Below are 57,671 nucleotides of genomic sequence, written 5' to 3' on the forward strand. Positions count from 1 at the left end.
CAGGATCAGCCGTTGAATCAAGTTGGTAGCTCACTACACGGTCTGAACCTTGGGTAGTGGTGAACGCGCCTTCAACAAACACAGCGTCACTTTGGTCTGAGCCAATACCTGATAAATCATCTTCGTCTACAGCCAGAGGCACAACATTATCGATGATTGGTGCATCATCCGTAATGGTGACTGGAATGGTCGCCGAAGTCGTATCACCATCAAAATCGGTGGCAATAATTGGGAAATCAATCGTCAGGCTGTCGCTGTTAGCTGCATGGTCAATCGGGCCTTGCAGCGTAAAGTCGTACGTACCATCTGCTGCTACATTCAACGTGAAGACTGGATTACCGTCAGCGGTCGCAACATAGGTAAAGCTGCCGTCGCCATTCGCGGTTTCCACCAAGGTAATCGCCTCACCTTGAGAGGTTAGCCCCGCAACAGGATCAGCGGTTGAATCCAGTTGATAGCTCACCACTCGGTCAGAGCCTTGTGTGGTAGTAAACGCGCCTTCAACGAACAGATCGCCGCCAGGGTCGGAACCCACACCGGTAAGGTCATCTTCATCGACACTTAACGCATCCACCGCTGTGATGGTCGGTACATCATCAACAATCGTGACTGGAATGGTTTCAGTAACGGTGTCGCCATCAAAGTCGGTTGCGATAATTGGGAAGTTGAGTGTCAGTTCGTCACTATCAACCGCGTGATCAATTGGCCCTTCAAGTGTGAAGTTGTAAGAGCCATCAGTATCTACTGTCAGAGTAAATACTGGATTGCCACCCGCAGTCGCTTCATAAGTGAAACTACCATCACCATTTGCGGTTTCTATCAGTGTGACAGCCACGCCTTGCGACGTTAAACCGTCAACCGGTGTTGATGTGCCATCGAGTTGGTAGCTCACCACTCGGTCTGAACCTTGTGTGGTGGTGAAGTTACCATCAATAGAAATCGGATTGCTTTGGTCTGAGCCAATTGACGCTAGATCATCTTCATCAACCGTAATGGAATCCACGTCAGTAATCACTGGCTTATCGTCCACGATCGTCACAGGGATAGTGGCATTTGTGGTGTCGCCATCAAAGTCGGTCGCGATGATTGGGAAGTTGAGCGTTAACTCATCACTATCAACAGCATGATCGATTGGGCCTTCAAGCGTGAAGTTATAAGAGCCATCAGTGTTCACTGTCAGTGTAAAGACCGACTCGGTGCCTGCTGTTGCTTGATAGGTAAAGCTGCCATCGCCATTTGCGGTTTCAGTCAGTGTGACTGCCACGCCTTGTGATGTAAGGCCAGCCACTGGTGTTGCAGACGCGTCAAGCTGATAGCTCACCACTCGGTCAGAGCCTTGTGTGGTAGTGAAGTTGCCATCGATTGAAATCGGGCCAGTCTGATCTGAGCCAATCGTACCTAAGTCATCTTCATCAATGGTAATCGCATCAACATCGGTAATGGTCGGTTTATCATCCACGATGGTGACTGGGATCGTTTCTGTGGTGGTATCACCATCAAAATCCGTTGCGATGATTGGGAAGTTCAGTGTCAGCTCATCACTGTCTGTCGCATGGTCGATTGGACCTTGAAGCGTGAAGTTGTATGAGCCATCCGTATTTACTGTTAGCGTGAAGACCGATTCAGTACCTGCCGTCGCTTGGTAAGTGTAGCTACCGTCGCCGTTTGCAGTTTCAGCCAGCGTGACGGCCACACCTTGTGATGTTAGACCATCAACTGGCGTTGCAGCAGTATCTAATTGGTAGCTTACTACCCCATCAGAACCTTGCGTTGTAGTGAAGTTGCCACCGATTGAAATTGGATCTGAGCCGTCAGAGCCAATCGTCGCTAAGTCATCTTCATCCACACGGATTGCGTCTACGTCAGTGATGGTTGGTTTATCATCAACGATGGTGACAGGTAGTGTTTCTGTCGACGTATCGCCATCAAAGTCTGTTGCGATAATCGGGAAGTCGATTTGCAGGCTGTCGCTATTCACCGCATGGTCTAGTGGGCCCTGCAGAGTAAAGGTGTAGCTGCCGTCTGGCTTCACAACCAATTCAAATACGGCATTGCCATCTGCTGTGGCTGTGTAAGTAAAGCTGCCATCACCATTTGTTGTCTCAGCAAGTACGACAGGCTCACCATGAGAGGTTAGCCCTGCTACTGGGTCTGCCGTTGCATCAAGCTGGTATTTAACAACGCTGTCTGAGCCTTCAGTTGTGCTGAAAGACCCCGACATAAACGCATCATCGTTTTGGTCTGAGCCAATTGAGGCGAGATCATCTTCGTCTACTGTCAGTGGGACAACGTTATCAATGGTTGGAACATCATCAGTAATCGTAACTGGAATGGTCGCAGTCGTCGTGTCGCCATCAAAGTCTGTTGCAATGATTGGGAAGTTTAGAACTAATTCATCGCTGTTTAACGCGTGATCAACCGGACCTTCTAGACGGAAGTTGTATGTGCCGTCTGCATTCACGTTCATGGTGAAGACAGGATTGCCATCCGCGGTAGCAACGTAAGTGAAACTGCCATCTGCATTCGCAGTCTCTACCAAAGTAACAGGCTCACCTTGAGAAGTTAAACCTGAAACAGGATCAGCCGTTGAATCAAGTTGGTAGCTCACCACACGGTCTGAACCTTGAGTGGTCGTGAACGCGCCTTCAACAAACACAGCGTCAGTTTGGTCTGAGCCAATACCTGATAAATCATCTTCGTCTACAGCCAGAGGCACGACATTATCAATGATTGGTGCATCATCCGTAATCGTGACTGGAATGGTTGCCGAAGTCGTATCACCATCAAAATCGGTGGCAATAATTGGGAAATCAATCGTCAGGCTGTCACTGTTGGCGGCATGGTCAATCGGGCCTTGCAGCGTAAAGTCGTACGTACCATCTGTTGCTACATTCAACGTGAAGACTGGATTGCCGTCAGCGGTCGCCACATAGGTAAAGCTGCCGTCACCATTGGCGGTTTCCACCAAGGTAATCGCCTCACCCTGAGAGGTCAGCCCCGCAACAGGATCAGCGGTTGAATCCAGTTGATAGCTCACCACTCGGTCAGAGCCTTGAGTAGTGGTAAACGCACCTTCAACGAACAGATCGCCGCCTGGGTCTGAGCCCATACCGGTAAGGTCATCTTCATCGACACTTAACGCATCCACCGCTGTGATGGTAGGTACATCATCAACAATCGTGACAGGAATGGTTTCAGTAACGGTGTCGCCATCAAAATCGGTTGCGATAATTGGGAAGTTAAGTGTCAACTCGTCACTATCAACCGCGTGATCAATTGGCCCTTCAAGCGTGAAGTTGTAAGAGCCATCAGTATTCACAGTCAAAGTAAATACAGAGTTGCCACCCGCTGTCGCTTCATAAGTGAAACTGCCGTCACCGTTTGCGGTTTCTGTTAGCGTTACCGCTACACCTTGCGATGTTAAACCGTCAACTGGTGTTGATGTGCCATCGAGTTGGTAGCTCACCACTCGGTCTGAACCTTGTGTGGTGGTGAAGTTGCCATCAATAGAAATTGGATTGCTTTGGTCTGAGCCAATTGACGCTAGATCATCTTCATCAACCGTAATAACGTCGACGTCGGTAATAACAGGCTTATCGTCCACGATTGTCACTGGGATAGTGGCATTTGTGGTGTCGCCATCAAAGTCTGTTGCGATGATTGGGAAGTTCAGTGTCAGCTCGTCGCTATCTACTGCGTGGTCGATTGGCCCTTCAAGCGTGAAGTTATAAGAGCCATCAGTGTTCACTATCAGTGTAAAGACCGCTTCAGAGCCCGCTATTGCCTCGTAAGTAAAGCTGCCATCACCATTTGTGGTTTCAGTCAGCGTGACTGCCACGCCTTGTGATGTGAGTCCAGCCACTGGTGTTGCAGAAGCATCAAGCTGATAGCTCACTACTCGGTCCGAGCCTTGTGTGGTGGTGAAGTTGCCATCGATTGAAATCGGGTCAGTCTGATCTGACCCAATCGTGCCTAAGTCATCTTCATCAACGGTAATCGCATCGACGTCGGTAATGGTTGGCTTATCATCCACGATGGTAACAGGCAATACGATTTGGCTTGTGTCACCATCGAAATCAGTAGCAATAACATTAAAATCGAGGGTTAAGCTGTCGCTATTTGCCGCATGGTCGATTGGACCTTGCAGTTCAAAACTGTACGAGCCGTCGGTATTCAAAATTAATGTGAAAACTGCGCTGCCATTTGCGGTTGCGCTGTAGGTGTAACTGCCGTCTGCATTTTGCGTTTCGGCAATGGAGACGGTCTGACCTTGAGATTGCAGGCCATTTAAAGGATCAGCGTTTAAATCCAACTGATACTGTACGACGCCATCAGAACCCTGAGTCGTCGTGAACTGACCTTCAACCAGCGTTGGCTGTGATTGGTCAGAGCCTACCGAACTTAAGTCATCCTCATCGACGGTAAGAGCAACAACGTCGTTAATGGTTGGCACATCATCAGTAATGGTAACCGGTAGAACAAGTGAACTGGTGTCACCGTCAAAGTCCGTTGCGACAATAGTAAAGTCTAGAGTTAAGCTATCGCTACCAACAGCATGATCGATTGGACCTTCAAGGGTAAATGAATAAGAACCGTCAGGGTTCACTTGTAAGGTGAAGATAGCGTCCCCTTCTGCTGTTGCAGAATAGGTAAAGCTGCCATCTGAGTTGGTTGTTTCCGTCAGAGAGATAGATCGACCCTGTGATTCCAACCCATTGAGTGGATCAGTACCGCTTTCTAATTGATAACTTACAACACGGTCTGAGCCCTGAGTCGTCGTGAAACTGCCTTGCGCGAGCACAGAGTCGCTTTGATCGGAGCCGATGCTTGATAAATCGTCTTCATCGACGGCTAGTGCCTCAACGCCATCAATCGAAGGAACGTCATCTTGAACTTGAATGACAATTTGCGCTGCTTCTGGTGTGTTCGAACCGTCGGTAATCGAGGAACGGTCACCATCCGCATCTACCGCGTAAACTGGCAGTGAGAAAGTAAGCGAGTCATCGTTAGCACCCGTATGGTCAAGTTGTTCATACAAGTTGAATTGGTATTCGCCCAATGCAGGTGCATCAATCGCCACATCAAATACGGTAATACGCACACCATCCAGCTCAATGAAGCCTTCGTAAGTACGTACGCCGTTACTCTCGGACGCTAGTTCTAGTTGAACAACCTGCCCTTGAGATTGGAGTTCTCCACCAACATTAAACTCTGTAGGTTCCAACTCATAGTGATCAATGATGTCACTACCGACCGCTGTCGTGATCGCCCCAGTCCCACTTGTTACTACCGCGCCTTCCTGTGAACCTTGGTCAACCCCCGCCTCGTCTAAAGACAATCCCGTCACGTTTTCAATCACTGGATTATCGCCATCAAGGATGGTCATCGTAAAGGTGTTGCTTGCCGTATCTTGGTCAAAGTCGACGATTGTGGTTGGCAAAGAGAGCTCAATCGTATCTTCACCGTTTGTTTGTTCTAACGGCTTAAATTGCTCAAATTGGTAAGTGCCATCTGTGTTCAGACCAATGGTTAAGACGGTTTCATTCGAGCCAGCAATGGACAAGGTGATAGTACTGCCGTCTTCAGAGAGTACCGCTTCTGTCGCCTGATTATCACTCAATAGGCCATCGAATTGACTAAGTCCTTCTTGATTAAATGTGACCGTTGCCAATTGATCACTACCAATATCAACAAAAGTGCCAGTAATTGGTGTAGAAGAAGATTCAACGTTTTCAAAAGTAACGTTTTGCGGCGCAGGATCATCGCCATCAATAACGGTTGTCGTAAAATCAATAGGGGCTTGAATACTGTTACCACCAATATCTGCACCTGTAATATCAAAAGCAATATTGATTTGATCACCGACGATCGATACTTGGCCATCAGCAACAGACGCAACATGGTCAATACCCTGGCTAATCGTGGTAACGACCTCTAACTCTAAATCACGGCCTAAAGATGTCGCTTCGATCTCGATACGAAGCACTTCGTTACCTTCTTGAGTACCGATAATGGCATTTTGCGCTTCGTCATAAACGAACGCCACTGGCTGACCACCAGAGGTAATATCACTGTTAAGCTCAGTTAACAAAGACTCTAAAGAAGACGTTTCGGGTACAAATGAAGCAGTATCAAGTGCGAGATCCCCTGCTTCAACCAGCACACTAGACGAAATAGTTTGCGGGTAGCTTGATAGAGAAATTGAGCCTTCTGTTACGCTAGATTGCAGTGACTGCCCACCATCAGCAAAAATCGTGACATTCAAACCGTCATCTTCGTCGCGATCATCTTCTCCGCTGCGAGTCGCAGACGTTTCAAAAAAAGTAGAAGCGAGTACTTCCGGGTTATTATATTCAACCGTCACGTAGCCAGCATTAGCCGAGCCTTCAGCACCTGCGCCAGCAGCTGTTGCTTCTAAGATAGCGGTAGGGTCAGCTCCGTCTAAAATAGCTTGCTGGATAGCGGCAATATCGTTGGCGTCGAAGTCAGCACTTCCAATAGCCGTTGGGTCAAAAGTCACTAAGCCATTAACTGGAGATTGTACCAATACTGGTTCTAACGGTTCAGAAGAAGGCACAGGAAGACAAGCAACACAATTTGCATCGACCAGATAAAGCTCATTATTTATCTGTACGTCGAGAGAAGCATTATTTTCTGTGATAATAATCTCGCCAGGTCTTAACTCATCCCCCGCTTTTATGACCTTAACGTTTCCATCCAGGCCCAAAACCAAAACTTCACCTTTGACAGCATTTACAATCGCGCTCTGCGGTACCGTGTGCGTACTCATCTGACCTCCGCTAATGGCTTACGTTTCCCATTAACCTTTTTAGATAATTTCTTATTAATTTAGTGCGGCATACTGCACACCTTTATACGATTAAACTAAGTATTGAATCATTAAACAATCGATAAATACCCTACTACCAAGCAACATAAGTAAAACTTACTCGTAGTCACAGAAATGTGACACATGTGCTGACGCGTAGATATCGAATAATTATATGAAATTGATACCTTATTCTGATTAAGTGTAGTTGTTTTAAGAAAAGAAGAGAGATGAAATCATTCAGCTAAACGCCAGACTGCCGGTTGCGATCAATAATGGAAGAAAAGCAATGAGAATGTTGTATACACCGGAGCGTGATGACAGCTTAATCAATATCGGTGACGAAAAAAACGTAACGATTAAATATTGAACAACATAAATTGCAGGACAAAATGCAACGATAAAAAAGTGGCTTACGATATGAATCCCCGCACACCACGAGTTCGGTTTTGTTCTGATATACAGCAAAAAAAACACGAGCAAGCTAATAATAAAATACATAAACACAGCACTTGAAAATAATTATCATTTTCAATGATATGTAAATATTCCCTTACTTTCAATGGTGTTTGAGCTATTAATGTCATCGTTATTATCAATCAACACAATAAGTAAAATTATCAGTAATTCCAGTCCTAAACGTTTGCGTAATCGCTAACCTTCTCTTAACCTTGATTTGAGGCTTTTATCACGGTTTTTCCATTGATATAGTGCGTCCATACAACAAAAAAAGACCATTCGAGGCATGGAGCTTCCTCATTAATCTCAAGATGAGAAGAATTGGTACCGACAAAATTCGGCAGATTTTAAGAGGGTCAAAAAATGGACATGAATATGGTTGAGATTTTAGGTTATGCAGCTTCAATCATGGTCGCTATTTCGCTAACTATGAAAGATATTGTTAAGCTTCGTATCCTTAACTTTATTGGTTGTGCGCTATTTACCGCTTACGGACTAATGATTGATTCTTGGCCTGTAGTATTAACTAACGGTTTTATTGCTTGCGTTAACATCTACTTCCTAGCAAAAATGCAGCAGGAAAAAAAAAGCCTAGAGCCTGAGAAAGCGCAATAGCATTCAAACAATAAAAGCCCGCAAATCATAAGATTGCGGGCTTTTGCTTTTAATATTCCACTTCTATCACAGCATCCCTAAACGAGCGCTAACGAACCCAGCTAAGTGCTAATGTTTCTCGACGAGAAAACATGTCCACATGCGATGAAATGATCGCCTTAACCGTATTCAGTTTCTCTTCTGAATCCGCCTCACAGGTTATAGTTAGGCTAGATGCACAAAGGTTAAACTCCGCTTTTCCCGTCGGAAATGTCACCAAACCGCTATTTTCATTCCAAGTAGCAGGAACCTTTCGTCCAAAATGCCGACAAAGCGTCACTAAGTATTTGTCAGCGTGTTCACTATCTATTCGGGTGCTTTCTTTAATCATGAACTTACTCGTTACTTTGAAACGTCCTATGAAGAACCTTGTTAGAATTGATAAGCTGCAGAGAGCTTGAAGTTGCGACCCGGCTCGTAGTCATCAAGCGTGAAGCCACGTGCAATACCCGAACGAGACGCATGAGAGCTGTACAACTCGTCAAATACATTATCAATACCAAAGGTCACCGACAGTCCATCAATATCAGACGGCACCCATTGAGCGTATAGATTATGCACATCATAACTTGCTTTCTTTGGCTGACCATCAAAGACGTTGTCTTCCTCTAGAACAAACATTGAGTTCCACCCGAAGATCGTTTCTAAAGCGTCTGACTGGTAATCCAAAGTTAGAGCAATGCTATCACCCATATCAATGCTACGCCCATTACCCCCAGCAACAGGACCACCAGTATTCTTGTTTTTGGTGTCCGACTTAGAGTAAGAAAGTTTGCTGTTAAACTTGTCGTAACCATAAGAAGCACTTGCCTCAAAGCCTTTAATCTCAACATCACCTAAGTTGTAAATCAGGTAAGTTTGAGTCGCGTTTTGGTACTGGTCTGCAATGTAATCATCAATTTCCGTTTGGAATATCGTAATATTCGCCCCAAAGAAATGCTTATCAAAGGTTTTATCAAAACGAACACCACCCTGCGTGTTCAATCCCGTTTCTGGCTTTAACCCATCCTCTAAAAATGCAACGTCTTGGTAAGCAATAAAGGTTTCCATTAGCTCTGGACCTTTAAATAGAGAGCGTGCACTCGCAAACAACGTCCAATCTTGCGTCACCGCCCATTCTGCTGCTAGAGCCCAAGTCACATCATCATAATTACTGTTTCCTGTCTCAGCTTTGCGTTTGTAATCATCAAAGCGCATACCTGCAGTAATAAAGAAGGCATCAGAGAAGAAGAACTGATCTTCTACAAACAGTGCGGTTGAAATCGCCGATTCGTCCATAAACTTACGACTACCGTAGTAACTCGAAGACGTTTTATCCATGTAGTCGAAGCCATAAGTGACTCGATTATCAAACTCACCTAACATAACATCTGACTGGAATTTGCCATTCAAACCAAAGTTTTGGTTTTTGGCGGTGTTCTTTGATAAACGGTTCGAGGGCCAACGAGGGGCCATCACCGTTTCGTCACGTTTAATTTCTGTCTCGGTATTATAAAGAGTGACGTTTCCTTGGTGTTGTTCGCCTCGCAACTCGTAACTCAAGGTAACGGTATCGCGGTCATAATCCGTAGGGATAAGTAACTTGCTCGACAGGCTATTATTTGCACTACCAGACATATCAGGACGCGGACTGTAATCTCCACTGTCTCGGTACATGTCATAAGAGAGCTCAAAACGATGGATGTCATTTAGTTCATACCCCAGCTTAGCCAGAATGTTGTAAACATCACCTGCAGCACCATAGGTTTTATTGCCATCACCATCTTCAAAATCATCACGCGTAACGTAATGGCCATAGACCATCGCATCAATGTTTTCGGACAAAAGTCCGTACAGTGTCAACGAACCTTGTTGGTTGTCGTTGGATGCATAGCCGCCATAAACACGCGCACCAAACTTTTCATCGTAACGAAGTAAGTCACGAGCGTCTTTCGTTTCAAAGTAGACCGAACCGCCTAACCCGTTTTGAGTCACAGAGTTATTACCTACCTGAATGTCCGCAGATTTGAGAATGTCAGGGTTCAACGTCAAGTTACCAATATGATGGAACATGCTCGCATGCTGAGAAGCACCGTCAAGACGAATGTCCAAATCGGTTTCGCTCAAACCACGAATCGTAATACGTTGATTCACAGAGTGTGTTCCACCAACATCCACACCGGGAATATCGCGCAGTAAATCAGACATATGATCCGCTTGCTTCAGTGACATGTCGTCCGCAAACATCGACTCAGTGTTGCTGGAAACTTTCGTTCCCCATACAACGACCTCTTCAAAATGTGACTCAGTATCTTGAGCTAAAACAGGGGTTGATAGCGCCATTCCCACTGCAAGGCAAAGGCTTGAAAGCTTGATAGGTGAACAAGCAGGGCTTTCCATAACTTCATTCCTAAATATTAATGATAATAATTCTCAGGTATAATAAGCATGAGTTTTATAAATACAAAGGCGATTTGGTTATGCGAAATCGCACAAGTGTTATGAGGAAGTGTCAAATGCAGGAAGTCACAACAAAACGAACTAAAATTGCCAAGATAGCTTTAACCCAAAGACTAGAGGCGACAGAGAAACAATGGATTGTCACGCAAGGCCAACCTTGTCAAACTCAACTGGCCGAAGGTAAGTTCCTATCATATCAGTATAATGATCAAATTTTTGTTCATGGCGGGCGTTGTCTAGAACTTATTGATTCGAATATTGTTTCTACTGCACACGCCTCACTGCTGGTCACTATTCTTTTAGAAGGTAGACTCTCGTTTGGCTACGACGATTTGCAATTTGATTTAGACGCGAGCGACGGCCCTAAGGGTGTAGTGGTGAACTTACTCAAACCTGCAAATTTTCGTCGTTCACTGCTCAAAGATAACCTCATTAATAAGATCAACATATTGGTTAAGCCCCAATGGCTAGAGGCCCGCCTTGAGCAAAATTGTAGCCATCGAGCCTTTTTTAACTCTCATCAGGCGTTTCAACAGTTGGAGCTTAACCAGACGCTATGCGAGCTGGCTGACACGTTAACAAATAGAGAAACACCGCAAGAGTTCCAAGAGAAGCTAGAGGTCGAAAGCTTGATCTATCAAATTTTACATCAAGCCACCAAGCAAATTCCTAAGAATTTCAGTGCTAAAAACAGCAGTATTGAACGACACATTGACGGTCGGATTGAGGATATTGTCAGCTATATTGAAACTCACCTTGATCAAGAACTACGCTTGGAAAAGTTGGCGAGCCAATTCTCAATGAGTGTTTCAAACCTGCAGCGCCGATTTAAACAATCACTTAATATGACCATAAACGGCTACATTCGTTTTCGACGTCTTGAGATTGCTAGGCAACATTTGGAACGTGGCCTAGTGACGATAACAGAAGCCGCCTATGAAGCCGGATACCACCACCCTTCTAACTTCACTTATGCCTTCAAAAAGGCATTTGGTGTGCCACCACATGAAGTGATTAAAGAGTAAGGGGACTCTAGGTAACTGACTGTTATTTAGGAGTGTCTTATCCACAACATCGGTATATACTCGCCTTAAACGTTATGGAGGTTAAACATGAATATTGGTGCTGTCGCGAAGCTCACAGGGCTTTCATCTAAGTCGATTCGATTATATGAAGACAAAGGGATCATATCTCCACCAGCGCGCAGCGACTCAGGCTATCGCGAATATTCAGATAATCATATTCAAGAGCTTAACTTGGTATCACGCGCAAAAAGCGCAGGCTTTTCGTTGCAAGAATGCAAAGAGTTCGTACAACTTGCTCATAACCCCAACCGCAAAAGTAGCGAAGTAAAAGCAAGAACCATGGACAAACTGAGAGAGGTTGAAGAAAAAATTGCACACCTCATGGAGATCAAAACGCAACTTGAAGGTTGGGTTTCTTCTTGTCCTGGAGATGCAGAGAGCCGATGCCCAATCATAGACGAGCTCACCAAGTAAGCCCGCCTATCTATTGATCTCGTTAAAAACGAACTAGCTCGCTTAATGATAAGTACACATACGCTTACCGTTTAACTCTATGATGTTAAATGGCGTTTCGTAGATGTCCTCTAGCGTAGACGCTTGAATAACCTCTTCAACCGCACCACTCGCCACAACTTTACCTTTCTTAAGCGCCAATATGACATCTGAGTAACACGCCGCGAAATTAATATCATGAATCACGACCACCATAGCTTTATTCATGTCATGGGCTAACTGCTGCACAACTTTCATGATCTGAAGAGAGTGTTTGATATCTAAGTTATTAAGAGGTTCATCAAGAAAGACATAATCTGTATCTTGTGCAATCACCATAGCAATAAATGCAAGCTGTCGCTGACCACCACTTAATTCATCCAAGTATTTGTCTTGAATATCTTGCAAATCTAAGTAGTCGATCGCTTTTTCTATGACCTCATGATCTTCTTTAGTCAGATTTCCTTTAGAGTATGGGAAACGACCAAAAGAGACTAACTCTTTTACGGTAAACCGCATTGTAATCGAGTTAGCTTGGCGAAGTACTGCCAGTTTTTTCGCTAGCTCTTTTGTGTCCCATTCCGCGATTTCCTTGCAATCAATGATAACACTACCGCCATCTCGCTCCGTTAAGCGCGAGGCCATAGATAACAGCGTGCTCTTTCCCGCGCCATTTGGACCGATAATCGATGTTACCTTGCCCTTTTCAAACTGAGTATTGGCCTCGTCTACGACTTTGTTTGAACCGAAAGCCTTCGTTAATTTGTCTATTACTATCATATTTATACAACTTTGTTTTTCAGCAGCAGGTATAAGAAATACGCACCGCCGATAAAGTTAATTACGACACTCAACGTCGTCTCAAAACTGAACACGTTTTCGATTATCCATTGCCCAGCAAGTAGTGAACTGATGGATAGAAACGAACATCCGACCAATAGCGTTTTATGTTGGTAACTTCGGAACATTTCTCGGCTTAAGTTGGTCACTAGTAAACCAAAGAACATGATTGGCCCTACCAAAGCCGTAGAAATAGCAATCAAAACCGCCGAGATAATAAACACATTTCTCGTCACTTTAGGTACATCAACACCCAAACTTTTCGCATTGTCTTGGTCGAGCCAAAACACATCTAAAGTGCGATGCATCCTAAACAACAACCAACATGCAAACATCAAAGCCGGAGCACTAAAGTAAACCAAGTTCACTTTGACATTATTGAAACTGGCGTACAGTTTCGACTGAACAATTGCATATGTGTTTGGGTCCATCAGCAAAGAAAAGAATGACGCCGCATTGGAAAATAGCTGACCAAAGATCAAGCCGACCAATAGCAACGTAATCAAGTTCTTGCTGCCTTTTGAAAAGTAAAACCCAAACAGCAGTAGCGAAAACGACACCATTACAATTACTGCAATCGCGAAATTGACGTACAAGTTAAGAACTAAGGTACTCAACCCACCAAAAATCAACACGATCAAAATTTGGGTTAACACATACAGCGCATCAAAACCCATGATACTTGGCGTTAAAATTCGGTTGTGCGTAATGGTTTGAAATACAAGTGAAGACTGAGCAATGGCCACACCCGCTAGCACTATCGCCAATACTTTAGGAACTCTACGAGACAAAAAATATTGGTAGTTGTCAGCCGTTAGCCCAATACCAATAAACAGACACGCGAAAAGAATCGCAATGCCACCTAGCAGCAGGATTTTCGTTGAATCACGCATGTTGCTTACCTCGCAACAACATTGCGATGAATACCACGCCACCCAATATGCTAATCACGATAGAGATTGGCATTTCATGAGGGAAAATAATTAAACGACTCACCAAATCGCAACACAACACTAAAATGGCCCCATACATGGCCGTAAGCGGAATGTTCTTTTTGAGGTTATCGCCATAAAAGTGACTCACGAGATTCGGTACAATCAGCCCTAAGAATGGCAACTGGCCAACAATCATCACGACACTTGCTGACATGATGGACACCAATAGCACGCCAATCGTCACAACCTGCTGATAATTCAAACCCAAGTTAATCGCGAAATCTTTTCCGATACCTACGGCAGAGATCCTTGCGGCAAAAAGATAGCTGAGGATAACCATTGGTACCGCGATGTACAGCAGTTCAAAATCACCACGCAAGATGTTGGCGAAGTTTGCGACTGTCCAAGCATTCAGACTTTGAAGTGCATCATATTTGTAAGCGATAAACGTAGTCATGGATTGGATGACATTGCCGAAAATAATCCCGACAAGTGGCACAAAAACCACGCTCTTAAATTGAATGCGCTGAATAAAGAAAACAAACGCCAGCGTCCCAAATACCGAGATGCCGAACACGAGCCAAAGGTGATTATCATTACCAAAGAAAACCACGCTCAGTACATAGCCCAGCATGGCACATTCGATCGTACCAGTTGTAGAAGGTGCCGCAAATCGGTTCTGGCTGATTTGCTGCATGACAAGACCCGCAATACTCAAGCCAGCACCAGCAAGCAATATGGCAAATAAACGTGGTATACGGCTGGTAAAGAAAAGTTCTAATGCTTTCTCATCACCTGAAAAGAGTTGTTGGGGCGTCATGTTTGCCACCCCAACAAATAACGAAACCGTGCTTAAAACCACAAGGGTTAGCAATAACTTCTTCAAAGTTAACCTCTGCTATCTTGGATTACAGTTCAACGGTTTGCTTTATCTCACTGACCATTTTTTCTGTTGCTGTCACACCAGACATCGACAAGTACCACGCGTCCACATCTAAATAAGTGATTTTATGATTTTTATATGCCGCAGTCGCTTTGACTAAGTCGTTATCCATGGATTTACGAATATCGTTATCCGGCGTACCTGTCAGAGAATTTCGGTCAACCACGAGAATATTTTTCGGGTTAGCTTCACGAATAAACTCATAAGAAATGACATCTCCGTGAGTGCCCGTTTTCACGTGCTCAACCGTTTCCAAGAAGCCAAAGTCGTTATAAATGACGCCAAATCGCGACTGGGCACCAAACGCGCTGATGTTGTCACCCATGCTCAAAATCGTTAATGCATCATTTTTGTTCGATTGGTTGTAGTCACGGATTGCTTTAAATTGAGCATCTAGCGCTTCAATTTTCTGCTCTACTTTTTCTTCGATATTGAAGATCTTACCAATATTGCGCCATTGCGCTTGCGTGCCTTCCCAATAGCCTTGGTTCTCTTTCGCCGCAAAAACAACTGTAGGGGCAATTTCACTCAGCTCTTCATATTTCGCAGACGCTCGCGGACCAACCAAAATCAAATCCGGTTTTTGCATGTAGATGGTTTCAAAATCAGGTTCAAACAAACTACCCGCAGAGGTGTAGTTATCTTTGCTGTATTTTGAAAGGTAACTAGGAAGATTAGAAGAGTTAGATACTGCAACAGGATCGATACCAAAGTTGTCCAACGCATCTAGCGGGCCAAAGCCAATCACAACCACACGCTCTGGGGATTGTTCTAGCTCTGTTTGACCCATGTAGTGGTCAATCACAACTTTAGCAGCGAAAGAAGGAGAAACAGTAAATAACGACAGCATAGCCGCACCAACGAATTTTTTCATTTTGTTAAGCCTTAATGAGATCTATTATCATACGCGTTCGCAATATAACGCTACTCTTTAATGCATTCAACAAAATTTAAGGTACTTTACATTAGTTACGTTTACTCAAGACTTAGATATATCAAAGACTTATAAAACCCATCAGTTCCAATACCTGGGCGTATCATTCATGCGCTTCAATAAACGCTTTGAGTGCCAGCGCATCAATAATCTCCAAACCGTTGTCCGTTTTTGTAATCAATCCCTTTTCAATCAAGTCCTTAACTGCACGTCGATAGACTCGGCCTGAGGTACCAAACCGCTCAGCCTCTTGGTTCACTTTATCAAAACCACCAAGCAACTTATCCGTCTGATTACGGACGAGAAGATCATAGGCAATGTTGTAAGTAATGGGATGCAACAAACGGTTAGTGTAGATATCCATGGAGTCTTGATAATCCTCAGCCAATGCTGAAGCGAAGAACACCATCATTTGGGGATGATTTTGCAGTGCTTCGGTTAGTTTTTGGATACAGATAACATCAACCTGCATATGTTCATCTGCTATCACATTCCATTGACAAGGAGTCTGAGTGAAGAACTCCATTTCACCATAAATATGATAGTCGCAGTTAGCTTCCCCTAATTGAAAACGTCGTCCATTTGCGGCCAATATGTTCATCGAGACTCGACCTACTGGCACAACATACAAGTACTGAAGTTGCTCACCTTGGCGGAGAATTGCTTCCCCAGCATCAAAGTAACGCGAATTTATTTGGCATTGATAAATCAAATCGCGAAAGGTGGCACTCTTTTCTTCAAGGTATGTTTTGAAGCGACCAGTCGGATAAGGGCTGATTTTCATTTTCTGCTCTCTCAGAAAAAGTTACGGACAACTATTTAAGGTGGATTGTACCCCGTAACTCCAAATAAAAAAGCGACAGTGATCTGTCGCTTTACATCTATTCTGTTTATGTGACTTACTGAGATAGAGACTGGCTAACGCTGAGCAACCAAGGCTTCTAATGCCGTAATCGCGGCACTCTTCTCACCTTGCATCATTACTTTAGCCTCATCAACGTACTGACCAACACCTTCTTTCACATCTTGTTGATACAGCACCACGTTGTTTAATATCGAAGCCACATGAAGGCCTCGTAGTCGACCGACCGTAAACAGCGCAGAGGTTTCCATATCGGCACCTAAGATGCCTTTCTTGTTCCAATGTTGGCATATTGCATCCTCGTCATCGGTATAGAAACTGTCGTGAGAACGCACCACACCAAAATGATAATGCACTTTTTGCATCGACAAGTAACGCTCAACTTCCTTTAACAGTGAAAAGCTTGCGTAGGCTGGATAAGACGAATCGACATACGCTTTAGAGCCGCCCTCATCTCTTACCGCGCCTTCGGCAATGATCAACTCGCCAAGATGAATGCCTGATTGCATTGCCCCCGCCGATCCAACGCGTACCACATGAGTCACACCGCACTGTTTTAGCTCTTCCACTGCGATGATCATCGATGGCGCACCTATACCTGTACTACATACTGAAACAGGCTTGCCTTTGTAGTTGCCGGTAAACACACGGTACTCGCGGTTTTCCGACACCATTTCTGCATCATCAAATAATACCGCGATACGATTCGCTCGATCTGGCTCGCCGCATACAATAACGAGGGGAGCGATTTGTGTTTCATCCACTCCGATATGAGGTTGTTTGGCCATTTTTCGTTCCTTACGCAGCAGCGTGCGCTAAGGTTTTATCGCCATTGCGCTTAGCGCTACGAGCCCACTCACGCGTGCCATTGGCAGCGATGAACATAAGAATCGCGTACTGAACAGACATTGCGTAAACACCTTGCGTCGCGTAGATACCCACACTGATAATATTAATCACAACCCATAGAATCCAGTTTTCGACGTATTTACGTGTCATCAGAATTTGTGCAACAACAGAAAGTACTGTCATGGTTGCATCCCAGAACGGGAACGCGTCAGGTTCAAGCACCGGTTCAGCCAAGTCAGCACCAAAGAGATTCAAGCTATCAACAGCAATGTTTGCTAGCGCAAAGAAAAATGGGTCGATATAGATCGTTAATAATGCGATACATGCAACGCTAATAGAGGCAGTAGTAATAAGTTTCTGTTTATTTAACCAGCGAACCTCCAGCGTTTCACCTTGTGCGTTTGGACGAGTCCACGCATACCAGCCGTAAATGTTCGCACAGAAGAAAAACAATTGAAGAAGCAATAATCCGTATAACTGAATTTGAAAAAAGATAACGGCAAAAAGCGTGACATTCAGCAAACCGAATAAGTAGTTGATGGTTTTTTCTTGGCTGGCAAACCAAATGCAAAGCAGTCCAAAAACGGTACCGAAAGCTTCGATCCAGCTCATTGCGTAGCCGTCGCCAATCGGAATGTTAACGAGAGTATTATTAATATCGAGTAAGGCAAAGAGGTCCATAACATGTCCTTTATTATTTTGTTTGGAATACGCTTATATTAGAGCGTGATCCCCAACAAAAAGGAGGACATTTGTCCTCCTCTTGATGCACTCGATCATAATTCAGTTCAATGTTTACTTGAAAGCAATAAATGATGCTATTGAACGGTGTTGGAAATAGACGTGCCTATGAGTCCAAGCCTAGATAGCGTTTTTTGAATGCAGAAGCTGATGCAAATAAAGCTGACGCCAAAAGTGTAATAATAAAGCCAATTGCGTACTCAAATGCTTCATTAACCAGTAGCTGATAGCAGCTCACAAAAAAAATCAATACAACTGTAATAACATTAACTCGGTGAAACCAAGGGTGTTTTACAGATAACTTAGCGTAACCTTGTGATAACATTTGACTAATCCGCCAGACAACAATTAATAGTTTTATTTATAATCAACGACGATAGTAAGGCTTTATCGTATAAAGAGAAACGACTTTTTTAATTTTTTAGCTCAACATCACACGTCATTCAGTGAGGTTTGACTTTAACCTCTTGACGCTTTTTCGTTCCACTAGAGTCGGCTCTAATTGTACGACCTGTGCCTCTGTTGATTTTTCATCCAACTTTCGGACAAGAGTCTCAACGGCAGCCTGCCCCAAACGGTACTTAGGCTGATGAATGGTAGTTAGCGATGGCGACATAAATTTCGCGATATGGATGTCATCGTAACCAATAATGGATAGGTCGTCCGGCACTTTAATACCGAGCTCATTTGCGGCGTTAATCACACCCATCGCCATCATATCGTTAGAGACGAAAATCGAGCTGGGTAATGCGCCACGCTGAGCCATTTTTTTGAACGCTTGATACCCACCCTCACATTCGAAGTCCGATTCAATGATCCAATTGGCATTAAATTCCAAGCCCGCTTCGTTCATTGCTCGCTTATAACCTTCGTATCGCATTTGCGCTTGGTGTTTAATCAAAGGGCCAGTGATGCACCCAATTTCGGTATGGCCGCAATCAATTAAGTATTTCGCCGCTAAGTAACCGCCACGAAGTGAGTTGTCTTGGATTTTATCACTTGTAAATAGCATCGGCCCCCAGTCCATTACCACTACTGGGATATCTGGGTAACGCTCAAATACATCGATACGCTCTCCTTCTAGCGACGAACACATCAAAATCAAACCATCGACACGCTTTTGCAATAGCGTATTAATGGATTGACGCATACGTTCGTTATCACCCTCGGTGTTACATAAAATGAGGCTGTAGCCTTTTTGGTAGCAGCTGCGTTCGACGCCTTTTACGACTTCGCCAAAGAATGGGTTGGTTGAGGTTGTCACGAGCATACCAATGGTTTTGGTACGATTAACTTTGAGGCTACGCGCCAACGCAGAGGGCGCGTAGTAGTTAAGCTCTTTTGCGGCATTGTTAACGCGTTCAGAGATCTCTTCGCTCACAAAACGCGTCTTGTTAATAACATGGCTCACTGTTGAAGTGGAAACCCCTGCCAGTTTTGCGATGTCTTTCATCGTCGCCATGTTACTACTCCTATTTTAATGAGGCATTGTGCGCCTTATTGTTCAGCGAGAAACGCGTCCACCTCTTCGCGGGTTGGAATCGACGTTTGCGCGCCAAAGCGGGTCACAGAAATTGCAGCCGCCGCATGTGCAAACTTAATCGCTGATTCTAAAGGTAAATCTTCTAGGAGACCAGTGACGAATGCCCCATTAAATGTATCGCCCGCTGCGGTAGTATCCGTCGCTTCAACGCGGAAACCCGAGATGATTTCGCCTCGACCGTTTTGGCTTAGCCAAACGCCTTTTGCACCGAGTGTGATCATGACAATTTCTATACCTTTACCATGTAGCTCATTCGCCGCTTCTTGCGCGCTTTCGTTGTCTGTTACAGTAATACCTGTCAGAACTTCAGCTTCCGTTTCATTTGGTGTAATCACGTCAATGCAAGACAGTAATTCATCTGACAGTTCGCGAGCTGGCGCTGGGTTCAGAATGACATTGGTTTTGGCATCTTTCGCTACACGCGCAGCTTTCTCAATGCCGCACATCGGCGTTTCCAATTGCATTAACAAGTAATCTGCTTGGCGAATACGCTCTAAATCTGGCTCAATCGCTTCTGCTGTCAGTTTGGCGTTTGCTTCAGCTGAAATGCAAATGCTGTTCTCACCACTGTCCGACACTTGAATCATCGCGATACCTGTCGGGCAATTTGGCTGCATCTTCACACCAGTGATATCGATGCCGTCCATTTTGAAGTTTTCGCGAATGTTAATGCCGAATGAGTCGTCGCCCACACAAGCGATAAAACCTATGTCTGCATTTAATCGCGCCGCCGCGACGGCTTGGTTGGCACCTTTGCCACCTGGGATAACTTGATAGTTGCGACCATGCAGCGTCTCGCCTGGGCGAGGGAAAGAAGGCACTTGAAGAACATGGTCAGCGTTTACACTACCTAACACCACTAACTTATTCATACGGTTATCCTCGGTTCTGAATGAACCCTTTTTAAAAACTGTTTAGGAAAATACATTAGATGTCTTTAACTTCTCTTCCTGATGAAGGAGTCTCGATAAAAAGCCAAAGGCATCTATACCCCACACTTTGCAGTATTTTGGGTAAGTTTGCCCTCACCTCCTAAACGACAGATATAAACGGAGGAGAGAGCAAAAATTAGGATGATTTATTGAACTTAAAACTTACTTAGTGACTACTTTTAGTGGTACTGGGATGTACTCTTCTACTTCTTCACCTTTCAAAACTTTGTCAGCCGTTTCAACACCTAAAGCACCGATAAGGTCTGGTTGCTGAGCAATAGTTGCCGCTAGTTTGCCACGGTTAACTGCTGCAATGCCGTCTTCCGTACCATCAAAACCAACGATAACGACATCTTTGCCAGAAGCTTGAACTGCGCGAAGTGCACCTAGCGCCATTTCATCATTCTGTGCAAATACCGCTTGTACATCCGGGTTAGCCGCTAGCAGATTTTCCATTACGTTTAGACCTTTCGTGCGGTCAAAGTCAGCCGGTTGGCTAGCAAGAAGATCCATATCGCTGCCCTTCACGGCATTCATAAAGCCTTCACCGCGCTCACGCGCTGCCGATGTGCCCGCAATACCTTCAAGTTGAATGACTTTTGCTTTTTCGCCGACTTTTTCCATGATGTAGTGGCCTGCCATTTCACCACCAATTACGTTGTCCGACGCGATGTGACTCACGACTTCACCACGGCTTGCACCACGGTCTAATGTCAACACAGGGATCTTAGAACGGTTCGCCATACGAATTGCATTAGACACTGCATCAGAATCCGTTGGGTTGATAAGAATTGCTTTTACGCCGCGAATACTTAAATCCTCGATGTTCGACAGTTCTTTACTCGGGTCATTTTGCGAGTCCAGTACAATTAAGTCGTACCCCAATTCTTTCGCTTTTGCTTCCGCACCGTCTTTCATCGTTACGAAGAACGGGTTGTTTAGCGTCGAAACCACAATCGCCATGGTATCTTGAGCTTGCGCCGCTACCGATACGGTTGAAGAAAGAAGTGCAGCAGAGATAAGAGTTGCAAGTTTTTTCATCGTTCTAGTCCTTTGTGTAGGGTGAGCCAGTACACGTCCCCTGACTCGGTTTGTATTCACTGTTTTATATATACAGATTGTTATGAATTACTTGTTTTTGTTGTCTACCAATACCGCCAGCAAGATAACCACTGCTTTTGCAATCATTTGGTAGTAGGAAGAAACATCAAGTAGGTTAAGTGCATTGTTCAAGAAACCGATGATCAGCGCACCAATCAAGGTACCCATGATACGACCTTTACCGCCCATCAAGCTGGTACCGCCAAGAACAACCGCTGCGATAGCGTCTAGCTCGTAGCCCATACCCGCTGTTGGCTGCGCCGAAGAAAGACGAGACGTTACGATAATACCTGCAAGCGCTGCTAGCATACCGCAGATGGCGTAGACACCAATCTTCACTCGGTCTACATTGATACCTGATAGGCGAGTCGCAGACTCGTTGCCGCCTAGTGCGTAAACATAGCGACCAAAGCGCGTGTGGTTAAGTAAATACCAAGCCGCTGCGAACACAACCACCATTAACCAAACAGGAACCGGAATGCCTAGCGCGTAGCCAGTACCAAACCATGCAAACGCATCTGCGGTGTCAGTAAAGCCTGTCGAGATTGGTCGACCTTCGGTGTACACCATGGTCACACCACGTAGTAACGTCATGGTAACCAGCGTAGCGATAAATGCCTGCACCTTACCCTTCGCAATAATGATACCGCTGATCGCACCTAACGCTGCACCTGCGACTAAAGCAGTTGGAACCGCCACTAGCACCGGAACCTCAAGCGCAATCATGCTTGCCGCAAAGGCACCACACAATGCCAATACCGAACCAACACTTAAGTCGATGCCTGCTGTTAAAATAACTAATGTCATACCCACTGCGATAATGGCATTCACGGAGGTTTGACGAAGAATGTTGAGAATGTTGTCGACCGTAAAAAAGTTCGGGTTCAAAAATGACACAACAACGATCAGAAAGATCAAAGCTATCAGTGATTTTTGCTCAATCAGCCACTCTTTTGTGAACAACTTCTTGTTGCCAGTTTCGGTTGGTTTGCTCATGGTATTCGTACTCATGCTGCTTCCTCATTGATCTCTTTGCCTACGGCACAGGCGAGTAATTTTTCTTGATCGGCGTCTTTCGCATCAAATTCGCCAGTGATACGACCTTCATGCATCACTAAAATACGGTCGCTCATGCCGAGCACTTCAGGCATCTCGGAAGAAACCAAGATGATGCTCATGCCTTCGGCCTTAAACTTGTTGATGAGCTGATAAATCTCTTTTTTTGCTCCGACATCAACACCACGTGTCGGCTCATCCAGAATCAGAACTTTAGGTTTCGTCATTAACCCTTTCGCTATCGCAACTTTTTGCTGGTTACCACCAGATAAGTTGCCGATGATTTGATCTCGCGTTGGGGTTTTAATGTTGAATAACTTAATAAAATCTTCCACAGCAATCACTTCGTCGCTGTGTTGAATCTGGAAGCCTTTGGTCAGCTGGTTTAGCGAACAAAGTGACATGTTCTCCTTAACTGAAAGACCTAAAACCAAACCATCGCCTTTGCGATCTTCAGAGATGTAAGCGATACCATTTGCCAAGCCATCTTGCGGGCTAACCGGGTTAATAGTTTTGTTGTCAAGATTGATAACACCATGCTCACTAGGTAATGCGCCGTAAATGACTTTCATGAGTTCAGTGCGGCCTGCGCCCATCAAGCCAGAAATTCCGAGAATCTCACCGCGCTTGAGAGTAAAGCTCACATCCTGAACGCCAGACCCAGTCAAACCAATGACTGCAAGACAGGTTTCGCCATGTTGGACATCAATACGTGGATATTGCTCTTCTAATTTTCGGCCAACCATCATTTCAATTAGGCCATCTTCATCAGTGTCGGACACCTTGCACTCACCGATAAACTTACCATCACGAAGCACGGTAATATCATCACAGATTTCAAAGATTTCTTTAAGACGATGCGAAATGTATACGATGCCGCATCCTTGCTCGCGGAGCTCATTAATCACTTTAAACAGTGATTCCGTTTCGGTATCGGTCAGTGCGTCCGTTGGTTCATCCATAATGATGACTTTCGACTCAAACGAAAGTGCCTTTGCAATTTCCACCATTTGTTGTTCACCAAGGCTTAAATCGCCAAGCAATGTTTTTGATGAGTGCTTTACATTGAGACGTTTTAAAAGCTTGTCAGCTTCGTCATACATTTTGCCCCACTGGATACGCCCTAAGGAGCCAGTGAACTCTCGTCCCAAGTAAATATTTTCGGCAATCGTCAGTTCAGGAATCAGGTTCAGCTCTTGGTGAATAATGCTAATACCAGCTTCCTGTGAATCGCGTGGCCCTTTAAAGGCCGCCGGCTGACCTTGATATTGAATGCTCCCCGCATCCATGTGGTAAATGCCTGTCAACACCTTCATTAACGTTGACTTGCCTGCTCCATTTTCACCCATCAGCGCCATAACACGGCCTGGATAAACATTCAGGCTTGCTTTGTCGAGTGCTTTTACGCCCGGAAACGCCTTCTCAATTTCGCTTAGTTGTAGAATGGCTTGAGTCATAATCTGTCCTCAATATCTCTGGCTTAAAAAACCACGCCCGCTTGGAAAATAACGTTCGCATATGGCGAGCATTCGCCGGTTCTTACGATAGCGCGACTTTGCGCCGTACGTGCTTTAAACGCTTCATGTGACACGTAGCTCACTTCAATAGATTTGCCCGTTTCTTCACTCTCTTTGCTCAGTTCGTTGAGCAACGCTTCATGCAAAACTGGGCTTGCATCAGAGAACTCTTCCGCAATGATGACCCCTTCGATTTGGGACTCAGATAGAATTACGCGAACAGTATCAAGAAAACTTGGTACCCCATGCGTTAGCGCCAAATCGATTCGCTGAACATGCTCTGGGATTGGTAGACCAGCATCACATATCGTGATCTCGTCGGTGTGGCCTAGCGTCGCCACCAAGTAAGAAATATCTGAGTTAATTAGGGTACTTTTTTTCATCTCATCGACCTTTCGGTTACACGTTCATACAACCATGAGCGCCTGTTTTAAAGTGTTTTCGTTATTAACAGAAAACTCATCGAAACGTTTCGATGAAATAATAATTCGTCATCGCAATTTGACCAGTGTGAGATCGATAAGGTGTGAGAATGATCTGTAATTCAATTGTCATTGAATAGGAAAAGTGCACTTGAGTCACACTTTACCATCGAAACGTTTCGATGACGGTATTTCCCTGTCATTACGGTTAGGTTTTATACAGGGAGGAAGGAAAAGAGACGTCCAACTACTGAGAAAACCTCTAGTTAATAAGCTCGAAACCTTTCACGTCATCACAATTCTTAGATAGCTGCCTGATTTTGGAGAACGCTCACCTTACAATCTGGTTACAATTTGCCAAAACACATCATCCGTTCAGTACCTTACCTGGTACGCGACGTTTGTAGGGACACAAACGGAAACTAAGAACCATAATGAAGTTAAGCAATAGAGTCATTTTGCTTGTCGCGCCAGTGATCTTATTAAGCGCGTTAGTATCTAGCTATATTATTTATAGCATTCAAAAAGTGACGCTCATCAAGCGGGAAGACAGCTATATTCAGTTGCAAATGGAAAAGCTCGCCGGGCAGTTTCGACAAGCGAATATTTTTCTTAATAGTTATGCCTATACGCTCAGTAAAAGTGATGTATTACAAGACTATTTGGTAAATCATAACACCCCCTATCGTGAACGAGTCTTGTTTAACCGATTAGACGAGACCGCTGAAGTATTGAGCCATGGTTACAAAGGCGATGCAAGCATGGCGATCCTCGACGGCAAACAAAACCTTCTCTACTACACAGAAAACAAATATTACGAATCATCGGGCGTGGTCGACCCAAAGGTGTTAGAGTACATATCACGAAGTTTCAATGAGAGAGAGGCTTTCAGTCACACTGGCTTTATTTATAACTCCAGTGGACAAAGCATTCTTCTTCAATATGAGGTCGTCGACAAAAGAACGGGGACTCACCCTTTGAGCTTTGACTCGAAAAATGTGTTTTTTGTGGTAGTTTCCGTATCACTTGAAGCCTTTAACGAGATTAAGCATGACATCGAGTTTGACACGCACAGCGTGATTACTTTCGCCGACAAACCCATTTATCTTGATATTCCTCTCGCTCAAACCATTGAGCTGCTGCCGCACTTTTATGCCGTGCTTTCTCCTGCCGAATATTTAATGTGGAATAAAGTCGATAAAGTGTGGCTAGAACTTGCTTTCTCCTTTGGCGTAGCGGCGTTTTTCACCATCACATTAATCATTTTGGTGTTGTACCGCTATGTGTTGCGCCCTGTTTCTCGCCTTGATAAGCAGCTGAACGAACTTGAATCTAATCAACGTGACAATATTGAAAAGCTAGAAACAAACGATGAAATAGGACGCCTATCTGCACGCTTTTTTGATATGTATGAGGAACTTAATGTCATCTATAAAAAGACAAAACGCCTAGCTGAAACGGATCACCTGACGCAACTCGCCAATCGCCATCGTTTTCATGAGCTTGCCACTCGTGAACTTATCTCCCCTTCGCAGTTTCTGTGGGTTGTTTACGTCGATCTTGATAACTTTAAATACGTGAATGATAAATACGGGCATGAATTGGGAGATAACTTATTAAAAGTGTTCTCATCACACATCAAGAATGCCTGTCAAAAGTTCTCGCACGATTACAACAGCCCCTGCTTTGCCGCCAGGTTATCTGGTGACGAATTTGCAATTTTGCTGAGCTCAAATCAAGAGGTAAAACGCTTGCCTGATTTGCTTGCATCAGAGTTACTAAAACCAATTAGTAATCTCAGTTCATCTTGGAGTAATTCATTTCCCGTTACGGCAAGCGTAGGTATTGCACAATATCCTCAAGACGGTACTGACATCGCGAAGTTACTCTCCAGTGCCGATGCGGCTATGTATCAAGCAAAACGGGCAGGGAAAAATCAATACGCCTATTATTCAGCCGCTCTCAATATTGAGTCTCAAAGACGAAGTCAGCTTGAACGTGCGCTCCGAAAAAGCAATGTAGAGGAAGAATTCCACCTTGTTTTTCAACCCTATATGAACAATCGAAGCAACGAAATTGAGGGGTTAGAAGTCTTGTTGCGCTGGGAAGCCGAAGGTATCGGCCCTATCCCCCCAAAGGAGTTTATTCCAATTGCAGAGCAAGCCGGATTATTTGATAAAATTGACCGCTGGGTTTTCGCCAATGCAACGGCGGAATACCATCAATTAAGGAATATTTTCGGTAAGGATATTGTTCTTTCGGTCAATCTTTCATCAGCAGAGCTAAACTCGATAGAAATGGCAAACTACATCCATGAACAAGCGACACTGCACAGTGTTAAACCAGAATGTATTGAGATAGAAATAACCGAAACCTTTGCCGCAGAACAACAAGGCACGGCCCTACTTGATGAGCTATCAAAACGTGGCTACCGTCTTGCAATTGATGACTTTGGTTCTGGTTACACATCGTTAACTCAGCTCGTTCAGTATCCGGTTCAAAAAATCAAATTTGATCGAGAGTTCCTCGTTACATTGATGAACACCAACAACGGACATGTGATCAAACCTATTATTGAGCTATGCCATGCCCAAAATAAAACGGTTACAGCAGAAGGTATTGAACACAATATGATGCATGAATGGTTATCGGCATACCGCTGCGACTATATGCAAGGCTATTTATTTGGCAAACCAATGACTAAAGAACAATTGAGCTTGTGGTGGCAATCGGCAAATGACGACAGTCGATTTGATGCGTCCATGGTCAGCTCAATTAGGGTTTCAAGAACATAAGTTAAGGGGAGAAGTACAGCAGTCACAACTGTGGCGGCTGTATTTAGCTGTATATGAGCTTCATTGATAGATGCTCAGCTTTTGTTCCCCCATACCTATATCTATGACTTTAATTGAGTAAATTACTATTTATTCGTTTTTAAACCAGCACTTCCTTGAAATCCAAACCGGTCAAATTCAGCGCTTTGACGCTATCGTACAAGCCACCTTTTTTGTCCGTGCAAAACGTTCTGAGCCCAGCACCTTTTACTCTGAACAAGTCAGATTCATTAACGGCTTCTCTATTCAAAACGAGTTTCTTAAACGGTCTAGCACGACTTAGCTTACCATGACGAAGATTATACTCGGTAGCAGAGGTATCAATGGCATCAATTTGAGTGACAATGTTTAATGCTCGCCAAGGCTTTCCTTGTAGATTTAATGGTAAAAATTCGACATTCTCGCTCAACACATCGAGCTTATCCGCAATAGAAGCGGATACAGCAAGAGTAAAAGATCCCCATGCTGCAATATCAGGCCTGGGTAATGGCTTTTCATCCTTAACGTCTAACCATTCAATATCAATACTTTTCCAACTGGCTTTAACAGACTCTCCATAGAGTTGGATAGGTTTGCTTGCCGTTACTTGAAGAGACATTTCCAATGGCGACTCTTGCAACATTGCAAAATCATTAACATTGGGAGTGACAATAAACACTTTATTAAATGCTGTCATAACCGTCCTTAAATAAATTTGAGCGCTTTTCTTAATGAGATGAGCACTCTCCCACCAAACCAAACCAAACCAAACCAAACATAATAGATAGAGTTTACTTTCATGTTCAAAAATTTAATGAATTAATATCTGGCGCTCTTATCTTTTAATTTCTAAGTTTTATTATTTATATATTTTAATCCATACGATATAATTATTTTTTCAAATTTTACTATGTACCCTTCCTTATGTAATCGAATAAATTAGAAAATAAACAATAGCACGCATCACTTCACTTTTGTCGAGCTCATCACTCTCACTTAAACGATACATTCACAAGTTCAATTTTTGTACGACTTAGACTTAGCTTTGTCAATCGTGAATTAAAAACAACCGATTCACCGCTGTTTTACTGCCTTTTCTTGCCACCCTGTTGTTTATTCATACATTATAAATGCACTTATACACATAACGATTCGGCGTTACGATTTGTTACGAGTTAAATCACAAACTTTTGAGGTATTGGATAAAGCGTAGAAAAAGAAAACACATTGAAATAAAAAGAGTTTCTAAAGTACGAAAAATAAAACGCCGTTTTTATAAATTAGCAACTTCACAAATATCCTTAAACACAGTTTTATTAATTACATATATCAGATATTATTTACTCCGAAGTTTATAGAAATCATCGTTAAACTTCATATTTTTTATAAGTTTCAATTAGTTAGTTTTTAACTCGAAAACTTATCGTCAACCCAATATCAAGCACCTAAGCGTGCAATAAGAAACATTGGGAATAGAATTATATTGATGTGCATGTTGTTTTAACGAATGCATGAAGCAATCGGTAAATTTGTAACACCATAGAGTTTTATTTAGCCAAGATGAAAAAGTTAATTTTATTATTTACATGTGCGCTGTTGTCTGTCTCACCTTTTGCTTTTGCAAAACAATCAGATAACGAACCCAGGGATCATTTACGACCAAAGCAAGTTGAACATGTGTTTAAACAAGCCAAGCTAGATGGCATAGTAGACTTTAAGTTGTTCAGTGACGCTTACATCGCTTATCAGAAGACACCCGATAGAAAGAAGTCGGTACTAACGATCATCGACTATAGTAAACCATCAACTGAAAAGCGTTTTTATGTGGTTGATTTAGATAAAAAGAAGCTAATCTACAATACGTATGTTTCTCACGGCGTGAACAGCGGAAAGAAAACAGCGACACAGTTTTCAAATGTCGTAAACTCGCGAAAAACATCATTGGGCACTTTTTTGACTGATACCACTTACTACGGCTCAAATGGCTATTCACTTCGATTAGATGGGCTAAGCTCTGGATTAAACGACAAAGCTCGCGAGCGTTACATTGTCGTGCACGGTGCCGATTACGCAAACCCTTCCTTCATCAAGAAGAATGGATACCTCGGACGCAGTTGGGGTTGCCCTGCTTTGCCAGAGAAGTTGTCTCGCGAGATCATTGACACTATAAAAGGCGGCAGCGTTATTTACGCAAGCGCATAATATCGATGCGACACATATGGGGAAGAAAAAAGAAGATTCTATTTCTTCCCCAGTAATAATCCTGTTAGCTTAATCGTACTTGTGCAACGACTCTCTTTCCATTTTCGCTTACTCGAAAGCGAAAACTATTGTGTTATTCGCTGATATACCTAAGTGCGATCAGAAAACTCTGTTCATCCCCCTTCCATCTCGTTAGTATACGCTGAGTTCATCAGACACTGGCTTTCATCGTTATCATAGTTCCACTAAGATTCCTTAATCATGGTGGGTATCTGTGGCTTTATATGTTTAGGGTTACTTCTTGCGTTATCTACACCATATATTATTGATGCTTTCTTTGTCCCTGCTCTCAGGGCTCATCACAGCTTCATATGCGCATGAGTGGCACCACACCAAACATTACACTTCCGAGCGCTTACTTAAACTCTCTCAACAAGACGATTTTGAACTAGCACACACTGATTTTCATACCTCAGCTTCTCTGAGCTCTTGGGGTTCAGAAAGTTACTACCTACATATAAAGCGCGAGTTGTTCGGGCTTGTCTCCTGTCGCCGAACATCAGCTACTGATGGCGTTTTATCATCAGATTTTACTCCTGATTATTTTTTACTTATTGCTTTCTCTTCTCCACCACTACTGGAGTTGGCAAAACAAGCATCTCGCTTACCTCTAGACAGTTATGGCGGACTCATGAGTCAACGCTCTCTTTATCGCCTCTCAGGAAGAAAGGAAGCGAACTTAATGTACGTCTTTACTCATGGTCGCAACGCCTTCTCTGTTGTTTAACTTTTTATGACATACAGAGAACACGAAAATGTAACGATAAGAACCAATATGCTCATTGTTACTAGAACCAATTTGAGGTCCATATAATGACAAGAATCGCTACAACCATCGCACTAGCATTGCTATTTGCAGCGGGCTCAACCTTAGCAAACACAGAAACTAAGCCAGAAGAAATGAGTAACGACACTCTGTTAGAGTGTGCCAACGTTTCTAACGCACGTATTGCAGTTCCGGAACACAGAGCGATGTTCAGACACTACTTAATGTCTGAGAGAGACTACAGCTTTGACCAGCTATCGTCTGCCGAACTCGAATTTAAAGCAGCAGATAAGAATGAGTCTGAAGTAGAGAACATCTACAAGTCTCAGTGCAAAGAAGTTGGCGAATACTTATATAGCATTGGCTATTAAATTCGAAACCCTAACGACACTCAAAAAGAAAGGCGCATACATTGCGCCTTTCTTTTTACTGACAAAAACCTGTCGATTAGATGTCTAATCTGCATACAAGCTTAAAAGTGCAAATCAAAGTAAACTTACTGGGAAAACTCTGACACATCCTTGGGTTTACAGAACGCTCGACGTGCTTTAACAAACAAGAAACTAAGCACCCCAATCACAAGAGTAATTATTGGTGCCGCCATTAATAGCATTGTGATCGCTTTGCTCATATTTTCTGGTAACAAAGGAAGTAATGAACCAAAACCGCATAATACCAGCGTCCATAAAATCGCACTCAACCACGCAAAGTAATGGAATTTACTAATACGTTTCACTCGCAACCCCATCATTAATGGCAATAGGGAGCGAACAACCGGAATAAACCGCGCACAAAAAAGCGCAATCAATCCATGTTTACTGAGTAATACGTCGACTTGTTCCAGGCGCTTTTGAGGAACCGCACTCACCCAGCCTTGGACCTTAGGTAAGCGATTTAGCCACTTGCCTTGTACATAAGCCGCCCAACTTCCCAATCCCGCACTAACAGCTATCACCAACATGATCATAATTGGGTCAAGGACGCCAACCGCCGCCAGCGTACCGGATAATACGACGACACTGTCGCATGGGAAAGGTGCTGCAGGAATAAAGCCACTTTCCAAAAAGATAATCACAGCAACAACAAAATAAACCAAACCTGCACTGCTTCGCGCCATTAACGCCGTGAAATCTTGATGCCAAAAGGCACTCAAGACCTGAATTATCGAATCAAACATAAACCGCTCCTAAGCATAATTAACCAAAAGTTGCAAAAACATGGAGTGTGTTAGCGAGCATGTATAAAGCGGTATATGAAATTCGATTCTTTTCTCACTCCGATTCTGTATTTAAAGTGAGTAAAAATACTTTCAATACAACAACCTAAAGCCTCATTGCCGATGCGTTTTAGCCGCTTCATCGAGTAAATTGCCGAACGATGCGCCCACCATGCTACATCAAGCATTTCAAACCATTCGGGTTCTACATCGTCGTTCGAGCTCATTTCCTTAGCATGGCTAACCCTCAATACATTCCGGCTGTTTAAACTCGGATAGTCTTGTTGTATTGGAGAGATAGGATGTTCTGAAAAGTGCTTCGACTTAGCGTCAACAGCAATATTCTGGTTATGAAAGGAAAGAAAATTTGGGTGTGAGTGCGCCAGGCTCATGCTCGGAGCCAACAAGCAGAAAAGTAGTCCGAGTAAAGCAATCAGGGTCGTACGCACAAAGGTAACCAAAACCAAAATAATAAGTTCTTTTAACCCTGTGCGTAACTATTGGCAATTAGTATTCTTAATCGTTAAGAATACTAATTATTTTTCACCGTAAGGGTAGCTTTCAAACATCTTCGCGATTTCTTCTTGGATGAGAGATTCTCTTTTCTCAGAGCTCATTGACTCAGACAGTTTACGACTTGAAACGCCTTTCCAAACGACTTGATTAGCCTTTGCATCAACTAGTTCAACCACCAACTTCCCATACTTACGTTCTTTATATCTTTCTGGGCTTGAAGTGATCACACCAAAGCTATTCCAGCCATAGCCAAAGCTCACCGACGATCCTGAAGAAACAAGCTCGGATTCTTCTACGATATCATGATGTACGTAAAGGTCACCGCCACTATTTACCTTAATTAAACCCTTACTCTCAAGCTGTTCAGCAAGCCCTTGCTCAATACGTCGACCATCAATACTGGTAGGAGCTTCCGCCTGAGCACCGAAGTCAAACGTTCTGTAAGCTGAAAAGTCGGCTTGTTTATCTACATCGGTTGTAACGGTAGTACAAGCAGATACCAGCATCACCACCAGCCCTAATATCAAACCTCTCATCATGTTAAATCTCCTTTGGTTAAGCTGACTGTTTCAGCAGAATTACCCTGTGTTATACATACGCATCAACAGTAAAAAGTAATCATTTCAATATCTAGTCTTGACCATGAAACGTGACTGTTCAATAAACGAGATTAACCTTTACACAGAAAATCTTGAATATCATCAACATCTAAACACCTAAGAATTCGGTGTTTACGACCTAATTGGAAGCCCCTAGGCTTAGTAGCGGAATCGCGAGTGCCACAAAAAACCAGAGACAATGAACACTTTAACATCAGTCCGCTACTTTTTTAGGCAACTGACAAACATTTGATGAGAAAAGACTTTTCTTTTTCGTCCAGTGTGGCATATTAACTGAGTCCTATCGATGCGCGGGCATCGTATAATGGCTATTACCTCAGCCTTCCAAGCTGATGATGCGGGTTCGATTCCCGCTGCCCGCTCCAATCTCTTTATCTCAATTTACTCATAAAAATCCGATGGCGGAGCGAACAAACGGCGGCAGCGTTGTTTCCATGATAAGTTTGGTCGAGTTACGTCATAAAACATGTCTTTCCATTCTGCAAACGTCACGCGGATGGGATTAAAGCTGTTTACAGGTTTAGAAACCCCATACCGAACCGTTTCCACCTCTGGTTCAAACGTTCCGAACATTCGATCCCAAATAATTAATACACCCGCATAATTTTTGTCGATGTACTGACGGTTCACACCATGATGAACGCGATGATGAGACGGCGTGTTAAATACCCACTCTAGTGGCCCGAGCGAACGAATTGATTGGGTGTGAACAAAAAACTGTAAGCCCAGATTAAACAACACAACGAAGACAACCCATTTTGGCTCAAAACCAATAATCACCAAGGGCAACCAAAAAATCCACATCCCCGCTAGCGGATACATTAAACTTTGACGAAAGGCGGTACTGAAGTTCATTCTTTCCGAACTGTGATGAACAACGTGCGCGGCCCACATCCAACGAATACGATGGCTAGCCCGATGAAACCAGTAATAGAAAAAATCTTGCAGGACAACAAGTAAAAGAAAAGCTGAGACGCTCATTTCGATATCAAACAAACGCCAATCGAACCACCACAAATACAACTGAGCAATCAGTAAACCCGTGAGTATGTCTGTCGCTTGGTGTAAGCCCGCAAGAACAAAATTACACGCTACTTCAGGGAAGTAATACGTCGCGCTTTCAGGCAAGCGTCCCCTTCTTTGTCCGAACCAATATTCGGCAAGCATGCAGAAAAAGAAAACTGGAGCCAGAATCATCAGAAGTAATTCTGGGCGGTCCATCAACTGCGTCCAATCCATTGTGTTTCTACCATTTTGCATAGTGATCTTCAGTAAGACCCATAACTTCTTCTAACTGATGTTTGATGCCATTTCCATCGATAATATAGCCAGAGAAATAACCGATGTACTGACGAAAGTTACTTTTGAGAAGCCAAAAATTTTTCTTCTCTGAGCGTCGATTCAAAGGCGTGAACTGTAAGTTAACTCGTTTATCTTCAGACGTAATATGCCACTTTTGCCCTTCATCACTTCGTGAAAACTGAAACTGCACAGGTTGCAAAAAGTGACGCTGACCATTAATCCACAATACATTTTCGCAATAGCCAGTTTCATTAACGCCAGCTGCCAAGTTCAACCCCAGACGCCTGTCATCCTCAAAGCAATTGATACTCGCCCAGCGCCAACTTGTTTCTCGCCGCATGTACCCAGCGGAAAAATCGTAACCAGCAGCCACCTCTGAAAGATCTTGCTCTTTTCCTAATATGAACAAGTTACCGTCTACTGCTAACGCATTGTGCTTCTGAGTATATGTCCAACCCGCATAACCTGTTGGCGTACACAACATTAATGGCAAACTCATGTTTTCTGGACGTAAATAGAGATCCGCATTGACTGACTCTGTCACAAAGTGGACGTGCCAAATACCATCCTTAATAGAAAACTGAATTCTTTTGTTAGCAAGATGGGCAAGACTGCACCAACTGGAAGGCTGAGTTTGATAACCTATATTAAAAGGTTTCAACCATTGTTGCTCAATCAACTTATTCTTTTTAATATCAAACAGGTAGCAAAAGCCGGATGCTAAATACCGTATATCAGCAATCGCTACTCCAATGACGTAATCAGGTGTGACCAAATTGACGAACTGAAACTGCTTATAATCGCGGTAACGGCGCCACTTAGACACTGGCTTATCCATCTCATCGAGGTAAGTAAATTTATCTAGCTGTAACGATGTTGGAATTCTATCAAGGTGGCCAAACGCTGGTAGACCATTCTGCTGAATAAACGAGTTCAGAACCTTAAGCTCATCCATATAGTTGTCTTTTCACAAGTTATCACACACCAAAACTTTAACATGACGTTAACATAAACAATTTGCGTAACTGCACAACAACATCGACTAAAGTGATTTCTGCTTGTTATATGTGAAACTGATCACTCAACCACCCGCTTACTTAGCTCGCCCTACCTATCTCAACCAACACTGCCTGGGTTAGAAGCTGCACATTCTCATCCGCAGGAAAGACCACTACAACCATTGAATCTTGGTCAAAATCACTATTTAATGGAAATAAATTCATATAAACTGATTGCTTATTCACATCAAGGAAGAAATCTATGTCATACATACACGATACTATTGTTGCGTTGCAACACAGTAGCCCTGCGCAAAAAGAATTTTACCAAGCGGTAGAAGAAGTATTAACTTCTCTCGCGCCGGTAATAGAAGGCAATAATAAATATAAGGAACAAGCGATTATCCAGAGGATCGTCGAGCCAGAACGTCAAATCATGTTTCGAGTTCCTTGGGTTGATGATGCTGGAAATGTACAAGTAAACAAAGGTTATCGAGTTGAATTCAACTCTGCTTTGGGGCCGTACAAAGGAGGATTGAGATTCCATCACTCAGTCAATGCGAGCATCATAAAATTTCTCGGCTTTGAGCAAATCTTTAAAAACGCACTGACTGGCCTTCCTATCGGTGGCGGCAAAGGCGGTTCAAACTTCGATCCTAAAGGAAAATCCGACGGCGAGATCATGCGATTTTGCCAATCATTTATGAACGAGTTGTACCGTCACATCGGTCCTACCACCGATGTTCCCGCAGGCGATATCGGCGTCGGGGCGCGCGAAATTGGCTATATGTTTGGTCAATACAAACGATTGACGGGGCGCTACGAAGGTGTGCTTACAGGCAAGAGTCTTCTTTGGGGTGGATCACTCGCCAGAAAAGAAGCGACAGGATATGGCGCCGTCTATTTTGCAGAATGCATGCTCAACGACCGCAACGATTCATTGAAAGGGAAAACTTGCCTCGTTTCTGGTGCTGGCAACGTGGCTATCTACGCCATTGAAAAACTGTACCATATGGGAGCAACGCCGGTTACATGCAGCGACTCTCGAGGTACGATCTATCATGAGCACGGTATTGATCTTAAGCTCCTAAAACAACTGAAAGAAGTGAAAAGAGCAAGCTTAGAAGAATATTTAGAAACTTACCCTGAAGCAGAATACACACCAGAGGGCGACTATCCTAATGAAGGACATGCTGTTTGGCGATATCAGGCTGATGCTGCCTTCCCTTGTGCGACTCAAAATGAATTAACGTCAGACGACGCACTGGCTCTTATCGAAAACGGATGTATTTTGATTAGTGAAGGGGCGAACATGCCAACCACCCGTGATGCTGCCAATATTATCGTGGACTCGGACATAGCTTATGGGCCTGCCAAAGCAGCCAATGCAGGCGGCGTTGCAACCAGTCAACTTGAAATGGCGCAAAACGCCAGCATGCAAAACTGGACGTTTGAACAAGTGGATAGTCAGTTGCAAACCATCATGAAAAATATTTTCATCAATGCAAACGAAACCAGTAAAGAGTTTGGCCAACCTGGAAATTTAGTTTTAGGCGCCAACATTGCAGGCTTTAGAAAAGTCGCTGATGCAATGATTGAGCAAGGTGTCGTCTAGATGAACGAGCCAGCAGGATGACTGCTGGCTTAATATAACTCCGCAATAGGCCGCGCTTTTTGATAAAGAGCTCCACTTAATTCGCAATAAGCGTTGTCACTTCTGTTTTAACGGAGTTGGCGATAAAGCAATTCTCATGGGCCATGTGGTGCAGTTTTTCTAATTGAGATGGTGTCGGTTGTTTTTCACCTGAAAATGTTATCTTAGGGTTTAACGTTACCTTTGATACCCACTCTTTTCCGTTTTCGCCTTTTTCAAGCTCCCCTACCGCTTCATCTAAGTAACTGTCCACAACGTAACGCCGCTTTGCTGCAATAGACAAGAAAACGAGCATATGACAACTAGAAAGTGCCGCGACAAACGCTTCTTCTGGATCAACATTTTCTTCTACGGATAGTGGTAATGGTACTACGTGGGGAGATGGAGATGCTGGGACTTGCAACCCTCCATCAAATTGCCAAATGTGTGCCCTACTATACTTATTATCACTAAACTCTTCGCCAGCTTTACGATGCCATTTGATTAAAGCGGAATGCTTACTCATTCTAACTCCCTGATTTTCCGACGACGAATCAACACTATCCGTCCTTGCCACAGTAAACCACAACAAAATGAGTTAAGGAAAGCATCGCACTCACAGGGACTATAAAATCTGTTGAGGATCGGCATTGTTCTTCTGGATATCATCCAAAAGTCTATGAGACTGATGGATGTTGACCTGTAACCGATTGATCAGCATCTGCAACTGCTCAATCTCGGGACTTTGGTTGGCTTTAAGTTGAGTTTCCAGGGCCTCCGTTTGGCTCGCCAAAATAGGTAAACTTAGGTTCAGTGCCATCCCTTTCGTTTTGTGCAACGTCAGCTCTAATGAAGCAAAGTCTTCAGCCATAAAGTATTCAATAAGTTCATCAACAGAAGTCTCAAAATCGACAATAATGCTTTTTAGCAACTCGTCGAGCGCTTCTGGCTCATCTCGTAAAGAAGTAAACATGCCTGAACGGGAGAGTTCTTCCTCTGTTAACCTTAAGTTCTCGATTGGCTTACGTTGCAATTGAAGCACATTGCTGTCACTCGTTAGTGGCGGATTCTGTTTCGGTTCGAGTCTGGCGGCAAACTGTTTGAGAGCGTCTGAAAAGCTCTCATGCTGTAGCGGTTTCGTAAGCACATGGTCTGCTCCTGCTTCGATAAAGCTATCGTGAGCTTCACGAAATACGTCTGCCGTGTACGCAAAGAGTAATGTCTTGATACCTAACTCTTGTCGGATAACGCGTGTCGCCTCAACGCCATTCATCTCGGGCATATGGTTGTCCATCAAGATCAGGTCGTACTCGTTCTCTTTCGCCTTTTTAACCGCGATTAATCCATTTTCTGCAACATCCACTTCATGCCCAAGCTTTTCGCAAAACCCTTTTGCCACAATGGCATTCACACGGTTATCATCAGCAAGTAGTATCTTGAAATGGTGTGATTTTGCGCGAGGTTTCGGTGCTTCTTGCTGCTTTTTCGGAGCAGATTCTACCCAAGGAATCGGCAACTCAACGATAAATTGACTTCCAACGCCTTCTATACTCTTCAGAGTAATATGGCCACCCATCAAATCGGTTAGTTTTTTGACGATGGCTAACCCAAGCCCTGTTCCGCCGAACCTTCGAGTCGTTGATGAGTCTGCTTGCTCAAACGAGTTAAAAATATGCTCGTGCTTGTCTGGCGCAATACCAATACCGGTGTCGCTCACGCGCATGACCAACAACTGATTCGATTCATCTAACTCAGTTCTAACCAGCACATGCCCTTCATTGGTAAACTTCACCGCGTTACCGGCGAGATTAAACAAGATCTGTCGTAAACGCGCACAATCTCCAGTAAATTCAGTATATTCAGAAACCTCGTTTTCCAAGATTAACTCGATATTTTTTTCATCAACAAGTGGTTTTATTGCGCTACACACCGGAGAAAGCACTTGATCGAGCTTAAACTTAGCTTGCTCAAATTCCAGTTTGTTTTCTTCAACTTTAGAAAAATCCAAAATATCGTTGAGGATAGTCATCAGATGCTGGCCAGAATCAAGAATAACCCTAATATGCTCTTTCGTCGTCGGCTCTTTGGTCTCTTCTGCAATCATTTGAGAAAGCCCTAGTACACCATTCATCGGCGTCCTTAGTTCGTGACTCATTGCAGCGAGAAAATTTGATTTCGCTTTTGCCGCTCGCTCGGCTTTGTTTCTCGCCTCTTCAATTTCAAGATTCAACTGTTTTAAGTTATGCATTCGGTGATGTGACTGATAAACAAACGCGCTAACTAGAAACATCACCGCGATAAATACAAACAACCACGTAAAACGCGCCTCACTTTGAGCAATATTGAGTAACCGATGCTCTGAGCTTTCGACAAACTCAATATAAGTGTGATCAAGCAGTTCATTCGTCAGCAATTCAATTCTTTTATCACTCGTTTGAAGCCGTTTAAGGAAGTTCGCTTCTTTTTCACTCTCAACTTCAGTTTGTGTTAGAAGCAACTGGTTGAGAAATTCAAAATAACGACTGCCACCCAATGATTGACCGCTCTCGGTAGAAACCTCTTGCTGATATAAATTGAACAACATGAGTAATGCATACCGATTTTCTACCTGAACACCAATTAACATATCAAGCTTCAACGTTGTTTGAAGCACTCGCTCCTTAAACTGTTCAAGCGTATCCCTAACTTTTATACGATTGGGTGTCACGGGAAACCAAACTGATGCCTTTGATGATTCCAACAGTGCCTGTGCTGCGATTTCTATCTCTACTAAAGATGTTGTTAACTCATAGTTTTTCCTATCTTCAACGGCATATCGGTTCACGATAACATCACGCTCTTCAATCAACTCATGTCCGATATTCATTAGCCCTGCATGAAATTCTTGAGCGTTTTTTGAATTCATATACGACATATACGCCAGTGTGCAGCACGTCAGTATCCCAATAAAAAAGCAAAAGTTGATCAGTTTGAATTTATTCATTTTCCAACACCTCTAAAATTATGGGTCTAGGTGCTGTCAACGACTGCAAGAATGCTTCAATGTCCGCGACATTCTCATCGTTCATCGTTATACCGAGCTGGGTTTTAGCCATGATTTGTATCGCGTCGGATAACTTATCGACTTGCCCATTATGAAAATAAGGACTCGTTAGCGCGACATTGCGTAAACTGGCTACTCTAAAATAGAATCGCTCTTCATCTTCTATCGTAACGAGTTGCCGGCCCGAGTCCTCTACTACTGGCTTATCCTTGAAATAGGCGAACCTTTGGATCATCGCTCCGCCGATATTTTTGCCCTGATGACACTGCACACAACCTGAAGTCTGAAATGTTTTCCAACCTCTGATTTGCTGTTCACTCAGTACATGCGTGTAACCCAATAAGTAAGCATCGAATGGTGCGCCAGGCGTCTGCAGCCCTTCAACAAACTCCACAATAGCGGACTTGATATTATGAACGTTAATCGGCAATTCATCGTCACGACTAAATAGCGCTTGATAATGTTCACTCTCTTTTACATATTGCTCTATTGTTTGCCAGTTTGAGTCCATTTCCATTGGATTATGGATTGGACCATCAATCTGAGCCATCAAGGTGTTTTCCGTTCCATCCCATAAAAAACGATAATTTAACGCCGCATTAAACACTGTTATAGAATTTCTAATTCCATCACCTTTCACCCCCGTAGAGACTGGTGTATTTTCAGCGCCATTGGTTTGCAGATTGTGGCATGTCGCGCAGCTGACATTACCATTTGACGATAATTGAGGATCGCGGAAGAGATGCCAGCCAATTCTCGCTAGCTTAATATCCACATTAGGATCACCCTGTATGGGCTGAACTAGGGAGATATCACCTAACATCTTCGCGTTTCTTGCGGTTGTTGTTTGGCTCAAAATGAGTGTTACAACAGCTAGTGCGATTGCGCTGAATTGCCTCATCAACTACATACCTTAAACTTGTTATTGATATGAATTTAGTTGCATTTTGGCGTTTTTTCCACCGACAGGAAGTTGAAAAAACGAGTTAAGTATTGCTTTGTTTAAGGCTTTGGTTGAAGAGGGAGTAATAAGGCGAATAGGAAGAAACCTATCGCCTTATGAGTAGCTAACGTATTGAAATCTGAGTTTAGTGTAGAAAAGCCAAAAACCGTTGAAACCAAGTCACCTCTCCATACGAGATCAGATCGAAAATAGTAAAGAATACGGCACAGATAACGGCCAACTTAATCAAACGCTGAACAATAAACATAAACATCACAATTACCAATAATTTGCTTTAGTTTACTATCTCACACAGCGTTTATATATAAAAAAGTAGTCTCCTAATTAGCCTCGGCAACTTATTCATTAGAACCTATACTCAAGCATCTCTAAGTTATTTGGATATACTTGAATTAGGATTTCAAAAAGTCCCTGTGACCACACAAGGAGGACTGCATGAAACGACTATGGATATGGTTCTTACCTTTACTCTTGATTGCCAGTCAAGCACTGGCGAATACCGTTTGGATTGTTCCTGTCAAAGGCGCTATAGGGCCTGCTACTAGCGACTATTTATCTCGTGAAATAGAAGAAGCTCAACTAAACGGTGTCAGTTTAGTGATCTTAGAGATGGACACACCAGGCGGCTTAGATAGCGCAATGCGAGATATTATTCACGCGATTACCACCTCCTCGACTCCCATTGCGACTTGGGTCGGCCCATCTGGTTCTAGATCCGCCAGTGCCGGAACATACATCTTGCTCGCTAGTCACGTAGCCGCCATGGCTGAAGCGACAAACCTCGGAGCTGCAACGCCCGTCGCGTTAGGTGGTGCGCCTCAACCTCCTTCATCGGATGATGGCAAAGATCAAAACGCGGAAGAAACGCCAGAAGGAACCAACGAAAGCTCAGAAAAAGTTCCCGCTAAAACCGCAATGGAGAAAAAGGTAATTAACGACGCCAAAGCCTACATTAAAGGCTTAGCAAAACTTCATGGACGAAATGCAGAATGGGCAGAGAAAGCAGTAAGCGAGGCGGCGAGCTTGGATGCAACAGAAGCATTAGAATTAAACGTGATCGATTACATCGCCAATTCGCCAGAGGACTTAGTCAAAGCCATAGATGGGCAAACTGTTAAAGTAAACAATCGCACTGTGACATTGTCACTTGAAAATCCAACATGGGTTGAAAGAACGCCAGATTGGCGAGCAGAAATGTTAGCCGTTATCACCAATCCAAACGTTGCCTACATTCTAATGCTCATCGGCATCTACGGTTTACTTCTTGAATTTTACAACCCAGGAATTGGCTTACCCGGTGTGCTAGGTGGGATTTGTCTGCTTCTTGCCATGTACGCACTACAAATGATGCCCGTCAACTACGCAGGTCTTGGTCTGCTGTTACTCGGTATTGCACTAATGATAGCGGAAGCATTCAGCCCGAGCTTTGGTATTTTGGGCTTAGGCGGCGTTGTCGCCTTTGTTCTCGGTTCAATATTTCTCATGGACAGTGAGTTACCAGGATTCCAGGTCGCCCTTCCTTTGATTTTTGGTATTGCCATATTTTCCGTAGCTCTAATCGTGCTGACTGTCGGCCTGCTGCTTAAAATTCGTCGCCGGCGTGTAACGACGGGTTTAGAGACATACCCTGGGAAGGTCGCCGTGGTAAGCGATGACTTTATCGATGGCGAAGGACGCGTTCAACTCAACGGTGCGTTATGGCGAGCTAAAGCCAAAGACCATCAACAATTCAAACAAGGTGATCACGTCACCATTGTTAATGTTAAAGGGCTGACCTTAACTGTGATGCCTGATGACCGCCAAAATAAATAGGAGGCGCTTTATGATGCTCTATACCGTTGCGGTGATCGTGGTGCTGCTGTTCGCACTAGCGACCCAAATGTTCAAGGTTTTGAGAGAATACGAACGTGGGGTTGTGTTCTTTCTTGGTCGATTTCAAGAAGTCAAAGGACCTGGTTTGATCATCCTTATCCCATTTATTCAGCAAATGGTGAGGGTTGATTTACGTACTGTCGTTTTGGATGTGCCGACACAAGATTTAATTACCAAAGATAACGTTTCTGTGCGCGTCAACGCAGTCGTTTATTTTCGCGTAGTCGATCCTCAAATGGCGATTAACAATATTGAAAGCTACAGCGATGCTACCAGCCAGCTAGCACAAACCACGCTGCGCTCGGTATTGGGTCAGCATGAACTCGATGAATTGCTATCAGAGCGAGAACGCCTCAATAAGGATTTACAATCCATTCTCGATCAACAGACTGATGACTGGGGAATCAAGATTGCTACGGTTGAAGTCAAACATGTTGATTTAAATGACAGCATGGTCAGAGCCCTAGCCCGTCAGGCAGAAGCAGAACGTAACCGTAGGGCGAAGATCATTCACGCTACTGGTGAGTTAGAGGCTTCAAATAAATTAAAAGAAGCAGCGCAAATGCTCAACGAAGCACCGAATGCACTGCAATTACGTTACATGCAGACACTCACTGAAATCACTACAGACAAAACATCCACTATTATTTTTCCAATGCCGATCAATCTTGTCGAAGCTGTCAGTGATATCGCCGAAGCGGTGAAAAAGAATAAAGAGACACAAGATAAGTAAGGTTCTGACCCTAGGAAGTAACGACCACTCACGTTACTTCCTTATTTGGTACTCGCTTTAAGGAAGTGCCCATCTTCTTTATCACATTCTTGTTTCATTACTTCTAAGCCCGTTTTAAAGCATGTTCGCCAAGCGGTTTCAACATCGGCATCGTACCCGGAATCACACTGTCGAACCGTTTCTAACAAACTCTCAAGCCAAACATCAAAATCCTGCGGCTCTATACCAATATCTGCACTTGCATGCTTTTTCCCATACTTTTCCACCATTTTGTGCGCTTCGGTCGAGGTATCTGCCATCATAAAAAATACGATAGACCCTCTAAGCATTCTCACTTGTTGGTGCATGTCTATACCATCAAACTTCTGTCTAAAGTTGGCGCTTTTCGACCATAAATTTTTGTAGAACAAGTCGAAAAACTCCTGATCTGAAGTACAACGTTCATAGCTATCATTAAAAACTTCAATCACGTTCATGTTGCTTTCCCCTACGCCTTAATATGAGTTTAATTTAATATCAAATAAAAGCTTCCAAATAAGGACTTTTAAGTTTCAAACCGATCAACCCACATCGATTTTCAACAAAAAGTAAAAAGTGATTTAAATAAACACCCTCTTATCAATGAAAAAATATCCATTATCATGACCCCATATTCGAGGTACGCATGGTTGTCGATGCTAGTGCATCCTCATCTGTCATCACATAAAGAGGATATAAACGTGTCCCATCAAATCATTACCGATCTAAATAGCCGTTACACTGCAAAAAAATATGATGAAACCAAGCGCGTTTCTCAAGAAGACATGGCGATAATCAAAGAAGCACTGCGTTTGTCGGCGTCTTCTATCAATTCACAACCATGGAAATTCATCGTTATTGAAAGTGATGAAGCGAAGCAACGTTTCCACAATACGTTTGCAAATATGCATCAGTTTAACCAACCACACGCGAAAGCCGCATCACATACGATTCTGTTTGCTTACGATCCTAAATTTACTAAAGAGAAATTTGCGAAGCGTGTGGATGCAGAAGTAACATCTGGCCACTTGCCAGCGGAGATGTACAACAACTTTATGGGTGCTTACGCTTTTGCCGATGCAAATACGGACGAAAATGGCTTCAACGGAAACTGGACAAAAGCACAAGTCTATTTGGCACTAGGCAACCTACTACACACATTGGCACGACTAGGCATTGATTCAACACCGATGGAAGGTGTCGATCCGGCTCTGATTGGAGAAGAGTTTAAAGAAGAGCTCGAGGGCCATATTTGTGAAGTTGCGCTGGCGATTGGCTACCATAAAGATGGGGAAGATTACAATCATGGTCTTCCAAAAGCACGCCTTGCAATGGATGAGGTAATTACGACTCTATAGTCGACCATTGTCTTAGCTTAGCGACTTAACTCATTGTTTAAACTAAAAAGAGCCGCATTAATGTGCGGCTCTTTTTTACTTGGTTCTGCGTCAACGTTACGCAACTTGCTCTGACTTAAAATTACCAAGCAATGCATCGTAAAGCTCATTGTCGCTTAACACACCAACCAGATTATTATCTTCAACCATAAGCAGAGGCTGATTGCTGCGCTGTTTAAGTTCAATCGCTTCTCGCATACTGATTTCTGGGCTAACCTGAACCAGAGAGTTTTCATTAACTTCATCAAGGTTCGAAGAATCGCTCTTCCATTGAATCAACGATTTACCTTTATCCGCTAAACTTAACCCCTTGCTCTCTTGTATCACCCAAATATCTTTATCAGGGCAAATCAGAACACGCGTATCTTCGCGAACCAAATCGTCACGCATTAAGGAACGTCCCTTCAGCACATTTAATGGATTAGTGTGAGCAACAAAGTCCGCCACATAATCGTTTTCTGGAGCAAGAATGATCTGTTCTGGCTTGCCATGTTGAATCAGCTTTCCTGATTCCATAATGGCGATGTTGTTGCCGATTTTAAGCGCCTCATCCAAGTCGTGACTCACAAAAAGAATGGTTTTGTTTAGCTTTTCTTGCAGCAGAATCAATTCATCTTGAAGCTGAGCACGAATCAATGGGTCAAGCGCTGAAAACGGCTCATCCATTAACAAGATATCTGTGTCCATCGCGAACGCTCGCGCTAGGCCAACACGCTGCTGCATACCACCAGAGAGCTCGTGCGGGAATTTCGTTTCCCACTCAGACAAACCGACCATTTCGAGCTGTTCACGCGCTTTTTTACGGCGCTCAGCTTTACCAATGCCTTGCATCTCTAGACCAAACGCTACATTGTCTAACACCGTTAACCATGGCATCAATGCAAACTTCTGAAACACCATGGACACGCGGTGCGTACGAAGGTGGCGCAGCTTCTGTTCGTCACAGTTAGAGAGCTCAACCATATCGTCGCCATCTTTGATTTTCAGAGAGCCACGAGAAATATCGTTCAATCCGTTAACCGTTCGCAGCAAACTTGATTTACCCGAGCCCGAAAGCCCCATCAAGACACAGATCTCACCCTGTTTCACGTTCAGCGAAACATTATCAACCCCAACCACTTGGCCAGTTTCATCAATGATTTCTTGTCGAGACTTCCCTTGATCTAGTAGTGCTAGCGCCTGTGCTTGTTGCTGACCAAAAACGACATCAAGATTTTTAATAGTAATAGCGTCCATGATTATGCCTCCTTCTGGTTTGGTGCTTTACACAAGCGATCAAGAATGATGGCAACGAGTACAATCGCTAAACCCGCTTCAAAACCTTGTGAAATGTTTACCGTATTCAGTGCACGTACGACTGGCTTACCAAGCCCATCAGCACCAACAAGCGCCGCAATGACAACCATAGACAAAGACAACATAATACATTGCGTAACGCCAGCCATAATACTTGGCAATGCCGCAGGTAACTCCACCTTAAACAGTAGCTTCATGCGGCTGGCACCAAATGCTTTACCCGCTTCAAGTAGCTCCTCCGGCACTTTAATAATGCCGAGGTACGTCAATCGAATTGGCGCAGCGATAGCGAAAATGATGGTCGAGATTAGACCAGGGACAATACCTAAGCCAAACAGAACCAAGGTTGGAATTAGGTAAACGAATGTCGGTACGGTCTGCATCAAATCGAGTATTGGCCGCAACAAGGTGTATAACCAAGGACGGTGCGCCGCCATAATGCCCAACGGCACGCCAATTAATACGGAAATCGTTGTCGCTGCAAACACAAGGACAAAGGTTTCCAGCATTTCTTGCCAGTAACCAAGGTTGAGAATTGCGAGTAAGGCCAACACGATAAATACGACAAGAGGAATGCTGCGATGTAAGAACCAAGCAATTGCCGCCGTCATAATGATTGGCGCTGCAGGTGGCATCCATTTAAAAATGTCCACCACGAAAAGAATGATCGTTTCAAGTGTAATAGAGATTGCATCGAAAAAACCCGATGCATTGATGGTTAACCAATCGACGCCAGTTTCCATCCATTGGCCCAACGGTAGTTTGTTGTCCGTAATAAAATTCAAAATAAAACCTTTGTGTTAATGAAGCGGGCAAAACTCTGCCCACTTTCTTTTAAAAAAACGAGCTCAAATACTGCTTATTAAGCGTTTGTTTTTAAGTAGTTTGTAATAGCTGTTAGCGCATCTTGGCCATCTACCGTTTTCACGCCCTCTAGCCACGCTTCAATTTGCTCTTGGTTTGCATTCAACCATGCTTGCGCTGCTTTTGATGGCTTCTGTTTCTGGTTAAGAATCGCTTCCATCAGTTCATTTTCCATTTCTAGGTTAAACTCTAGATTTTTCACTAGCTGACCTACATTTGGACACTCAGCGAGGTAATTTTTACGTACGTTTGTGTAGACGTTCGCGCCGCCGTAGTTAGGACCGAAGAAGTCATCACCACCCGCTAGATATTCCATTTCAACGTTACTATTCATTGGGTGCGGCGCCCAACCTAGGTACACAATCCATTGATTGCGGCGTGCGGCACGTGATACTTGAGACACCATGCCAGCTTCACTGGACTCAACTAGGCTGAAATCTTTTAGGCCGAATGCGTTACTATCAATCATTGACTGAATTAAGCGGTTGCCATCGTTTCCAGGTTCAATGCCGTAAATGCGGTCTTTAAATTTGTCGGCATGTTTTACTAGGTCAGCGAAGTTGGTTACGCCTGCGTCATAAACGTATTTTGGAACCGCTAGCGTGTACTTTGCGCCAACGAGGTTCGCGCGTACGGTTGCAACAGTACCTGCATCACGGTATTTCGCGATATCACCTTCCATCGTTGGCATCCAGTTACCTAAGAAAATGTCGATATCGCCATTAGCCATAGAGGAGTAAGTTACAGGCACAGACAGAAGATCAGTCTTCGTTTTGTACCCCAACCCTTTAAGTAACTCTGATGTAACGGCAGTGGTCGCTGTGATGTCAGTCCAACCTACATCTGCGAAACGAACCGTTTCACATTGGTTGGCGTAAGCGCCTGTTGCTAAAGTACTTAGTGCAATTGTTGAGAAGCTTTTTGTCATCTTAGACATGTTGAATTCCTTGTAATGATTACTGACTTTTTCATTTTATGAGATCGAATCGAGATCTCTTTTTGGCGGATGCATTCGTTGCATCTCTTGCCAGTCCGGTGCAATCCAAACTGGTACGTTGTTCGACGTTTCTAGGGCGTTATCCAAAATCATGTCCGCGGCGCGTTCTGCCACCATAATCGTTGGCGCATTTAAATTACCGTTCGGAATGGTTGGGAAAATAGAAGAGTCCACCACACGCAAGCCTTGAATACCGCGTACTTGGCATCGCTCATTTAAGACGGCTAATGGGTCATTATCTGCGCCCATTTTGCAGGTACAAGATGGATGGTAAGCACTCTCGACGTTTTGCTTCACCCATTCATCAATCTGTTCATCCGTTGTGATGTTCAGACCGGGTTGGATCTCATCCCCACGAAACTCATCCATGGCTGGCTGATTGAGGATCTCGCGAGTAAGGCGAATACAATCACGCCAATCCTGCTTATCTTGTTCAGTGGAAATGTAGTTAAACTCAATCTTCGGCTTATCATTCGGATTCGCAGAGACAACTTCGACCGACCCGCGACTTTCTGGCTTGTTAGGTCCAACGTGCACTTGGAAACCATGACCATCAAAAGCAGCTTGCCCGTCATAACGCATTGCCGCTGGCAAGAAATGATATTGAATATTTGGCCACTTTAGCCCTTCTCGAGAGCGGATAAATGCACACGATTCAAAGTGGTTAGTCGCACCAAGGCCTTTGCGAGTTAATATCCACTCAGTGCCAATCAAGCCCTTGCTCACCAAACCTAATTTGCTGTTGAGCGTGATAGGTTGTTTACAGTGATATTGGAAGTACACTTCTAAGTGATCTTGCAGGTTTTTACCTACTCCCTCCAACGAGTGTTTCACCTCAATGCCCGCTTTTTCTAGTACTGCCTTAGGGCCAATGCCTGAAAGCTGCAACAGCTGAACGGAGCCAACCGAACCCGCACTCGAAATCACTTCATTATTCGCAAAACATTGCTGAATTGAACCTGACTTTTCAAATTCAACGCCTACCGCTTTCTTACCTTCTGCACCAGTTTCTTCTAATAAAACTCGATGAACCGTCACCCTCTTCATTAGGGTGAAGTTTTTACGTTTTTTAGCGCGGCTTAAGTATGCATTAGAGGTCGAAGCGCGTACGCCTTTGTCGACCGTCATATGCATTGGGCCAAAGCCCTCTTGCTGATAGCCGTTGTAATCTTTTGTTTCTGGGTAGCCCGCTTCTTTGCCTGCATCAATAAAAGCTTGGTACAGTGGATTGAGCTTCATATCGTTGCCGTTACATGTGCCGACTGGACCGTGATCGCCCCGATATTCATCAGCACCACCAATCCAAGACTCTGCTTTACGGAAATAAGGCAAACACGACTGATAGTTCCAGCCTTTCGCGCCTTCCTCTTCCCACTGGTCAAAGTCACAAGCGTGTCCGCGAACGTAAACCATGCCGTTGATGGATGAGCTACCACCCAGAACTTTTCCGCGAGGGCAATGAAGTTGACGGCCATCCAACCCTTGCTCTTCAACCGTCTCAAACTGCCACGCGTATTTTTCAGTGTTCATCGGGTAAGAAAGCGCTGTTGGCATTTGGATAAAAATACTTTTATCCGACCCACCCGCTTCGAGTAAAAGGACCGAATTTTGACCACTTTCACTTAAGCGATCCGCTAACACACAGCCGGCCGAACCCGCACCGACGATGATGTAATCGTAGTGTTGTTGCATTTTTATTCTCCTAGGAGTTAATACTAATCACCGTAGATAAGTGAACGAAATTAGCGTAGGAAAAATGCTTGAGAACAAGGCGGAAATTTTGATAAGTAGTTAACCTACAATCAAAATTGACAACGTAGTTATCGAGCATTTTAACAAGCTAAAGTGGTCAGTTATCTACTACGATTGGTATCATTTGTAAGGGCTTTCGAAGTCGCTTAGCTGAACAAGAACACTCTTCGTTTGTGTGTAGTGCTTAAGGGTTTCGACTCCGTTTTCACGGCCAACACCTGATTGCTTGTAGCCGCCAACTGGCATTTCCGCAGGTGAGTCACCCCATGTGTTCACCCAACAAATACCCGCTTGAATTTGATGGATCACACGGTGCGCACGAGATAGGTTTTGAGTAAATACACCTGCCGCTAAGCCATAATCGGTGCCATTTGCACGCGCAATCACTTCCGACTCATCGCGGAATTTCAGGACTGACATTACCGGGCCAAAGATTTCTTGTTGAACGTGGCTCATGTCATCATCGCAATCGACAAATACGGTTGGAGCAACAAAGTTACCATTAGCTAGACCATTGTCTGTTACTTTGTAGCCGCCAGTCAGTAACGTCGCGCCACTCGCTTTCGCGGCTTCAATCGCTCCTAAAACTTTCGATTCATGATCTTTAGAGATTAGCGCGCCAATCTGCGTGTTCTCATCAAGCGGATCGCCGACGACTAACAGCTCGGTTCGGGCTTTAAGTTGTGCGATAAAGTCATCATAAATACCTTCATGGACAAATACGCGTGTACCGTGCGTACAAACTTCACCTTGGGTGTAGAAGTTCGCCACCATGGCCGCAGAAACGGCATCGTTTAACTTCGCATCATCAAAAATAATCAGCGGAGACTTACCACCAAGCTCCATCGTTACTTGTTTTAGTGTCTTAGCGCTGTCACTCATGACGACTTTACCGGTGCCTGACTCACCCGTGAATGACACTTTTGCGATATCAGGATGCGCCGTTAGCATCTGTCCTACTCGGTAATCCCCTTGCACGACATTAAATACGCCATCTGGCATGCCCGCTTCTGAATAAATTTCGGCGAGCTTAAGCGCCGTTAATGGTGTTTCTTCTGATGGCTTGAAGATCATTGCGTTGCCCGCAGCCAGTGCTGGCGCCGATTTCCACATCGCAATTTGAATTGGATAATTCCAAGCACCAATACCGGCGCAAATGCCCAATGGCTCACGACGTGTATAGAAAAACTGATCGTCGCTGAGTGGCTGCTGTTCACCTTGTAGACTTGGAGCAAGTCCCGCATAGTACTCAAGAACATCGGCACCTGTTGTGACATCAACCGCGATAGCTTCTTGAATTGGCTTACCAGTATCTGCCACTTCCAATGCAGCCAACTCGTCATTACGCTCACGTAAAATGGCAACGGCTTTGTGTAAAATACGGCTGCGCTCAATCGCAGTCATCGCCGACCATGCAGCAAAACCTTTTTTTGCCGATTCAATCGCTGCTTGAAGATCGTCTTGGTTCGCTTGTTTAATATTGGCCAATGGCTCACCATTCGCCGGATTGTAAGTGGTGAAGTGTTCATCTGAACACCCGTCGTACATCGCACCATTGATATAGTGTGCTTTCATTTCCATTTTGAAGACCTGTAACTTTTATATTTTTTCAGAATAAAACGTAAGTTGTTTTTCGAGATAATCGTTGATGATGATTCTCGCTCTTTCTGCATCAATGCCGTGCGGGTTGAGCGTTCCGCGCAGCCAAATTCCATCAATAAGTGATGCAATACCATGAGCAACCAATTCAGCCTGCTCTGCATTTAATAATGCTTTGAGTTCTTTTCTTAGATGGGACAATAGACGTCGTTCGTTGACACGCTGCAAACGCTTGAGCTGCTCGTCATGCATTGAGTACGACCAAAACGCCAGCCAAGTCTTAGCAACTTGGTTTTCTGCCTGATAGCCGACAAAGTTACCATCAATGATGGCGTTAATTCTTTGGTGATGAGCATCACTTGGCAGCTCACGTAACTTCTGTGTGATAGTGGACGAAAGCTGACGCAAGATTTCGCGCATCGTTTCCTCCAGCAATCCGTGCTTACCACCGAAATAGTGGTTGATAATCCCCGTTGATACACCGGCTTCTTTGCTGATTAACGAAATACTCGCCGCGTGTAAACCGACTCTATCAATCACTGACATTGTCGCTTTCACAAGCTGCGGTTTTCTGATTTCAGGCATCCCCACCTTTGGCATTTTGCGTCCCTGTTATTTTTAATTGAACGGTTAGTTAAATATAAAATGCCTGAAAATTAATTCGAACTCAAATTATTTTTAAAGAAAAATGTTAGTAAAAAAGGATGAAAAGTTGAGGGTGTACGAAAAATTGCTCGGTAAGAACTTGTCGGGATAACTAGATTTCAGTTTAAGAACAAACAAATAAAGCAATTAAAATCAAGTACTTAAATGTAGATCCATTTTTAAAACGATGATGAACGAGTTGATTTTTGAACAACAAAAATCTGTGCCACAAAAAAATTATATCGACCACTAATCATTTCACCTGTACATGGTTTGTTTGTACAAAGAATAGACACACTAGTTTGTTATAGTTTTGTAGACACAAGTGGCATTCGCACTTTGAAGGTGAAGGAGGCAAAAAGAGAGGTTATATTGAACGCCATGAATATGCGATTCGATATCCTTAAGCCATTTTTAAGTAATATCGCCAAGTGACTTTAAGATTTTAGATTCAGCGTTTTATATTCGAAGCAAGGATCTCAAAGTCACTTGGCTATCAAAGTAAATGGGAGGGATAAGTTCAGATTCATCGTGCGATGAGCCTGAACTTTTGATTTCTGTTACGCTAGCGAGCGACCTTTCACGCAGTTGCGTCCGTTCGCTTTCGCTTGATAAAGCAATTTATCGGCCTGATCGCAAAGTGATTTAAAGCTCATCTCATTATCTTCAGTGGTAACGACTCCAAAACTACAGGTCACTCTCACTTCTTCTTTCTGTTCCGTAACAAAGCAATGTAGGGATAAAGCGCTACGTAAACGTTCGGCAGTAATAAGGGCGTTTTCATGGTCTGTATTGGGCATAACAACAACAAACTCTTCACCACCAAAGCGAGCAACAATGTCGTTCTCACGTACAGTTTCCTCCAACACTTTGGCAACGCCCGTTAGTACGGTATCTCCAAACACATGCCCATAGGTATCATTTACCTGCTTGAAATAATCCACATCGATTAACGCTAAAGTTACTGGCCCCGATTGTGGTTTATTTGGCACCATTTTCTGTTTATCGAGTTTGCTATCTACCCATTTATTTAAAGCTAGATAACCGTACTTAACTTGCTCGACTTGCTCAAAAACAAAGTGTTGTATTTTTTCTTGCTTAGATTGAGGTACCGGTTTCTCTTTTCGCTCACGCCTCACTTCTACTGGCTTAGTGAACCAGTCCTCTAAAAAACCGCGATTGAACAACCCTGTCAATGTGTCTGTCTTTGCGAGGCGACGCATTCTCAAACGCGAGCGATTGACGACGAGAAATACTACCGCCATCAAAAATAGAACACCGATGAGCGCAAGTAGCGCTTCACCCAATAAGTAAAAAGTACGACGGTTATTTTCTAGCTCCATACGCTGCAAAACATTGTTCCAGTTGAGATCTTCGTTCTCATATTCAAGTCGTTCCAACTCAAATAACGTCTGCTGGCGCTCAAGATTTTCAACTTCTCTTTGATTGCTAAATTGGATAAATTTATCGTGATAGTTACCGTAAGTTTCGAATGCTAGTTTAAAGTCATTGCTTCCCGCATAGGCCATAGCGGCGACTTTTAGTAGCTCCATTTGCTGTTGCTTGACGTATCGACTCTCTATAATCTCCGGCAGCATTGGTGCGATCATCGCTAAAAGTATTTCAAATTGCTGCTGCTCTAACATATATTCGGCTTGTAACAACTTAAATGTTGCCAAATACGCGCTAGACGTTTCTCTGTACTGTAAATTCTCCGCCAGCTTCAAGTGGTTAACCATCTTCTTTTCTTGTTTCGTCTCGCGATATAAAGCTGCAAGTTCAAGGTTAACTCGAAATCTAAAGCGTCCATCACCGATAATTTGAGCCAGCTTTAACGCTCGCTGATATGACGGTATCGCCTCTTCGTATTGGAACTGTGCTTTATGAAGTTTCGCTATCGTCAAAACGCTCAACAACTCATTGAACGACATACGCCTATCCCTAAAATAGCGATATGCTTGTTCCAAAAGCGCCTCAGATCGGTCGTAACCCTGAATTTTGACAAGTACGTCACCTAGCTCTAGTGCTGCACGTTCGACCAGCCCGTGAACACCTGAAGATTCAGCCGCATCCATGGACGACATAAGTGCAGCATAGGATTTTTTAAACTCACCTTGCTCATCGTAATAGCGTCCTTTTAGCAACAGGATTTCTGATTCAAGTTGCTTATCACCATTCTCACGCGATGTTTCCAACAAGCTATCCAACGCAGAAAGCGCGGTATCGATATCGCTCTTTCCAACCATAGTTCGCATCTGAATCAACTTAAACAGGAGATACTCATGGCTCTGTGGACGCACAAGCTCCAATCCTTTTTGAACGACACTCTGACTCTCTTCTACGCGCCCTAGCAGCTCTAAAACCGTGGCCTTGGCAAGCCAGTAACGCACCAACAGCGCTGTTGGTTGGTTTTGTAGTAAAGACTCTTCTTCTAACGCTTCAATCAAAGCTAAAGAACTCTGAGGTAATGCGTAAATTTGATTTTCGATGCCTTCTAACGACTGTAAAAACTTACCTTCCTGTTCCACCTTTTCTGTGGAGGCCTGAACAGAAAAACACAGACACCCCAATAATAGCGGCATCGTCCTAAGCGAATGAAATAGTGACATTATTGCTCTTCCCTAATGGGTAGTTACTTCAGTGTAATTGAGAATTCTGATTATTTATTATTAAGACAACTGAAGGTTATTCAGTCAGCCTCATATTCCCATGTATTTTGCGCTGAATAATAAATCACCATCTTTAGATGCCGAAATAGTTTTCGGTTACAATATGACCAATAAGAATGTTTTTTACACACCAAGAATGACGATCTCGTTAGTGAGACAAAAGATCGTCTTAGTTGTGAGTTGATACATTTACATGACAAGCAATATAGAACTAACCATTCACATTAGAAATAGAATCCATTTTTATACCGTTCGATGAGATAGCAGTCGACCATGCATCCAATACATTTTTCAGATAGAAGCAATAAAAGAAAGGAGAAAATGGAAGGAAGCGGACAATCAAACTCGCTCCCCTTTTTTATGTTGCAGAAGGGGTTACATTCGCATTCCGCCATCGACTTCGAACACTCTTCCGGTCACGAATTCGTTGGTTAACACGTATTTTATGGTCGATGAAATTTCATCCGCCAAACCTAAACGTCCAACCGGAATCATTCCGATTAAACGTTCCATCGCTTCAGGTTTTATTTGGTCTGTCATGGCAGTTTTGATGACACCCGGAGCAATCGCCACTGAGCGAATTCCGAAACGCCCTAACTCTTTCGCCCACACCGTTGCCATGGTGGCTACCGCCGCTTTAGATGCTGAATAGTTGGTTTGACCAATATTCCCGGCACGCGCAACGCTGGATATGTTGATCAGAACCCCTTTGCTATCGGTGTTCAGCATTACCTTGCTCGCTTCACGGCCACACAGGAAAGTGCCTGTTACATTCACATCTAGAACAGACTGAAATTGTTCCAGCGACATCGTGTTAACCTGACCATCTTTGACTTTAATGAACATACCATCACGCATAATACCTGCGTTATTGATAACGCCATTGAGCTGCTTGAAATCTGCCTCAATTTGCTCAAAAGCAGTGCACACCTGCTGTTCGTCAGTCACGTTCGTCACATAAAAACGAGCGGTAACGCCGAGAGATTCACATTCCGCTTTCGTTTCAGCCAGTTGATCTGAATTGAGGTCGATAAGCGCAAGATGAACGCCATTTTCCGCCAGTGACAGTGCCATTTGTTTACCCAGCCCCTGCCCTGCCCCCGTGATCGCAATGACCTTATTTGCTAACTCCATAAGCGCTCCTTAGGCCTGATTTTGCTTTTGATAGAACTCAAACAAGCTTGAAAAATCTTTTTGCCCGTTGCCCTGACCGTTGTGAAAATTAAACAGATTACGAGCCAAGCTGCCCATTGGCGTTGATGTTTGACTGGCAACCGCCGCTTCCATCGCAAGACCCAGATCTTTAGCCATTAACTGGCTCATAAAGCCGCCTTGATAACCATTGCTTGCAGGCGTATTTTCCATCACACCTGGACAAGGGTTATAAAGCTCTAGCGCCCAGTTACGCCCTGAACTTTGCAACATGATGTCGGAAAGCACTTTGGGATCGAGTCCGTTTTCCATCCCTAAATTGAGTGCTTCACAGGTGCCGCTCATCAAAATGCCCAACATCATGTTATTGCAGATCTTCGCCACCTGACCAGCTCCAGCATCGCCCGCATGGAAGATGTTTTTACCCATGTGGCTAAGCACCGCTTTGGCTTGAACAAAGTTCTCTTGTGAGCCGCCAACAATGAAAGTTAACGTACCTGCTGCTGCGCCCGCAACGCCACCAGATACTGGTGCATCAACAAAACTGATACCAAGTTGCGATGCTTTTTCGCCAACCAAACGAGCAGTCGCCGGATCGATGGTGGATGAATCAATCAGCAAGGTGCCTGATTCGACGCTATCTAAGATGCCATCTTGACCAAGATAAACGCTTTGAACGTGTTGGCTCGCTGGCAGCATAGTGACAACCACCTCCACACCTTGTACTGCCTGCTGAACGGAATCGGCACTTGAAGCGCCCAATGCGGCCAACTCCTCAACTGCGCTTGGGTTCAAATCAAATACTTCGACATTCAAGCCCGCTTTGAGTAGATTCTTAGCCATAGGCGCACCCATGTTACCAAGGCCAATAAATGCAATTTTGTCCATATCGTATTTCTTCCTTGTACTAAAGTGCCGCTATAGCTACCGACGATGCGGTCAGTGGGTATTCTGCTGAGTCAATTGGCGAGAAGAAGCGCTCCAAAACTTGTGGCGTTACGTCAGAAACCGTGCGATGTTGCCAAGTCGGTTGATTGGTTTTATCAATAATCAGCGCACGAACCCCTTCTCTAAAATCACCTTCTAAGCCACAACGTAGTGTTAGGTTAAATTCCATATCAAAACACGCTTTCAAAGAGAGGCTTTGATACTGCGTTAACTGCTGATAAGTGATACTGAGCGACAACGGACTGCCATAGTTCAGTGACTTCTGCGCATTGACGAACCACTTGTTATCAACGCTAGCACGGCTGATTGCATCAACAATTGACGCTAAGTCACCCGAACATAACTGCTCAATCAATTCCGCATAGGGCATCAACATCCCTTCGGTTGGCTCGTCCACGTGTACCGAACGCAGCGTAGTGGCGATTTTTTCGTTGATGTTCGCTTCACCTTTCCAACTTACCGATGCAAGCAGATCCAGCAGCACTTGCTTGTTTTCTGGCTGTGCAATCCATTGGCTTAACCCCAACGCTTTCATATCTGTTGCGTTAATTTGACAAGCAGTCAAACTTAAGAACAGTGCCAAATGTTTTGGCAACTGGTTTAGGAAGTACGTCGCACCTACATCTGGGTAAAGGCCAATTTTAATCTCTGGCATTGCAAAGCGTGTGGTCGTTTCTGCAACGCGATGGCTGGCACCCATAAATAAGCCCACACCGCCGCCCATCAAATAACCATGTCCCCACGCGATGATCGGTTTTGGATAAGTATGAATAAGATGATCACAGCGATATTCGAGGTCAAAGAAGGTTTCCATCGCTGAAAACGCAGAATCAAAATCTTGCTCTTTGTTTTCAAGTGCACGATAGATCGCTTGAATATCTCCGCCAGCACAAAACGCTTTTTCACCTTGAGCATGCAAGAATACCGCGACGACGCTGTCGTCCGTTTGCCATTCACTAAGCTGTTTGTACAACTTCTCAATCATCACGTAACTCAACGCGTTGAGAGCAGCTGGATTATCAA

At 43.9% G+C, this 57,671-nt stretch carries 47 protein-coding genes and 1 tRNA gene (2 of these 48 only partly in view); 12 read left to right on the top strand and 36 right to left on the bottom strand.

Going from position 1 to position 57,671, the window contains the following annotated elements:
* A protein-coding gene (locus tag R7P72_RS01540; protein WP_318110366.1) for a retention module-containing protein crosses the window boundary here: on the bottom strand, window positions 1–6,790 show its start. Its footprint begins 11,828 nt before the window's first position; 6,790 of the gene's 18,618 nt are visible here — the first part of the coding sequence; the start codon lies at window positions 6,788–6,790; its stop codon lies beyond the left edge, outside the window.
* A gap of 861 nt (window positions 6,791–7,651) precedes the next feature.
* Here R7P72_RS01540 and R7P72_RS01545 point away from each other — a divergent pair.
* Window positions 7,652–7,903 carry a YgjV family protein gene (locus R7P72_RS01545; RefSeq protein ID WP_005376619.1) on the top strand — a complete coding sequence of 84 codons (252 nt, stop codon included), beginning with the start codon at window positions 7,652–7,654 and terminating at the stop codon, window positions 7,901–7,903.
* A gap of 88 nt (window positions 7,904–7,991) precedes the next feature.
* Here R7P72_RS01545 and R7P72_RS01550 read toward each other — a convergent pair whose 3' ends face one another.
* Window positions 7,992–8,273 (bottom strand): DUF2218 domain-containing protein, encoded by a 282-nt coding sequence (locus R7P72_RS01550; protein ID WP_005376622.1) that lies wholly within the window; start codon window positions 8,271–8,273, stop codon window positions 7,992–7,994.
* A 41-nt stretch (window positions 8,274–8,314) separates the two neighbouring features.
* A complete protein-coding gene (locus R7P72_RS01555; RefSeq protein ID WP_318110367.1) occupies window positions 8,315–10,321 on the bottom strand; it encodes a TonB-dependent siderophore receptor in 2,007 nt (668 codons plus the stop codon).
* Window positions 10,322–10,437: 116 nt separating this feature from the next.
* Between R7P72_RS01555 and R7P72_RS01560 the strand changes: the two genes are divergently transcribed.
* A complete protein-coding gene (locus R7P72_RS01560; protein ID WP_005376626.1) occupies window positions 10,438–11,406 on the top strand; it encodes a helix-turn-helix domain-containing protein in 969 nt (322 codons plus the stop codon).
* A gap of 87 nt (window positions 11,407–11,493) precedes the next feature.
* Entirely contained in the window at window positions 11,494–11,880 is a 387-nt protein-coding gene (gene cueR, locus R7P72_RS01565) for a Cu(I)-responsive transcriptional regulator (RefSeq protein ID WP_005376627.1), read from the top strand.
* Window positions 11,881–11,922: 42 nt separating this feature from the next.
* On the opposite strand, the gene vctC is transcribed toward cueR, so the two are convergent.
* The 13 genes from vctC to rbsD form a co-directional block, all read right to left on the bottom strand.
* Window positions 11,923–12,678, bottom strand: coding sequence for an iron chelate ABC transporter ATP-binding protein VctC (gene vctC, locus R7P72_RS01570; RefSeq protein WP_005376629.1), 756 nt, complete (start codon window positions 12,676–12,678; stop codon window positions 11,923–11,925).
* A gap of 2 nt (window positions 12,679–12,680) precedes the next feature.
* On the bottom strand, window positions 12,681–13,631 hold the full coding sequence (gene vctG, locus R7P72_RS01575; protein WP_005376631.1) for an iron chelate uptake ABC transporter permease subunit VctG: 951 nt from the start codon (window positions 13,629–13,631) through the stop codon (window positions 12,681–12,683).
* Complete coding sequence (gene vctD, locus R7P72_RS01580; protein ID WP_017820306.1) at window positions 13,624–14,559, bottom strand: iron chelate uptake ABC transporter permease subunit VctD; 936 nt, start codon at window positions 14,557–14,559, stop codon at window positions 13,624–13,626. Before vctD ends, vctG begins: the two co-directional genes overlap by 8 nt.
* Before the next feature lie 22 nt (window positions 14,560–14,581).
* A complete protein-coding gene (locus tag R7P72_RS01585; RefSeq protein ID WP_005376635.1) occupies window positions 14,582–15,490 on the bottom strand; it encodes a siderophore ABC transporter substrate-binding protein in 909 nt (302 codons plus the stop codon).
* A 163-nt stretch (window positions 15,491–15,653) separates the two neighbouring features.
* Window positions 15,654–16,334, bottom strand: coding sequence for a Crp/Fnr family transcriptional regulator (locus R7P72_RS01590; RefSeq protein WP_005373126.1), 681 nt, complete (start codon window positions 16,332–16,334; stop codon window positions 15,654–15,656).
* 134 nt (window positions 16,335–16,468) lie between these two features.
* Window positions 16,469–17,200 (bottom strand): nucleoside phosphorylase, encoded by a 732-nt coding sequence (locus R7P72_RS01595; protein ID WP_005373131.1) that lies wholly within the window; start codon window positions 17,198–17,200, stop codon window positions 16,469–16,471.
* Window positions 17,201–17,210: 10 nt separating this feature from the next.
* Complete coding sequence (gene pnuC / locus R7P72_RS01600; RefSeq protein WP_017820308.1) at window positions 17,211–17,942, bottom strand: nicotinamide riboside transporter PnuC; 732 nt, start codon at window positions 17,940–17,942, stop codon at window positions 17,211–17,213.
* A 499-nt stretch (window positions 17,943–18,441) separates the two neighbouring features.
* Window positions 18,442–19,464 (bottom strand): substrate-binding domain-containing protein, encoded by a 1,023-nt coding sequence (locus R7P72_RS01605; protein WP_005373138.1) that lies wholly within the window; start codon window positions 19,462–19,464, stop codon window positions 18,442–18,444.
* A gap of 35 nt (window positions 19,465–19,499) precedes the next feature.
* The gene (gene rbsK / locus R7P72_RS01610; protein WP_053304494.1) at window positions 19,500–20,417 is read right to left on the bottom strand and encodes a ribokinase; all 918 of its coding nucleotides are present in this window, start codon (window positions 20,415–20,417) and stop codon (window positions 19,500–19,502) included.
* Window positions 20,418–20,639: 222 nt separating this feature from the next.
* The gene (gene rbsB / locus R7P72_RS01615) at window positions 20,640–21,518 is read right to left on the bottom strand and encodes a ribose ABC transporter substrate-binding protein RbsB (protein WP_005373143.1); all 879 of its coding nucleotides are present in this window, start codon (window positions 21,516–21,518) and stop codon (window positions 20,640–20,642) included.
* Window positions 21,519–21,605: 87 nt separating this feature from the next.
* Window positions 21,606–22,589 (bottom strand): ribose ABC transporter permease, encoded by a 984-nt coding sequence (gene rbsC / locus R7P72_RS01620; RefSeq protein WP_005382618.1) that lies wholly within the window; start codon window positions 22,587–22,589, stop codon window positions 21,606–21,608.
* A complete protein-coding gene (gene rbsA, locus R7P72_RS01625) occupies window positions 22,586–24,091 on the bottom strand; it encodes a ribose ABC transporter ATP-binding protein RbsA (protein ID WP_053304495.1) in 1,506 nt (501 codons plus the stop codon). Before rbsA ends, rbsC begins: the two co-directional genes overlap by 4 nt.
* A gap of 23 nt (window positions 24,092–24,114) precedes the next feature.
* Complete coding sequence (gene rbsD, locus R7P72_RS01630; protein WP_005382620.1) at window positions 24,115–24,534, bottom strand: D-ribose pyranase; 420 nt, start codon at window positions 24,532–24,534, stop codon at window positions 24,115–24,117.
* A gap of 473 nt (window positions 24,535–25,007) precedes the next feature.
* On the opposite strand from rbsD, the gene R7P72_RS01635 reads away from it, so the two are divergent.
* Window positions 25,008–27,368: an EAL domain-containing protein gene (locus tag R7P72_RS01635; protein ID WP_005373150.1), complete on the top strand. Its 2,361-nt coding sequence runs from the start codon at window positions 25,008–25,010 to the stop codon at window positions 27,366–27,368.
* A gap of 139 nt (window positions 27,369–27,507) precedes the next feature.
* On the opposite strand, the gene R7P72_RS01640 is transcribed toward R7P72_RS01635, so the two are convergent.
* Entirely contained in the window at window positions 27,508–28,083 is a 576-nt protein-coding gene (locus R7P72_RS01640) for an imm11 family protein (RefSeq protein ID WP_031778819.1), read from the bottom strand.
* 863 nt (window positions 28,084–28,946) lie between these two features.
* Between R7P72_RS01640 and R7P72_RS01645 the strand changes: the two genes are divergently transcribed.
* The 3 genes from R7P72_RS01645 (at window position 28,947) to R7P72_RS01655 (ending at window position 30,785) form a co-directional block, all read left to right on the top strand.
* Window positions 28,947–29,588: a murein L,D-transpeptidase catalytic domain family protein gene (locus R7P72_RS01645; protein ID WP_005373154.1), complete on the top strand. Its 642-nt coding sequence runs from the start codon at window positions 28,947–28,949 to the stop codon at window positions 29,586–29,588.
* A 328-nt stretch (window positions 29,589–29,916) separates the two neighbouring features.
* Window positions 29,917–30,375, top strand: coding sequence for a hypothetical protein (locus R7P72_RS01650; protein ID WP_005373156.1), 459 nt, complete (start codon window positions 29,917–29,919; stop codon window positions 30,373–30,375).
* Between the two features lie 86 nt (window positions 30,376–30,461).
* On the top strand, window positions 30,462–30,785 hold the full coding sequence (locus R7P72_RS01655; protein WP_005373158.1) for a hypothetical protein: 324 nt from the start codon (window positions 30,462–30,464) through the stop codon (window positions 30,783–30,785).
* Window positions 30,786–30,910: 125 nt separating this feature from the next.
* On the opposite strand, the gene R7P72_RS01660 is transcribed toward R7P72_RS01655, so the two are convergent.
* The 3 genes from R7P72_RS01660 to R7P72_RS01670 form a co-directional block, all read right to left on the bottom strand.
* Window positions 30,911–31,591: a DedA family protein gene (locus R7P72_RS01660; protein WP_005373161.1), complete on the bottom strand. Its 681-nt coding sequence runs from the start codon at window positions 31,589–31,591 to the stop codon at window positions 30,911–30,913.
* A 50-nt stretch (window positions 31,592–31,641) separates the two neighbouring features.
* The gene (locus R7P72_RS01665; RefSeq protein ID WP_242014579.1) at window positions 31,642–32,022 is read right to left on the bottom strand and encodes a hypothetical protein; all 381 of its coding nucleotides are present in this window, start codon (window positions 32,020–32,022) and stop codon (window positions 31,642–31,644) included.
* A 144-nt stretch (window positions 32,023–32,166) separates the two neighbouring features.
* A complete protein-coding gene (locus R7P72_RS01670) occupies window positions 32,167–32,685 on the bottom strand; it encodes a DUF4136 domain-containing protein (RefSeq protein WP_005373165.1) in 519 nt (172 codons plus the stop codon).
* A 371-nt stretch (window positions 32,686–33,056) separates the two neighbouring features.
* On the opposite strand from R7P72_RS01670, the gene R7P72_RS01675 reads away from it, so the two are divergent.
* A tRNA-Gly gene (locus tag R7P72_RS01675) sits at window positions 33,057–33,131 on the top strand.
* A gap of 16 nt (window positions 33,132–33,147) precedes the next feature.
* On the opposite strand, the gene R7P72_RS01680 is transcribed toward R7P72_RS01675, so the two are convergent.
* Complete coding sequence (locus R7P72_RS01680; RefSeq protein ID WP_005373167.1) at window positions 33,148–34,005, bottom strand: sterol desaturase family protein; 858 nt, start codon at window positions 34,003–34,005, stop codon at window positions 33,148–33,150.
* Window positions 34,006–34,012: 7 nt separating this feature from the next.
* Complete coding sequence (locus tag R7P72_RS01685) at window positions 34,013–35,023, bottom strand: DUF2804 domain-containing protein (RefSeq protein ID WP_005373170.1); 1,011 nt, start codon at window positions 35,021–35,023, stop codon at window positions 34,013–34,015.
* Window positions 35,024–35,328: 305 nt separating this feature from the next.
* Here R7P72_RS01685 and gdhA point away from each other — a divergent pair, with 305 nt between their 5' ends.
* Complete coding sequence (gdhA, locus tag R7P72_RS01690; RefSeq protein ID WP_005373174.1) at window positions 35,329–36,681, top strand: NADP-specific glutamate dehydrogenase; 1,353 nt, start codon at window positions 35,329–35,331, stop codon at window positions 36,679–36,681.
* A 76-nt stretch (window positions 36,682–36,757) separates the two neighbouring features.
* Here gdhA and R7P72_RS01695 read toward each other — a convergent pair whose 3' ends face one another.
* The 3 genes from R7P72_RS01695 to R7P72_RS01705 form a co-directional block, all read right to left on the bottom strand.
* A complete protein-coding gene (locus tag R7P72_RS01695; RefSeq protein ID WP_005373176.1) occupies window positions 36,758–37,225 on the bottom strand; it encodes an OsmC family protein in 468 nt (155 codons plus the stop codon).
* Window positions 37,226–37,324: 99 nt separating this feature from the next.
* Entirely contained in the window at window positions 37,325–39,682 is a 2,358-nt protein-coding gene (locus R7P72_RS01700; protein ID WP_005373178.1) for an ATP-binding protein, read from the bottom strand.
* On the bottom strand, window positions 39,675–40,643 hold the full coding sequence (locus tag R7P72_RS01705; RefSeq protein WP_005373180.1) for a cytochrome-c peroxidase: 969 nt from the start codon (window positions 40,641–40,643) through the stop codon (window positions 39,675–39,677). Before R7P72_RS01705 ends, R7P72_RS01700 begins: the two co-directional genes overlap by 8 nt.
* 498 nt (window positions 40,644–41,141) lie before the next feature.
* On the opposite strand from R7P72_RS01705, the gene R7P72_RS01710 reads away from it, so the two are divergent.
* Window positions 41,142–42,518, top strand: a complete 1,377-nt coding sequence (locus R7P72_RS01710; RefSeq protein WP_213907007.1) for an NfeD family protein — start codon at window positions 41,142–41,144, stop codon at window positions 42,516–42,518.
* A gap of 10 nt (window positions 42,519–42,528) precedes the next feature.
* Entirely contained in the window at window positions 42,529–43,311 is a 783-nt protein-coding gene (locus tag R7P72_RS01715) for a slipin family protein (protein WP_005373196.1), read from the top strand.
* A gap of 41 nt (window positions 43,312–43,352) precedes the next feature.
* Here R7P72_RS01715 and R7P72_RS01720 read toward each other — a convergent pair whose 3' ends face one another.
* Complete coding sequence (locus R7P72_RS01720; RefSeq protein WP_005373198.1) at window positions 43,353–43,787, bottom strand: globin; 435 nt, start codon at window positions 43,785–43,787, stop codon at window positions 43,353–43,355.
* A gap of 243 nt (window positions 43,788–44,030) precedes the next feature.
* On the opposite strand from R7P72_RS01720, the gene R7P72_RS01725 reads away from it, so the two are divergent.
* Window positions 44,031–44,687, top strand: a complete 657-nt coding sequence (locus R7P72_RS01725) for a nitroreductase family protein (RefSeq protein WP_005373200.1) — start codon at window positions 44,031–44,033, stop codon at window positions 44,685–44,687.
* 96 nt (window positions 44,688–44,783) lie between these two features.
* On the opposite strand, the gene choV is transcribed toward R7P72_RS01725, so the two are convergent.
* The 10 genes from choV to R7P72_RS01775 all read right to left on the bottom strand — a co-directional run.
* The gene (gene choV / locus R7P72_RS01730) at window positions 44,784–45,962 is read right to left on the bottom strand and encodes a choline ABC transporter ATP-binding protein (protein ID WP_005373202.1); all 1,179 of its coding nucleotides are present in this window, start codon (window positions 45,960–45,962) and stop codon (window positions 44,784–44,786) included.
* A 2-nt stretch (window positions 45,963–45,964) separates the two neighbouring features.
* Window positions 45,965–46,807, bottom strand: a complete 843-nt coding sequence (gene choW / locus R7P72_RS01735; RefSeq protein WP_005392552.1) for a choline ABC transporter permease subunit — start codon at window positions 46,805–46,807, stop codon at window positions 45,965–45,967.
* Between the two features lie 77 nt (window positions 46,808–46,884).
* Window positions 46,885–47,823, bottom strand: coding sequence for a choline ABC transporter substrate-binding protein (locus R7P72_RS01740; RefSeq protein WP_213907006.1), 939 nt, complete (start codon window positions 47,821–47,823; stop codon window positions 46,885–46,887).
* Window positions 47,824–47,859: 36 nt separating this feature from the next.
* On the bottom strand, window positions 47,860–49,575 hold the full coding sequence (betA, locus tag R7P72_RS01745) for a choline dehydrogenase (RefSeq protein ID WP_005373209.1): 1,716 nt from the start codon (window positions 49,573–49,575) through the stop codon (window positions 47,860–47,862).
* Between the two features lie 180 nt (window positions 49,576–49,755).
* Window positions 49,756–51,216, bottom strand: a complete 1,461-nt coding sequence (gene betB / locus R7P72_RS01750) for a betaine-aldehyde dehydrogenase (RefSeq protein ID WP_025767886.1) — start codon at window positions 51,214–51,216, stop codon at window positions 49,756–49,758.
* A gap of 18 nt (window positions 51,217–51,234) precedes the next feature.
* On the bottom strand, window positions 51,235–51,834 hold the full coding sequence (gene betI / locus R7P72_RS01755; protein WP_031778820.1) for a transcriptional regulator BetI: 600 nt from the start codon (window positions 51,832–51,834) through the stop codon (window positions 51,235–51,237).
* Between the two features lie 605 nt (window positions 51,835–52,439).
* Complete coding sequence (locus tag R7P72_RS01760) at window positions 52,440–54,461, bottom strand: diguanylate cyclase (RefSeq protein WP_411912895.1); 2,022 nt, start codon at window positions 54,459–54,461, stop codon at window positions 52,440–52,442.
* A 462-nt stretch (window positions 54,462–54,923) separates the two neighbouring features.
* The gene (locus R7P72_RS01765) at window positions 54,924–55,682 is read right to left on the bottom strand and encodes an SDR family oxidoreductase (RefSeq protein ID WP_005373217.1); all 759 of its coding nucleotides are present in this window, start codon (window positions 55,680–55,682) and stop codon (window positions 54,924–54,926) included.
* Between the two features lie 9 nt (window positions 55,683–55,691).
* Window positions 55,692–56,588 (bottom strand): 3-hydroxyisobutyrate dehydrogenase, encoded by an 897-nt coding sequence (gene mmsB, locus R7P72_RS01770; RefSeq protein ID WP_213907005.1) that lies wholly within the window; start codon window positions 56,586–56,588, stop codon window positions 55,692–55,694.
* A 19-nt stretch (window positions 56,589–56,607) separates the two neighbouring features.
* Window positions 56,608–57,671, bottom strand: the 3' portion of a protein-coding gene (locus R7P72_RS01775) for an enoyl-CoA hydratase/isomerase family protein (protein ID WP_005373222.1). Its footprint extends 67 nt past the window's final position; 1,064 of the gene's 1,131 nt are visible here — the last part of the coding sequence; its start codon lies beyond the right edge, outside the window — the gene reads right to left on this strand; the stop codon is at window positions 56,608–56,610.

Source organism: Vibrio sp. Vb0888 (assembly GCF_033338835.1).
Classification (GTDB): Bacteria; Pseudomonadota; Gammaproteobacteria; order Enterobacterales; family Vibrionaceae; genus Vibrio; species Vibrio alginolyticus.

Coding starts and splice junctions, on each gene's coding strand:
- R7P72_RS01545 (WP_005376619.1), top strand. CDS start 7,652: ATGGACATGAATATGGTTGAGATTTTAGGTTATGCAGCTTCAATCATG.
- R7P72_RS01550 (WP_005376622.1), bottom strand. CDS start 8,273: ATGATTAAAGAAAGCACCCGAATAGATAGTGAACACGCTGACAAATAC.
- R7P72_RS01555 (WP_318110367.1), bottom strand. CDS start 10,321: ATGGAAAGCCCTGCTTGTTCACCTATCAAGCTTTCAAGCCTTTGCCTT.
- R7P72_RS01560 (WP_005376626.1), top strand. CDS start 10,438: ATGCAGGAAGTCACAACAAAACGAACTAAAATTGCCAAGATAGCTTTA.
- cueR (WP_005376627.1), top strand. CDS start 11,494: ATGAATATTGGTGCTGTCGCGAAGCTCACAGGGCTTTCATCTAAGTCG.
- vctC (WP_005376629.1), bottom strand. CDS start 12,678: ATGATAGTAATAGACAAATTAACGAAGGCTTTCGGTTCAAACAAAGTC.
- vctG (WP_005376631.1), bottom strand. CDS start 13,631: ATGCGTGATTCAACGAAAATCCTGCTGCTAGGTGGCATTGCGATTCTT.
- R7P72_RS01585 (WP_005376635.1), bottom strand. CDS start 15,490: ATGAAAAAATTCGTTGGTGCGGCTATGCTGTCGTTATTTACTGTTTCT.
- R7P72_RS01590 (WP_005373126.1), bottom strand. CDS start 16,334: ATGAAAATCAGCCCTTATCCGACTGGTCGCTTCAAAACATACCTTGAA.
- R7P72_RS01595 (WP_005373131.1), bottom strand. CDS start 17,200: ATGGCCAAACAACCTCATATCGGAGTGGATGAAACACAAATCGCTCCC.
- pnuC (WP_017820308.1), bottom strand. CDS start 17,942: ATGGACCTCTTTGCCTTACTCGATATTAATAATACTCTCGTTAACATT.
- R7P72_RS01605 (WP_005373138.1), bottom strand. CDS start 19,464: ATGGCGACGATGAAAGACATCGCAAAACTGGCAGGGGTTTCCACTTCA.
- rbsK (WP_053304494.1), bottom strand. CDS start 20,417: ATGAATAAGTTAGTGGTGTTAGGTAGTGTAAACGCTGACCATGTTCTT.
- rbsB (WP_005373143.1), bottom strand. CDS start 21,518: ATGAAAAAACTTGCAACTCTTATCTCTGCTGCACTTCTTTCTTCAACC.
- rbsC (WP_005382618.1), bottom strand. CDS start 22,589: ATGAGTACGAATACCATGAGCAAACCAACCGAAACTGGCAACAAGAAG.
- rbsA (WP_053304495.1), bottom strand. CDS start 24,091: ATGACTCAAGCCATTCTACAACTAAGCGAAATTGAGAAGGCGTTTCCG.
- rbsD (WP_005382620.1), bottom strand. CDS start 24,534: ATGAAAAAAAGTACCCTAATTAACTCAGATATTTCTTACTTGGTGGCG.
- R7P72_RS01635 (WP_005373150.1), top strand. CDS start 25,008: ATGAAGTTAAGCAATAGAGTCATTTTGCTTGTCGCGCCAGTGATCTTA.
- R7P72_RS01640 (WP_031778819.1), bottom strand. CDS start 28,083: ATGACAGCATTTAATAAAGTGTTTATTGTCACTCCCAATGTTAATGAT.
- R7P72_RS01645 (WP_005373154.1), top strand. CDS start 28,947: ATGAAAAAGTTAATTTTATTATTTACATGTGCGCTGTTGTCTGTCTCA.
- R7P72_RS01650 (WP_005373156.1), top strand. CDS start 29,917: ATGCTTTCTTTGTCCCTGCTCTCAGGGCTCATCACAGCTTCATATGCG.
- R7P72_RS01655 (WP_005373158.1), top strand. CDS start 30,462: ATGACAAGAATCGCTACAACCATCGCACTAGCATTGCTATTTGCAGCG.
- R7P72_RS01660 (WP_005373161.1), bottom strand. CDS start 31,591: ATGTTTGATTCGATAATTCAGGTCTTGAGTGCCTTTTGGCATCAAGAT.
- R7P72_RS01665 (WP_242014579.1), bottom strand. CDS start 32,022: ATGAGCCTGGCGCACTCACACCCAAATTTTCTTTCCTTTCATAACCAG.
- R7P72_RS01670 (WP_005373165.1), bottom strand. CDS start 32,685: ATGATGAGAGGTTTGATATTAGGGCTGGTGGTGATGCTGGTATCTGCT.
- R7P72_RS01680 (WP_005373167.1), bottom strand. CDS start 34,005: ATGGATTGGACGCAGTTGATGGACCGCCCAGAATTACTTCTGATGATT.
- R7P72_RS01685 (WP_005373170.1), bottom strand. CDS start 35,023: ATGGATGAGCTTAAGGTTCTGAACTCGTTTATTCAGCAGAATGGTCTA.
- gdhA (WP_005373174.1), top strand. CDS start 35,329: ATGTCATACATACACGATACTATTGTTGCGTTGCAACACAGTAGCCCT.
- R7P72_RS01695 (WP_005373176.1), bottom strand. CDS start 37,225: ATGAGTAAGCATTCCGCTTTAATCAAATGGCATCGTAAAGCTGGCGAA.
- R7P72_RS01700 (WP_005373178.1), bottom strand. CDS start 39,682: ATGAATAAATTCAAACTGATCAACTTTTGCTTTTTTATTGGGATACTG.
- R7P72_RS01705 (WP_005373180.1), bottom strand. CDS start 40,643: ATGAGGCAATTCAGCGCAATCGCACTAGCTGTTGTAACACTCATTTTG.
- R7P72_RS01710 (WP_213907007.1), top strand. CDS start 41,142: ATGAAACGACTATGGATATGGTTCTTACCTTTACTCTTGATTGCCAGT.
- R7P72_RS01715 (WP_005373196.1), top strand. CDS start 42,529: ATGATGCTCTATACCGTTGCGGTGATCGTGGTGCTGCTGTTCGCACTA.
- R7P72_RS01720 (WP_005373198.1), bottom strand. CDS start 43,787: ATGAACGTGATTGAAGTTTTTAATGATAGCTATGAACGTTGTACTTCA.
- choV (WP_005373202.1), bottom strand. CDS start 45,962: ATGGACGCTATTACTATTAAAAATCTTGATGTCGTTTTTGGTCAGCAA.
- R7P72_RS01740 (WP_213907006.1), bottom strand. CDS start 47,823: ATGTCTAAGATGACAAAAAGCTTCTCAACAATTGCACTAAGTACTTTA.
- betA (WP_005373209.1), bottom strand. CDS start 49,575: ATGCAACAACACTACGATTACATCATCGTCGGTGCGGGTTCGGCCGGC.
- betB (WP_025767886.1), bottom strand. CDS start 51,216: ATGGAAATGAAAGCACACTATATCAATGGTGCGATGTACGACGGGTGT.
- betI (WP_031778820.1), bottom strand. CDS start 51,834: ATGCCAAAGGTGGGGATGCCTGAAATCAGAAAACCGCAGCTTGTGAAA.
- R7P72_RS01760 (WP_411912895.1), bottom strand. CDS start 54,461: ATGCCGCTATTATTGGGGTGTCTGTGTTTTTCTGTTCAGGCCTCCACA.
- R7P72_RS01765 (WP_005373217.1), bottom strand. CDS start 55,682: ATGGAGTTAGCAAATAAGGTCATTGCGATCACGGGGGCAGGGCAGGGG.
- mmsB (WP_213907005.1), bottom strand. CDS start 56,588: ATGGACAAAATTGCATTTATTGGCCTTGGTAACATGGGTGCGCCTATG.